General features: G+C 61.9%; 48 protein-coding genes and 4 pseudogenes (1 of these 52 running past the window's edge). 27 read left to right on the forward strand and 25 right to left on the reverse strand.

All coding sequences use genetic code 11. The annotated features are described in order from the left end of the window. The first annotated feature begins 105 nt into the window (after positions 1-105). The 4 genes and pseudogenes from BJI47_RS11810 (at position 106) to BJI47_RS11825 (ending at position 3792) form a co-directional block, all read left to right on the forward strand. Positions 106-1430 (forward strand): annotated as a pseudogene (locus tag BJI47_RS11810) (ISL3 family transposase). A 71-nt stretch (positions 1431-1501) separates the two neighbouring features. Next, the gene (locus BJI47_RS11815; protein WP_088943920.1) at positions 1502-2062 is read left to right on the forward strand and encodes a DUF488 domain-containing protein; all 561 of its coding nucleotides are present in this window, start codon (positions 1502-1504) and stop codon (positions 2060-2062) included. Next, complete coding sequence (locus BJI47_RS11820; protein ID WP_217808537.1) at positions 2059-2340, forward strand: MGMT family protein; 282 nt, start codon at positions 2059-2061, stop codon at positions 2338-2340. The genes BJI47_RS11815 and BJI47_RS11820 overlap by 4 nt, the downstream gene beginning before the upstream one ends. A 105-nt stretch (positions 2341-2445) precedes the next feature. Then, the gene (locus BJI47_RS11825) at positions 2446-3792 is read left to right on the forward strand and encodes an MFS transporter (RefSeq protein WP_088943921.1); all 1347 of its coding nucleotides are present in this window, start codon (positions 2446-2448) and stop codon (positions 3790-3792) included. 166 nt (positions 3793-3958) lie between these two features. On the opposite strand, the gene BJI47_RS11830 is transcribed toward BJI47_RS11825, so the two are convergent. From BJI47_RS11830 to BJI47_RS11860, 7 genes are all read right to left on the reverse strand, one after another. Continuing rightward, positions 3959-4357, reverse strand: a complete 399-nt coding sequence (locus tag BJI47_RS11830; protein WP_254900552.1) for a VOC family protein — start codon at positions 4355-4357, stop codon at positions 3959-3961. A 40-nt stretch (positions 4358-4397) separates the two neighbouring features. Beyond that, the gene (locus tag BJI47_RS11835) at positions 4398-4868 is read right to left on the reverse strand and encodes a universal stress protein (RefSeq protein WP_088943922.1); all 471 of its coding nucleotides are present in this window, start codon (positions 4866-4868) and stop codon (positions 4398-4400) included. Further along, the gene (locus BJI47_RS11840; protein WP_088943923.1) at positions 4825-6603 is read right to left on the reverse strand and encodes a SulP family inorganic anion transporter; all 1779 of its coding nucleotides are present in this window, start codon (positions 6601-6603) and stop codon (positions 4825-4827) included. The genes BJI47_RS11835 and BJI47_RS11840 overlap by 44 nt, the downstream gene beginning before the upstream one ends. Positions 6604-6641: 38 nt before the next feature. Further along, positions 6642-7640 carry a zinc-binding alcohol dehydrogenase family protein gene (locus tag BJI47_RS11845; RefSeq protein WP_088943924.1) on the reverse strand — a complete coding sequence of 333 codons (999 nt, stop codon included), beginning with the start codon at positions 7638-7640 and terminating at the stop codon, positions 6642-6644. Between the two features lie 109 nt (positions 7641-7749). Next, the gene (locus tag BJI47_RS11850; protein ID WP_088943925.1) at positions 7750-8649 is read right to left on the reverse strand and encodes a universal stress protein; all 900 of its coding nucleotides are present in this window, start codon (positions 8647-8649) and stop codon (positions 7750-7752) included. 248 nt (positions 8650-8897) lie between these two features. Then, positions 8898-9248 carry a DUF1003 domain-containing protein gene (locus tag BJI47_RS11855; protein WP_254900553.1) on the reverse strand — a complete coding sequence of 117 codons (351 nt, stop codon included), beginning with the start codon at positions 9246-9248 and terminating at the stop codon, positions 8898-8900. 85 nt (positions 9249-9333) lie between these two features. Beyond that, positions 9334-9855 (reverse strand): flavodoxin domain-containing protein, encoded by a 522-nt coding sequence (locus BJI47_RS11860; protein WP_088943926.1) that lies wholly within the window; start codon positions 9853-9855, stop codon positions 9334-9336. Positions 9856-10098: 243 nt separating this feature from the next. Between BJI47_RS11860 and BJI47_RS11865 the strand changes: the two genes are divergently transcribed. After that, the gene (locus BJI47_RS11865) at positions 10099-10995 is read left to right on the forward strand and encodes a universal stress protein (RefSeq protein ID WP_176224821.1); all 897 of its coding nucleotides are present in this window, start codon (positions 10099-10101) and stop codon (positions 10993-10995) included. Positions 10996-11020: 25 nt separating this feature from the next. Then, positions 11021-11920, forward strand: coding sequence for a universal stress protein (locus tag BJI47_RS11870; protein ID WP_088943928.1), 900 nt, complete (start codon positions 11021-11023; stop codon positions 11918-11920). A 23-nt stretch (positions 11921-11943) separates the two neighbouring features. Here the strand turns inward: BJI47_RS11870 and BJI47_RS11875 are convergent, their stop codons facing one another. The 10 genes and pseudogenes from BJI47_RS11875 to BJI47_RS11920 all read right to left on the reverse strand — a co-directional run bounded on the left by BJI47_RS11875 (position 11944) and on the right by BJI47_RS11920 (position 23584). Continuing rightward, the gene (locus BJI47_RS11875; RefSeq protein WP_088943929.1) at positions 11944-12255 is read right to left on the reverse strand and encodes a class I SAM-dependent methyltransferase; all 312 of its coding nucleotides are present in this window, start codon (positions 12253-12255) and stop codon (positions 11944-11946) included. 63 nt (positions 12256-12318) lie between these two features. After that, positions 12319-13020 (reverse strand): iron-sulfur cluster repair di-iron protein, encoded by a 702-nt coding sequence (gene ric, locus BJI47_RS11880; protein ID WP_088943930.1) that lies wholly within the window; start codon positions 13018-13020, stop codon positions 12319-12321. Positions 13021-13077: 57 nt separating this feature from the next. After that, positions 13078-13829: pseudogene (locus BJI47_RS11885) on the reverse strand (succinate dehydrogenase/fumarate reductase iron-sulfur subunit). After that, a pseudogene (locus BJI47_RS11890) lies at positions 13826-15539 on the reverse strand (fumarate reductase/succinate dehydrogenase flavoprotein subunit). The pseudogenes BJI47_RS11885 and BJI47_RS11890 overlap by 4 nt, the downstream one beginning before the upstream one ends. Then, on the reverse strand, positions 15524-16246 hold the full coding sequence (locus BJI47_RS11895; protein ID WP_088943931.1) for a succinate dehydrogenase cytochrome b subunit: 723 nt from the start codon (positions 16244-16246) through the stop codon (positions 15524-15526). Before BJI47_RS11895 ends, BJI47_RS11890 begins: the two are co-directional and overlap by 16 nt. Then, positions 16243-19041 carry an aconitate hydratase gene (locus BJI47_RS11900; RefSeq protein ID WP_088943932.1) on the reverse strand — a complete coding sequence of 933 codons (2799 nt, stop codon included), beginning with the start codon at positions 19039-19041 and terminating at the stop codon, positions 16243-16245. The genes BJI47_RS11895 and BJI47_RS11900 overlap by 4 nt, the downstream gene beginning before the upstream one ends. Positions 19042-19348: 307 nt before the next feature. Then, a complete protein-coding gene (locus BJI47_RS11905) occupies positions 19349-20668 on the reverse strand; it encodes a family 1 glycosylhydrolase (protein ID WP_088943960.1) in 1320 nt (439 codons plus the stop codon). 137 nt (positions 20669-20805) lie between these two features. After that, positions 20806-21645 (reverse strand): ABC transporter permease, encoded by an 840-nt coding sequence (locus BJI47_RS11910; protein ID WP_088943933.1) that lies wholly within the window; start codon positions 21643-21645, stop codon positions 20806-20808. Continuing rightward, the gene (locus BJI47_RS11915) at positions 21642-22589 is read right to left on the reverse strand and encodes an ABC transporter ATP-binding protein (RefSeq protein ID WP_088943934.1); all 948 of its coding nucleotides are present in this window, start codon (positions 22587-22589) and stop codon (positions 21642-21644) included. Before BJI47_RS11915 ends, BJI47_RS11910 begins: the two co-directional genes overlap by 4 nt. A 56-nt stretch (positions 22590-22645) precedes the next feature. Next, the gene (locus tag BJI47_RS11920) at positions 22646-23584 is read right to left on the reverse strand and encodes a universal stress protein (RefSeq protein ID WP_088943935.1); all 939 of its coding nucleotides are present in this window, start codon (positions 23582-23584) and stop codon (positions 22646-22648) included. A 194-nt stretch (positions 23585-23778) separates the two neighbouring features. On the opposite strand from BJI47_RS11920, the gene BJI47_RS11925 reads away from it, so the two are divergent. The 3 genes from BJI47_RS11925 to BJI47_RS11935 all read left to right on the forward strand — a co-directional run bounded on the left by BJI47_RS11925 (position 23779) and on the right by BJI47_RS11935 (position 27199). Next, positions 23779-24450 carry a response regulator transcription factor gene (locus BJI47_RS11925; protein WP_088943936.1) on the forward strand — a complete coding sequence of 224 codons (672 nt, stop codon included), beginning with the start codon at positions 23779-23781 and terminating at the stop codon, positions 24448-24450. After that, positions 24443-26149, forward strand: a complete 1707-nt coding sequence (locus BJI47_RS11930) for a GAF domain-containing protein (protein WP_254900554.1) — start codon at positions 24443-24445, stop codon at positions 26147-26149. Before BJI47_RS11925 ends, BJI47_RS11930 begins: the two co-directional genes overlap by 8 nt. A 207-nt stretch (positions 26150-26356) precedes the next feature. Continuing rightward, a complete protein-coding gene (locus BJI47_RS11935; RefSeq protein ID WP_176224822.1) occupies positions 26357-27199 on the forward strand; it encodes a universal stress protein in 843 nt (280 codons plus the stop codon). 177 nt (positions 27200-27376) lie between these two features. Here BJI47_RS11935 and BJI47_RS11940 read toward each other — a convergent pair whose 3' ends face one another. From BJI47_RS11940 to BJI47_RS11950, 3 genes are all read right to left on the reverse strand, one after another. Further along, positions 27377-29128, reverse strand: coding sequence for a SulP family inorganic anion transporter (locus BJI47_RS11940; RefSeq protein WP_088943939.1), 1752 nt, complete (start codon positions 29126-29128; stop codon positions 27377-27379). A gap of 117 nt (positions 29129-29245) precedes the next feature. Further along, complete coding sequence (locus BJI47_RS11945) at positions 29246-29590, reverse strand: metalloregulator ArsR/SmtB family transcription factor (RefSeq protein WP_088943961.1); 345 nt, start codon at positions 29588-29590, stop codon at positions 29246-29248. Positions 29591-29774: 184 nt separating this feature from the next. Continuing rightward, complete coding sequence (locus BJI47_RS11950; protein ID WP_088943940.1) at positions 29775-30647, reverse strand: LysR family transcriptional regulator; 873 nt, start codon at positions 30645-30647, stop codon at positions 29775-29777. Between the two features lie 74 nt (positions 30648-30721). On the opposite strand from BJI47_RS11950, the gene BJI47_RS11955 reads away from it, so the two are divergent. Further along, positions 30722-31918: an MFS transporter gene (locus BJI47_RS11955; protein ID WP_254900555.1), complete on the forward strand. Its 1197-nt coding sequence runs from the start codon at positions 30722-30724 to the stop codon at positions 31916-31918. A gap of 69 nt (positions 31919-31987) precedes the next feature. Here the strand turns inward: BJI47_RS11955 and BJI47_RS11960 are convergent, their stop codons facing one another. After that, complete coding sequence (locus BJI47_RS11960) at positions 31988-33892, reverse strand: BCCT family transporter (RefSeq protein ID WP_088943963.1); 1905 nt, start codon at positions 33890-33892, stop codon at positions 31988-31990. Positions 33893-34261: 369 nt separating this feature from the next. Between BJI47_RS11960 and nhaA the strand changes: the two genes are divergently transcribed. From nhaA to BJI47_RS11975, 3 genes are all read left to right on the forward strand, one after another. Next, a complete protein-coding gene (gene nhaA, locus BJI47_RS11965) occupies positions 34262-35581 on the forward strand; it encodes a Na+/H+ antiporter NhaA (protein ID WP_088943941.1) in 1320 nt (439 codons plus the stop codon). A gap of 225 nt (positions 35582-35806) precedes the next feature. Continuing rightward, positions 35807-36151, forward strand: a complete 345-nt coding sequence (locus tag BJI47_RS11970; RefSeq protein ID WP_254900556.1) for a MerR family transcriptional regulator — start codon at positions 35807-35809, stop codon at positions 36149-36151. Between the two features lie 530 nt (positions 36152-36681). After that, positions 36682-37998: an NAD(P)/FAD-dependent oxidoreductase gene (locus BJI47_RS11975; RefSeq protein ID WP_088943942.1), complete on the forward strand. Its 1317-nt coding sequence runs from the start codon at positions 36682-36684 to the stop codon at positions 37996-37998. Here the strand turns inward: BJI47_RS11975 and BJI47_RS11980 are convergent. Continuing rightward, positions 37995-38480 (reverse strand): SRPBCC domain-containing protein, encoded by a 486-nt coding sequence (locus BJI47_RS11980; protein WP_088943943.1) that lies wholly within the window; start codon positions 38478-38480, stop codon positions 37995-37997. The genes BJI47_RS11975 and BJI47_RS11980 overlap by 4 nt on opposite strands. Positions 38481-38571: 91 nt before the next feature. On the opposite strand from BJI47_RS11980, the gene BJI47_RS11985 reads away from it, so the two are divergent. Then, positions 38572-39237 carry a HEAT repeat domain-containing protein gene (locus BJI47_RS11985; RefSeq protein ID WP_176224824.1) on the forward strand — a complete coding sequence of 222 codons (666 nt, stop codon included), beginning with the start codon at positions 38572-38574 and terminating at the stop codon, positions 39235-39237. Positions 39238-39252: 15 nt separating this feature from the next. Beyond that, a pseudogene (locus tag BJI47_RS11990) lies at positions 39253-40301 on the forward strand (MerR family transcriptional regulator); the annotation flags it as partial. On the opposite strand, the gene BJI47_RS11995 reads toward BJI47_RS11990, so the two are convergent. Beyond that, positions 40278-41447, reverse strand: coding sequence for a sulfite oxidase (locus BJI47_RS11995; protein WP_088943945.1), 1170 nt, complete (start codon positions 41445-41447; stop codon positions 40278-40280). The pseudogene BJI47_RS11990 and the gene BJI47_RS11995 sit on opposite strands and share 24 nt — an antisense overlap. Before the next feature lie 460 nt (positions 41448-41907). On the opposite strand from BJI47_RS11995, the gene kdpF reads away from it, so the two are divergent. The 7 genes from kdpF to BJI47_RS12030 all read left to right on the forward strand — a co-directional run bounded on the left by kdpF (position 41908) and on the right by BJI47_RS12030 (position 51195). After that, the gene (gene kdpF, locus BJI47_RS23770; protein WP_125458724.1) at positions 41908-42006 is read left to right on the forward strand and encodes a K(+)-transporting ATPase subunit F; all 99 of its coding nucleotides are present in this window, start codon (positions 41908-41910) and stop codon (positions 42004-42006) included. Between the two features lie 4 nt (positions 42007-42010). Beyond that, positions 42011-43792: a potassium-transporting ATPase subunit KdpA gene (gene kdpA / locus BJI47_RS12005; RefSeq protein ID WP_088943946.1), complete on the forward strand. Its 1782-nt coding sequence runs from the start codon at positions 42011-42013 to the stop codon at positions 43790-43792. Continuing rightward, complete coding sequence (gene kdpB / locus BJI47_RS12010; protein ID WP_088943947.1) at positions 43789-45885, forward strand: potassium-transporting ATPase subunit KdpB; 2097 nt, start codon at positions 43789-43791, stop codon at positions 45883-45885. Before kdpA ends, kdpB begins: the two co-directional genes overlap by 4 nt. Before the next feature lies 1 nt (position 45886). After that, positions 45887-46525, forward strand: coding sequence for a potassium-transporting ATPase subunit C (locus BJI47_RS12015; RefSeq protein ID WP_088943948.1), 639 nt, complete (start codon positions 45887-45889; stop codon positions 46523-46525). Positions 46526-46559: 34 nt separating this feature from the next. Next, positions 46560-49121 carry a sensor histidine kinase KdpD gene (locus tag BJI47_RS12020; protein WP_088943949.1) on the forward strand — a complete coding sequence of 854 codons (2562 nt, stop codon included), beginning with the start codon at positions 46560-46562 and terminating at the stop codon, positions 49119-49121. Then, positions 49102-49812: a response regulator gene (locus BJI47_RS12025; protein WP_088943950.1), complete on the forward strand. Its 711-nt coding sequence runs from the start codon at positions 49102-49104 to the stop codon at positions 49810-49812. Before BJI47_RS12020 ends, BJI47_RS12025 begins: the two co-directional genes overlap by 20 nt. Positions 49813-49893: 81 nt before the next feature. Further along, entirely contained in the window at positions 49894-51195 is a 1302-nt protein-coding gene (locus BJI47_RS12030) for a lipase family protein (protein WP_088943951.1), read from the forward strand. A gap of 36 nt (positions 51196-51231) precedes the next feature. Here the strand turns inward: BJI47_RS12030 and BJI47_RS12035 are convergent, their stop codons facing one another. Next, complete coding sequence (locus tag BJI47_RS12035; protein ID WP_088943952.1) at positions 51232-52596, reverse strand: rhodanese-like domain-containing protein; 1365 nt, start codon at positions 52594-52596, stop codon at positions 51232-51234. Positions 52597-52654: 58 nt separating this feature from the next. Continuing rightward, positions 52655-53428 (reverse strand): sulfite exporter TauE/SafE family protein, encoded by a 774-nt coding sequence (locus tag BJI47_RS12040; RefSeq protein ID WP_088943953.1) that lies wholly within the window; start codon positions 53426-53428, stop codon positions 52655-52657. Positions 53429-53865: 437 nt separating this feature from the next. Here BJI47_RS12040 and BJI47_RS12045 point away from each other — a divergent pair, with 437 nt between their 5' ends. From BJI47_RS12045 to BJI47_RS12065, 5 genes are all read left to right on the forward strand, one after another. Next, positions 53866-54327 (forward strand): NUDIX domain-containing protein, encoded by a 462-nt coding sequence (locus tag BJI47_RS12045; RefSeq protein WP_088943954.1) that lies wholly within the window; start codon positions 53866-53868, stop codon positions 54325-54327. Between the two features lie 87 nt (positions 54328-54414). Then, the gene (locus BJI47_RS12050; RefSeq protein WP_254900557.1) at positions 54415-55422 is read left to right on the forward strand and encodes a hypothetical protein; all 1008 of its coding nucleotides are present in this window, start codon (positions 54415-54417) and stop codon (positions 55420-55422) included. Positions 55423-55494: 72 nt separating this feature from the next. After that, on the forward strand, positions 55495-55839 hold the full coding sequence (locus tag BJI47_RS12055) for a glutaredoxin domain-containing protein (RefSeq protein ID WP_088943956.1): 345 nt from the start codon (positions 55495-55497) through the stop codon (positions 55837-55839). Between the two features lie 102 nt (positions 55840-55941). Next, a complete protein-coding gene (locus BJI47_RS12060) occupies positions 55942-56577 on the forward strand; it encodes a haloacid dehalogenase type II (protein WP_088943957.1) in 636 nt (211 codons plus the stop codon). 74 nt (positions 56578-56651) lie between these two features. Beyond that, positions 56652-57671: part of an acyl-CoA dehydrogenase family protein coding region (locus BJI47_RS12065; RefSeq protein WP_088942188.1), annotated on the forward strand (this coding region is incomplete at its 3' end). The annotated region continues 161 nt past the right edge of the window; the window shows 1020 of its 1181 annotated nt.

Raw genomic sequence — 57671 nt, forward strand, 5'->3', positions numbered from 1 at the left:
CGGTAAACCCGGTCGGTGGGGTCGTGTCGCTGCGGTGAGGCGGGCTCCCGGAGGCCGATGATGAGGGTTCTCACGCCAACTCGTCACGACCCACCGGGGAGCCCTGTGTCCGAGAATACGACTGTTTCCGCTTCTGCCGTAGCCGACACGATCATCCGCACCGTCGAACTCGGCGTCACCATCCGCGACGCTGCGATCGACGGCGACACCACGATCGTGTTCTGCGACCTGATCACCACCGCGGCCGGCTGTTGCCCCGGCTGCGACATGGTCGGGAAGTACCGTGACCGGATCGAACGCAGAGTGAACGATGTTCCGGTGGTAGGGCACCCGCTGCAGCTACGGGTACGTGTTCCCCGCTACCGGTGCACGAACACATCCTGTGGCCGGGAAGTGTTCTGCCACAACACCGACCGCCTCGCGAGGGCCGGGTGGTCCACCACCCGCCGCTGCGCGAGGTACGTCCTGCGGAGGTTGATCCTCGACCGCACCACCGTCGCCGCCGTGGCCCGCGAACTCGGCCTGTCGTGGGACACCGTCAACGCGATCGCCGTCGACGCCACCACCACTGTGGTGGCCGCCGACACCACCCGCTTCGACGGTGTGCGGGTGATCGGGGTCGACGAACACAGGTGGGCGCACACCCGACACGCTGCTGGTGGTGGGTTCGTGACGGTCATCGTCGACCTGACGCCGGTCGTCGACGGAACCGGCCCGGCGCGGTTGCTCGACCTGGTACCGGGGCGTTCGGCGGCGGCGCTGACGGGGTGGCTCGCACAGCGCACCGACTCTTTTCGAGCGGGGATCGAGGTGGTGGCGATGGACGGGTTCGCGGCTACAAGAGCGCCGCCACCGGCAGCGTCCCCGATGCGGTGACGGTGATGGACCCGTTCCACGTCGTCGCCCTCGCCGGAACGACACTGGACTTGTGCCGCCAGCGAGTGCAGCAGGACACCTGCGGGCACGGGGGCCGGACCGGTGACCCGCTGTATCGGACGAGGCGCACCCTGCGAACGAGGGAGGTGTTGCTGTCGGATCGTCAGAAAGGCAGGCTTGCAGCAACGTTCGCCGACCCGAACCACACTCCGGTGGAGGTGACGTGGGCGGTGTATCAACGGTTGATCGCCGCGTACGCCCACCCCGACCCGAAGCAGGGGCACCGGATTCTCACTCGATTGATCGACACCATCCGCACCGGCGTCCCGGACGGTCTCGAGGAGCTCGCCCAACTCGGGCGGACCCTGCACCGAAGGCGGGTGGACATTCTCGCCTACTTCACCCACCGGGCGTCGAACGGGCCGACCGAAGCGATCAACGGCAGATTGGAAGCGTTGCGGCGCAACGCTCTCGGATTCCGCAACCTCACGCACTACCGCATCCGATCACTACTGCACTGCGGCAACCTCACCCGCGCACTCGATGCACTCTAAAACCGGAAGAGCCGACATTGTCCAGATGCATGAGATGAGTGGCCTGGAGTCGACCGAGTAATCTGGATTCGATGACGAAGGGCTTGGAAAGCAAACGCGCCGTGCCTCGGGTATTCACTATCGGACACTCCACTCGCACTGCTGATGAAGTGCTCGAGATGCTCCGTGCGAACGAGGTGACCGAGCTGGTCGACGTGCGTTCGTTTCCAGGGTCGCGAAAGTATCCGCAGTGGAACCAGGACGCGATCAGGGATGCGCTGCCGGCCGATATCGGGTACCGGTGGATCCGGGATATAGGTGGTCGTAGATATACACCGGTTGATGTGTCGAGCCCGAACGGAGGGTGGCGGGTCAAGGCATTCCGCGACTATGCGGACTACATGGAGACCGAGAAATTTCGTTCCGGGCTCGCTGAGCTGCTACGGGTCGCACACGAGTCGGTCCCGGCGATCATGTGCAGCGAGGCTGTGCCATGGCGTTGTCATCGACGGCTGATAACGGACGCGCTCATCGTCGCAGGGGCGGAGGTTTTCGACATCATGTCGATTTCATCGACCCGCCTCGCGACAATGACAGAGTTCGCGCACGTACAAGGCGAAACGATCACTTATCCCGAGTCGGCAGAGGCATGACCATCGACGTGGTGTCGGAAGTTCGAGCCATGGTGGTGCGGATTCCGGCGGGCCACGTCGCCGCCTACGGTGAGATCGGTCGCGCGCTGGGCATAGGTTCCCGGCAGGTGGGCCGGGCCGTCGGACTGCTCGGCGACGGTGTGCCGTGGTGGCGGGTGGTTCATGCCGACGGTGCGCCTGCGACATGCCATGGCGGGGCAGCGCGCGCATTACTCGAAGCGGAAGGTGTTCCGTTCCGGGGCAACCGCGTCGACATGGCCAAGGTCGGAGCGAAGTAAGCGGGTCTTCTACCCCTTTTCGGGGGTGGGTACTTATGACGCGGGTCACATACTCTTTTTCTTCAGATTCACATCACACTTCCTGACGATGCCTCTGGAGAATGAATGCCCTCACTTACACCGGATGATGCGGTCGACCGCAGGCCGACGACCCGCTCCGCCGCACCCACCACAAGTGTTCGGAAGGTGGCGATCGCCAGCGGCATAGGAACCACAATCGAGTTCTATGACTTCTTCATTTATGGAACTGCAGCTGCACTCGTATTTCCGACAGTGTTCTTCCCAGCATTGGGCGCCACTGCGGGGACCGTCGCATCCTTCGCCACCTTTGCGGTCGCTTTCATCGCGAGGCCTGTCGGAGCTGTGGTCTTCGGGCACTTCGGCGACCGTATCGGCCGAAAGAAGACGCTGATCTCGACGCTGCTCCTGATGGGCATATCAACTTTTGTAATCGGGTTGCTACCCAGCGCTGACACCATCGGAATAGCGGCTCCGATAATTCTCGTTCTGCTGCGATTCGGGCAGGGATTCGCTGTCGGTGGAGAATGGGCGGGCGCAACTCTTCTCACTGCCGAATATGCACCACCGAAAAAGCGCGGCTTCTACGCCATGTTCCCGCAGCTGGGCCCGTCAGCGGCATTCATTCTTTCGAGCGCGACCTTCCTCGTAACGGGTGCTGTATTCGGTGACACCAACGCAGTCTTCCTCGACTACGGTTGGCGTATACCGTTCCTTCTCAGTGCAGTCCTCGTGCTGATCGGGTTGTACATGCGACTGGCCATCGAAGAAACACCGGTTTTCCGTGCGAACCAAGAAGTGGAAGTTCGAACTCCTGATCGTGCCACCACCCTTCCGATCCTCGAAGCCTGGCACGTACAGAAGAAGGAGATTCTGCTTGCCGCCGGAGCGCTGGCTTCACTGTTCTCGCTCTTCTACATGGGCACTGCATATCTGACCAGTTACGGCACAAAGACTCTCGGATTCGATCGTCCCTTCGTGTTGTGGACAGGCCTTGTAGGCGCCGTGGTCTTCGGTATCGCGATCGCACTATCTGCAACGTATTCCGACCGAGTCGGACGCCGCAGAGTGATCATGACCTCTTGTGGAGCGGCAATTCCTTGGTCGCTAGTTCTATTTCCCTTGCTCGACACGGGAAGCCCGGTTGCGTATGTCGTGGCCATGTGTGTGACGCTGACTATCTTCGGTATCGCCTATGGACCAACCGGTGCCCTTCTCCCAGAACTGTTCCAGACTCGATTCCGCTACACAGGTGCCGGACTGGGATACAACCTCGCCGGTGTTCTCGGCGGCGCAATCCCGCCGTTGCTCGCGGCCCCTCTCGCGGCACAATTCGGAAGTATTGCTATCGGTGTCATGCTGGCGCTCTTGTCGGTACTCAGCCTCGCCTGCACGAAAGCGCTCTCCGAGACCAAGGAAGTGAGCATGACCTGACCTGCGATAGGGCTAGGAACGCTACCGTTCGACGTACCGGCCATGGCCGTCCAGTCTTCGGCTTCGGACAAACCAGAGCAGCCCCTGAACTGCGAATGCGCAGTTCAGGGGCTGCTTTCTTGGATCTGCTCAACGCAGCATTGGCAGATCGAGAAGATTACCGCTGTCATTTGAACCGATCGGCGATGATGTGGCGCGGAAGTTGGAGCGGACTCGGATAGGCAACGAGAATTCGGTTTCCATCCGGGTCCCGTCCGTCGAGGAACTTCACTCCGCCGGCGCTGTGAATGTACGTGGACGGATAGTGTTGTCGCAATCGTTCACCGACCTGTCCGAGCTCTTTTTCGGTTGCAGTGGACCACATGACCTCTTTCACTCCGAGGACGCCGATGGGCCGTTGCACCAGAGATCGGTCCGCGTACAGATAGATCTGAAATCCGTCCGGTGCCAACAACAGTGCCGCATCCGCTTCCTCGAGCGCGACGGTGCATTCGAAGACTTCGCAGTAGAACTTGGTGGAGGTTTCGAGCTCGATTACTCCCATCAGCATCGACGAGACGGCCACCGATGGAACGTTGGGTGGCACGGCCTCGGCGTTGCCCGCGCTAGTGATGATCCCTCGAATGAACGACGAGCACTGGGCATCGAGCATGTTCGGCGCACTGTGCACTGACCGATCCCAACAGTAGACCGACGAATCCACCACGGCCGCGGCTTCCTACGACGAGCATGTCGGCCACTCGACTGGCATCGAGGAGTACCTGCGCTGGAACACCCTGCACCGCAATCTGTTCGATGTCGGCCGGTGCATCGTCACCGAATGCGGAAACGATCGAGTCGGCCATGATCTGCTTGGCGTCCTCATCGGGGCGAATGTCCTCGGCGAAGCCCGCACCCATGTATGTCGGATACTGCCACGCAGCCATGACATCTATGCCGATGCTCAATGCCTCCGATATCCGTCGCGCTTGCTGCAGTGCCAGGACCGAGGAGGGTGAACCGTCGACGCCCACCACGATGCGGCCGGTGGATTCAGAAGGGTCCGTTCGGGTCTCGCTGGTCGGTGTTGTACTCATTCTTCGATCCTGCGCGCTGGGCCTCGATTTCGTAAGGGTCTTTGGGCCCGATATCGGCTCCGATCGCCTCGCCGACGGAGCTGAACATGTTGTCCTGGCCAATTTGTGCGAGCAGTCCGCTGCGCGCCAGACCCCTGCGGGCCGTCTTGCTGGTTCTTGCCATCGCGAAGGTGACTCCCCTCGAGCGGAGTTGATCGATCAACTGCCGCAATGAGTGCGCCCCCGTGTAGTCGATATCGGTCATCCCCATCGTGTCGAGCACGACGAGGTGCAGGGGATGATCCGCGGCGTCGATCGTGGACGTTATCTCGGTTCGAAATTCGGTTGCGTTGGCGTACCACAGAGGCGTCGCGAATTGTACGACCAGGACACCGGGAACCGTTCTCGCTTGTTCGGCGTAGCTCAGTGGCACCCAACTGGTAGTCGATGGGATGTGTCCCAGTACGTGCAGGTGGGGACGGGCGCTGAGGCGAGTGCGGTCTAGAATTGCCAACGCGACCGCCACACCGATGCCGTACTCGACACCCACGAGGGCAACTGTCAGAAAAGTGACCACGGCGAGAGCGAACTCGAAACGGTCGTAGCGGGCGATGTCGATCAGCTCGCGCACATGGACGATACGGGTGGCGATGAAGATCAGAATCGCAGCCAGGGTTGTCACCGGCAGGTTCTCGAGTAGCGCCAGGGCGGGTATCAGCAACACGAGCGCAGCAGCAGCAGCGATGCCCGCCACCTGGGTCCGTCCCGAAGCAGACACCACTGCAGCGGTTCGTGGCGGGCTTGCGTTCACGGGGAATGCTCCCACCAGGCCCGCGGCGACATTGCCCGCTCCGATGCCGAAAAAGTCACGATTGACATCCACCCCGTAGCCACCGTCTGCGGCGAATGCGCTCGTCGTCGCCGCACTCTGGCTGACGATCACCAGTGCGACGACGCCGGCGATCGGCGCGAGCGCGCCCAGCGCCGACCACGACACTGCGTGCAGTCCAAGGTGGGGAGCGCCGTGTGCCAGCGAACCCAGCACCGCTACCCCGTGGGAAGTCAGATTCATCGCACCGACGAGGATCGTCGATCCGACCAGTGCGATCAATGCCCCAGGCAGTCGTCGATCCACCTGATCGGCGAGAAACACGACCGCGAAAACCCCGACCCCGATGCTCAACGTCCATCCGTTGATCTCGGCCGAATCGCTGACGATCACGCCGATGCGGTTCAACGTCCCACCGCTGGCGGCCGGTAGGCCGAGCAGATCGGGCAGTTGATGCACAACGATGATGACCGCGACCCCGCCGAGGAATCCAGCGATGATCGGCGTCGAGAGGAACTCGGCGATCCATCCCAGCCGCAGTAGGCCGACGAGGGCCACGAGCACGCCCACCATCGCCGCGAGGATCCCTACCAACGCAACGTAGTCACCGGGGACGGTTGATACCGCCGTGGCGACGCCGACGGCGAACAGCGGAGCGATCGTCGAATCGGCCCCGATCGACATCTGCCGGTTCGATCCGAACAACGCGAACAGAAGTGTGCCCGCAACGAAGGCGTAGAAGCCCGTGATCGGCGGCATACCCGCCAGCCGTGCAGTGGCCAATTGCTCGGGCACCGCGATCGACAATAGAGTGAGTCCTGCAGCAAGATCGCCCGCCAACCACGCTGACCGGTAGCCCTGTAGCGAAGAGAACAGCATCGATCGTGCGCTGCGCAGTCGAACTCCAAGTGCCGACTTCGGATGCATCAGAACCTCCTTGCATCGTAAGAAGTCAACAGGTGGACCTACATGATGACCGCGGCGCCGGCGAAACGTCCGTGGCGGAGATCTCGCAGTGCGAATAGCGCGTGATCGAAAGGGTAGACCGTAGTTTCGATCCTCAGATGCGTTCTCTGGCAGCGTTCGAGGAATTGTCGAGCATCGGCCCGCGTATTGGCTTCGACGCTCAGCAGGCGCCTCTCGTGGAACAGATGCCGGTTGTAGTTCAGTGGCGGAATGTCGGTCATGTGAATGCCGGCCAGCACGACGGTTCCCCCGGAGTCGACAGCTTCCAGTGCTGTCGGAACAGCCTCGCCGATAGGCGCGAAAATGATGGCGGCGTCGAGCTTCTCTGGTGGTGGATCGAAAGTATCCTGGGCCGAAGCCAACCCCATCTTCAGTGCGAGTCGACGGGCACCGGAGTCTCGAGTCATGACGTGCACGGTAGCGCCGTCGGCCTGTGCCAGTTGAGCAACTATGTGTGCGCTCGCGCCGAAACCGTAGACGCCGAGTTTCCCCGACAGCGGGAGTTCGGCTCGGCGCAGGGCGCTGTATCCGATAATCCCTGCGCACAGCAACGGTGCCAGTTCTTCGGTGCTGTACCCGGTCGGTAGTGCCAAGGCATAGTCGGCCGGCACCACCGCGTATTCTGCGAACCCGCCGTTGTGATCCCACCCAGTGTACAACGATGCCTTGCAGAGGTTTTCGCGACCACTCGCACAAAAGCGGCAGGTTCCACAGGTGTGACGCAGCCATGGAATTCCGACGATGTCACCCACACGGAAGTCGGTCTCGGTATTGTCTCCGACTTCCGTTATCGCGCCGACGATTTCGTGGCCGGGCACTACATGCGGCCGATGAACTGGAAGATCGCCTTCGACGACGTGGAGGTCGGTTCGGCACACGCCGCAAGCTTGGACAGCGATCAGCAACTCCCCGGACGTCGGTCGAGGCATGTGCTCGTCGACCAGCTGCAGGGGACTGCCGTCGACGCTGCCCTGTTCGGCGACCCTCCAGGCCTTCATGTGCGTTGCCGGTCCATCACGGTATTCGATGCTGCGGTATTCGAGGCTGGGATGTCCACCGTCCCATCGTGTGCGCCCTGTACAGGCTGCCAGTAGAGCCGAAAGTCACTCAGCGCACCACCAGAATCGGACAGTGCGAGCTGTGTACGAGCGATTGTCCGACCGAGCCTCGGATCGAACCCACCAATGGACCGAGCCCTCGGCTCCCGACGACGACGAGGCGCGCTGTTTCGGACGCCCTGCGTAGCTCGTGGTCTGCCGAGGCCTCGAGGCAGTGCAGGTGAACCTCGACCGAGGGATGACGCTCGGAGGTCGCAGTCACACGAGTCCCCAGCCACGCGAGAGATCCCACTTCTGCGGTGTCCACATCGGCGTCCACCGCAGGCGTGTGTTGACGAGTGGGCGACACCACGTGCAGGGCCATGATTGGGGCCTGCAATGTATCGGCGAACCAGAATGCGCCGACTATTGCACTGTGCGAAGAGTCGGAGTTGTCGACACCGACTACGACCGGCTGAGAGGTCACAGCGGGGGAGACGGCGTGCGGCCGCCACACGAGAACGGGGCACCGGGCGTCGGTAACGATGTGAGTTGCGTGGCGGCCGAAGATGACATCTCGAACAGGACTGGACGCATTGCCTCCGATCACGACCAAATCTGCGGTGTGCGACATCGCGCTCAGGAACGAAGCAATGGGATCGTCTGTCAGGACTGTATCGACTGCGATGTCGGGATCGATACGGTTGACTTCGCTGCGGGACAATCGGAGCAGTCGCCTGCCGAGGAGTCGTGGTTTGGATGCACGCAACTCTCGCGTCACTCTGTTCGCCGATTCCCGCTGCGGCAGTGCGTGAACGATCCGAATTCTTGCCTTGGCGATCTGTGCCACCCGGGCAGCCCAGAGCAGCGCGCCGCGAGAAATGTCGGTGCCGTCGACGCCGACGACGATGTCGGTCAGCTCGCTGTTCGTCCACACTGTGATCGGCTGAGGATCTTGCGATATGTTCATCGGGTTCTGGCGAGACCGGGAAAACTGGCCGAGAGCGCGCTTTCGGGCATGGCCATGATGTCTCCAGGATTCTCGTCAGCGGCTTCGACCGTCGTGTTCGAACGTATTACTCGAACCCTTGGTGCGATGCCACCCAAGGTACCCAGTGGAAGTGACGTTGGTCCCGGATTTCGCCGCTACAGTTTTGTGGGGGGACTTCGGTCCGACGTCGAGCATTGCCCTGTACCGGGCGTTGGCGACATATGTGTTCATGCATCTCCGACGCCAAGTGTGCAACAGTCCCGGTCAGTGCCGTGTTGGCCTCGATCAATTCCTGCAGCTTCGCGGTGTTCGACAAGGTGTGCACCGGCGACTTCACTACTGATGGAGTCCGCGCGCTTGGCTGAGATCAGCAAGATCGCACCTTGAAGTCCGGCGATCATCGACAGAAACAGGTTCAACAGAATGAACGGGTATGGATCGAAGCCGTCGCTGCCGTTGTACATGGCCCATATGGCCATCGTTGCAAGGAAAACGAAGACGAAGGGCCACGAGCCCATCCCGTTGCGAACGTAGTCAGCGGTTCGCTCACCAGTGGTCAACTCGGCGCCCGTACGCACACCCGGATGCCTTCTCCGTAGGTTCATCCCACAACCGCCTCGAATTCCAACAAGTACCGGGCTGCTCGTCGAAGCAGCCGTGCTGTCACAGGTATGTCGGAACGGTCGGCTCGGACTCGGCCAGTGTCGCGCCGATCGAGCACGCCCACCCATCGATCTCTTCGCGTGATCGGTCGTCTCCCTCATCGGCTCGAATTAGCCGCACTACGAGTCTCTCGAACCACGAAAGCGTAGACATATCGAACTTTCCTCCGAAGACGCGGTGCTCGACCGCCCACGATGCCTTGTCCATGGCTGATGGTGCCGAGGGCTTACCGGCGGCGCCGATGGGTCCGCTGGAGAACAACCACACCGGGCGTGTTTCGAGTTCGGGCTGTTGGCGCGCGACGAGAGATCGAGCACCTCGCAACCAACGGCCCATGTATACGGCGCTGCCGATGATCACCGCATCATATTCGGCGATGCTGTCCACGTCAGCTGCGTCGCTAACCTCCACTGTCGCCGAAACACCGTAGTTGTGCAGGGCATCGGTCAGCGAGGAGGAAAGCCACCGCCCGATCTCGCGTGTCGAACCGTGACGGCTCGATGTGGCAATCAGGACGCGCATGACGGTGTTCCTACTCTTCGACGACCAAGTTTTCGACTCGTGTCTTTTGTCTTCGGACATCACTGTGAACGCATGTCGGTGCGGCGAATAGGGACTTCGGTCCTCGTATGGTGGGTAGTTCGTCGAGAGCAGTCTTCGATCGCTCACCAGGTGCCTGGTCCAGGAGGGACCTTGTCCTCTGACCGCGAGCGAGTCGAACGGTCCATACTCATCTATAAGACTGGACTCGACGTATGGAGAGCTTTGAACACCGAAGAAGTACCGTCTGCCTACGAGGGCAGCATCGTTGTATGCGTAGATGGGTCGGACGACGACCGTAGCGCCGTCGAATGGGCAGTGAGACTTGCCCAGCACGTACACTCTTCGATCCGACTCGTTCATGCACTTCCTGATGTCGGCAAGTGGTTCGACCCTGCAGTGCTCATTGCCGGCGCTCAGCTCGAATCGGAACTGCGTCGGGTAGGAAAGAAATTTCTCGACGATGCGGCTCTCATCGTCCGCAACCTCGATGCCGAGATCGAGGTCGAGTGTTCTATCACCGGTGGCGCGGCGACCGACCTGATCGAGTCCATTTCGACGAACTCCAGATTGCTGATCCTCGGCGGCAGTCGAACAGGTCCGCTCCGTGATCTGATATTCGGACATTCCATCATCGAGCTGGTCAACGCGGCAGTGTGTCCAGTGTTGGTGTGGCGTAAAAGTCGCGACGAAAGCGCTGACCCGACTCGACCGATAGTGGTGGGTGTCGACGGGTCGCAGCCGTCCCGGCGCGCTTTGGCCGCGGCTTTCGATCTGGCACGCACCCTGGGCGCTGACCTCGTCACAGTGCATGTGGGGGCCGTCGAGGATGCAGACGAGCTCGATTACGGGACCTCGGTGGATCGGCAGCACCAACGAGACGCTGAACGGAAGTGGCTGCAGGACATCGTCGGTCCGTACAAGAGTGAGTATCCGACTGTGGCGGTAGAGGTTCGATCGGTAGGCGCTTCGGTGGCACGTGAACTCGGCACGATGTCCGCTTCGGCTCAGGTCATCGCGGTCGGTAGTCGTGGAAGAGGGCGCCTGTCGTCGGCAATTCTCGGTTCCGTGAGCCAGAGTCTGATCCACCGAGCGCAATGTCCAGTACTCGTAGTTCCGTAGTTCGACCGTTATCAGAGGAGTAAATATGGATAGGAACGGCCCCATTGTCGTAGGTGTCGACGGCTCGAATGCTTCGTTCGATGCCGTCCGCTGGGCAACGCGTGCGGCGGAACTGCGTGGCGCATCGTTGACCCTGGTCTCTACTTACCAGATCACCGATGTCTATACGACTTTCGCCGCTATGCCACCTCAGCTCGGTCCACCGATGAGACTGGAAGTGAACAAGGGCCTGGAGTCGGCGTCGACCATCGCCAAGGCCGCCGCCAAGGATGCGGACGCTTTGTCGATAGCCACCGAAGTGGTTGTAGGCGCAGCGATTCCGACTCTGCTCGAGCGATCTGCCTCTGCACGAATGATAGTGGTGGGTACGCGGGGAAACGGTGAGTATTTCGCAGAATTGCTCGGCTCGGTCAGTGCTGCTGTCTCCGAGCGAGCGGAATGCCCTGTCGCGATCATCAGCGGAATTCCGCAGACCGGAGAGCGCGAGGGGCCCGTTGTCCTCGGTGTCGATGGATCGAGTGCCAGTAGTAGGGCAGTAGGTGTTGCCTTCGAAGAGGCATCACTTCGTGGCACCGGCCTGGTCGCCGTACACACCTGGGCCGAGGACGTTGGATTGTGGAAGATCCACTCCGACAGCGACAAAGATGCAATGTCCTCCGCACAGGATGCAGCGGGATGGGTCGTCATGTCGGAAAGTCTCGCAGGATGGCAGGAGCAGTACCCGGACGTGCACGTAGATCGAGTAGTGGAGCATGGCAGTGCCGTGAGCAAAATTCTCGAACTCTCCAAAAGTGCGCAGACCGTCGTCGTCGGATCCAGAGGAAGAGGCGGTTTCAGCGGCCTGTTGTTGGGATCGACCAGCCGGTCGCTGTCGCATCGTGTCGAATGCCCGTTGATCATCGCGAGGGAACCGAAGCACGAATGAGGCGACCGGATCGAACCGGGGATTTACAGGCGGGGAGATCGGGGACGAGGCCCGCCAGAGCACGCGTGGATGGCGTCTACGCCGCGTCGTGACCGGCCACTGCCATCGACGGCCGAAACTAAGCGCGTACCAGCATGATTGCGTGGGGTGCGGGCGACATCTACCAGTCGCTCGACGGGCTCCAGCCCGCCGATATCGTGGGCGAGACTCGCCAGGTGGCCGGCCCAGCGACCGGTGCCGGAGCCCACGTCCAGAATTCGGCCCTCGACCGTGTCGGCCCACGGCTCGATGACGGCCCGGTCCGGGTCTGCAGTGGACACCTCCGAGCCGAGCATTCTTACCACGTCCTCTGCGTTCGAGTCATACGCGTCCCTGACCTCGTCCGTCTACATGACGAATCAATTTCCGGTGACTGTTCGCTCGAATTCGAGCGCATTCGGGAAGAGGATGTTGTTCTCCTTGTGAATATGCTCGTGCAGATCGAGCTTCATCTCCTGGAGCCCGTCAAGCATCGCCCGGTACGAACCACAGCCGTCTTCGGGCATTGTGTAGGCCCCGGTCACGGCGTTGATCTCCTTGAACAGGTCGCCGACCACCGTGTGCTCCTGCACCAATGTCCCGATGTGGGCTGCGAGTGCCCCGGAGACGCCGGGGATCCCGGTCGTTTCCATTCGGGCTATCGCGGGAAAGACAGAGCGCTCTTCCCTGGTCATGTGCGGATCGAGCTCGGTGACCGCTTGGGTGTAGAGCTCGTTCACCCGGGCCAACTCGGGGTGCCGGTCGCCGTGGACCCGATGCACCTTTTCTACCAACGCCCGCAACCGCGGCATCTCCTCCCACATGTACGCGTGGTGGGTGTCGACGATGTCGTGGGCGAGATCAGCCGACTTCCGCGATATCGGTGTCTTCTGGGCGCTGGCTTCAGGAAGGTCGAGTGCCTTCCGCACTTCTTCCAAGTCGAGTCCGGCCTCGACTGTTGCATCGGAGAGGGATCGGTGGCCATCGCAGCAGTAGTCGAGGCCGAATCCCTCCAAAACCCGCGCGCGGCGACTGTCCTCGACAACCAGGTCAGCCAATGTATTCGACGCCTCAATAGCCATGCGGCTTACCCTAACCCGTCCCGGGCAACGTGGGCTGCGAAAGTGAGTGGTGCGCTCTTACCGGTGCTTGTTGTGCGAGATCCCGGCTAGGAGATCGTGATTGAGTTGGGAAATCATGTCCAGCGGGATGCCTGCCGGGCACACCGCAGTGCACTCGCCGATCTGCGTACACCCGCCGAAGCCCGCGGCGTCGTGCTGACGCACCATGGCCAGCGCGCGGCGCTCCCGTTCGGGCTGCCCCTGGGGCAACGAGCCGAGGTGGGTCATCTTGGCACCGAGGAACAGTGAGGCCGAGCCGTTGGGACAGGCGGCTACGCACGCCCCGCAACCTATGCACGCTGCTGCGTCGAAGGCACGCTCGGCGTCCTTCCGCGATACCGACGTCGCGTTCGCATCGGCCGCGGAACCCGTCGGGCGCTGATATAGCCACCCGCTTCGATGATGCGGTCCAGCGCACTCCGGTCCACGACGAGGTCCCGGAGGATGGGGAACGACGTCGAGCGCCACGGCTCGACGTCGATGACCTGGCCGTCGTCGAAGTGGCGCAAGTAGAGCTGGCAGGTGGTGGTCAGCGCCTCGGGGCCGTGGGCCAGGCCGTTGATCACCAGCGAGCACATGCCGCAGATGCCCTCGCGGCAGTCGTGATCGAAGGCCACCGGTTCCCCGCCGCCCTGCGTGAGATCCTCGTTCAGGACATCGAGCATCTCGAGGAACGACATGTCGGCGGAGATGCCGGCCACCTCGTACGCCACCATGCCGCCGACATCGTCGCGGTTCTTCTGCCGCCACACGCGCAGCGTGATGTTCATGTGTAGCTCCTCTGCTGGACCTTGATGTTCTCGAATTCGAGGTGCTCGCGGTGCAGCACCGGAGGGGAACCGTCCCCGCCGAATTCCCACCCGGCGACGTAGGAGAACTCCTCATCCCGTCGGAGTGCTTCTCCGCCATCCGTTTGGCTTTCGGTGCGGAAATGCCCCCCGCAGGATTCCTCGCGGTCCCTTGACGGCCAGCAACTTTGCGGTTCGGTCGCGCACCGCTTGGACTGCCTCGACGACGGAGGGGTGCGAGGCATCCACATCGTCGGGTAGCGGATTGCGGGCGAGGTAATCATTGATGGTGCCGGGTAGGACGAAATAGCCGTCAGCGAGGCCCTGCATCAGGGCGCTGGCACCCAAACGGTTGGCACCGTGGTCGGAGAAGTTCGCTTCACCGATGACGAAGAGGCCCGGGATCGAGCTCTGCAGGTCGTAGTCCACCCACAGGCCGCCCATCGTGTAATGGATAGCCGGATAGATGCGCATCGGCACCTCATACGGGTCCTCGTCGGTGATCTTCGCGTACATGTCGAAGAGGTTTCCGTACTTTTCCTCGATGGCAGGTTTGCCCAGGCGCTCGATGGCGTCCGCGAAGTCGAGGTAGACCCCGAGTCCGTTGGGGCCCACGCCGCGGCCTTGGTCACATTGGTTCTTGGCGGCTCGGGATGCCACGTCGCGAGGCACCAGGTTGCCGAACGCCGGGTAGGCCCGTTCCAGGTAGTAGTCCCGTTCCGACTCGGGAATGTCCGCCGGCGCACGGTCGTCCCCGGCCGCGTCCGGCACCCAGATCCGCCCGTCGTTACGCAGGGATTCGCTCATCAGGGTGAGCTTGGACTGATGTTCGCCGCTGACCGGGATGCAAGTGGGATGAATTTGCGTGTAACAGGGATTCGCAAAATAGGCTCCCCTGCGGTGAGCGCGCCAGCTCGCGGTGACGTTGCAGCCCATGGCATTGGTTGATAGGTAGTAGACGTTGCCGTAGCCGCCGCTGGCCAGCACGACGGCGTCCGCCAGATGCGTCTCGAACTCCCCGGTGACCATGTCGCGCACCACCACGCCGCGGGCCTTGCCGTCGATGACGATCAGGTCCAACATCTCGTGCCGGGTGTTGAGTTCTACGGTGCCTGCACCGATTTGTCGCTCCAGCGCTTGGTAGGCGCCCAGTAGCAGTTGTTGGCCGGTTTGTCCGCGCGCATAGAAGGTCCGGGATACCTGCACGCCCCCGAACGAACGGGTGTCCAGCAACCCGCCGTACTCCCGGGCAAACGGGACGCCCTGTGCCACAGCCTGATCGATGATCGCCGCACTGACCTGCGCGAGCCGGTACACGTTGGATTCACGCGCGCGGTAGTCCCCGCCCTTGACTGTGTCGTAGAACAGTCGCTGAATGCTGTCGCCGTCGTTGCGGTAGTCCTTTGCGGCGTTGATTCCGCCCTGGGCGGCGATGCTGTGGGCCCGACGGGCACTGTCCTGATAGCAGAAGACCGTGACGTTGTAGCCGGCTTCGCCGAGGGTGGCCGCGGCGGATCCTCCGGCCAACCCTGTTCCGACGATCAGTACAGAAAGTTTGCGCCGGTTGGCGGGGCTGACCAGCTTGGCTTCGAAGCGACGTTTGTCCCAGCGTTCGGTGAGCGGACCTCCGGGATCCTTGGAGTCGTGCAGTGTGTCGCCTTCGGCAAAGTACTCGTTCACGGCCCCACCCATCCGAATAAAATACTGAATGGCGGCACCAAGAACCCGCCGATGACCACGACGGTGATCAGATACGCCAGTTGATTGAGGTGGCGACGCCTCGCGACGCCGGTGTTGGCGCCCAACGAGGCGAAAGCGCTCCAAATACCGTGCCGCAGATGGAAACCCAGCGCGAGGAGGGCGATGGCGTACGAAAGCACCACCCACCAGATCGAAAAGCCATTGATCATGCGCTCGTAAGGGCTTGACGACGCCCCGCCGGGGTGGATGTAGTTCGCCGTCAGGTGCAACAGGTGATAGACGATGAAAAGCGCGATCGTCACCCCGCCCCACCGCATGGTGAACGAGGCGTACGTGCGTTGCACACCCCGCCTGTTCTGCGTGGTCTCGTATCTCCAACCGCCGCCCCCGGCCGTGGCCTTACGGGATCGGTGCCACAGCACGAACGCAGCGTAGACATGTGTGCCGACGCTGATCAGCAGGATCACGCGAAGGATCCATAGAGCTCCCGAGTAAGGCAGCAGGGGTTCGAGGATTGTGCGCAGATACGCCGAATACCCGTCGAAGGCCTTTTGACCGGCAAAGACCTTCAGGTTGCCGTACATGTGGGCAATCAGAAAGAGCACCATGATCAGCCCGCCGACGGCCATGGCCGCATGCAGGGCGACGGAGGAGCGCAGCGTCCGGGCGCGTCCCTGTTCCAGGCCGTGCGCGATCATGACGAAAGCAGCTGACGCAGAACGTAAGGCAGGATGCCGCCGTGGATGAAGTAAGCCTCCTCTGCGGGTGTATCGATGCGTACCTGCGCGGAGATCTCGCGGCTGCGCTTGCCGTCGTCGACGCTGACGGTGACCTCCCGCGGGAGCGGATCGGCCCCCTCGATACCGACGATGGAATAGCGTTCCTCGCCGGTCAGCCCATGGGATTCTGCGCTTTCCCCATCGCGGAACTGGAGCGGCAGCACTCCCATGCCAATGAGGTTCGATCGGTGGATCCGCTCATAGGAGACGGCCAGGACAGCTTTGACGCCTAGGAGCGTCGTGCCCTTTGCAGCCCAGTCGCGGGAGGAACCCGAGCCGTAGTCGGATCCTGCCAGCACAATCAGCGGTACTTCTTCGGCGGCATAGGCCGTGGCTGCGTCGAAAATACTTTGGCGTTCCCCGTCGGGCAGGTGGCGGGTGACTCCGCCTTCGACTCCGGGGACGAGTTGGTTGCGTAGCCGGACATTGGCAAAGGTGCCGCGGATCATGACGTTGTGGTTGCCGCGGCGCGAACCGTAGGAGTTGAAGTCGGCCGGGGCAACACCTAATTCTTGAAGGTATTGGCCCGCGGGGGAATCGGACCTGATGGCTCCGGCCGGGGAGATGTGGTCGGTGGTCACCGAATCCCCGAGGTAGGCCAGCACCCGTGCGCCCTTGATGTCCGTCAGCGGCGCCGGATCGACTGGCATGTCGTCGAAGTAGGGCGGACGCTGAATGTAGGTGGACTCTGATTGCCACGCGAACTGATCCCCATCGGGAATGGACATACCGCGCCAGTTTTCGTCGCCGTGGTAGACGTCGGCGTACCCCTCGGTGAACATCGACGCTTCGAGGTTTGCGTCGACCACTTGCTTGATTTCGGCGGTGGTCGGCCAGATGTCGCGCAGGAAGACCGGCTGACCCTGGGGGTCGTGTCCCAACGGGTCGTTGAGCATGTCGGTGTGCATTGTTCCGGCGAGCGCATAGGCAATGACCAGGGGCGGTGAGGCCAGGAAGTTCATCTGGACCTCGGAATGAATGCGGCCCTCGAAGTTCCGGTTGCCCGACAGGACCGAAGCCACCGTGAGGCTGTTGTGCTCGACCGCAGCGCTGACCTCTGGGATGAGTGGCCCGGAGTTGCCGATGCAGGTGGTGCAGCCATAGCCGACCAGGTCGAAACCGAGTTTCTCCAAATACGGCGTCAGCCCGGAACGCTCGTAGTAATCGGTGACGACGCGGGAGCCGGGAGCCAAGGTGGTCTTCACCCACGGCTTGCTGGAGAGCCCGCGCTCAACAGCCTTTTTGGCCAGCAGTGCCGCTCCGATCATTACCGATGGATTGGAGGTGTTGGTGCAGGAGGTGATGGCGGCGATGACCACGGCGCCGTTGTCGATGCTGGCCTGCTGTCCGCCGAGCACCAACTCGGCCGGGTTCGACGGCCATTCGTCGAGATCGGGATCCTCGTCATGGTCGTGGATTCGTGGCGGATCGTCGCGGGGGATCCGTGTGCTGATGGCCACCGGGTCACTGGCGGGAAAGGATTCTTCCCCAGCAGAGTCGAGGCCACCGGCGACGGCGTCGTCTTGCGACTGGCCGGCCAGGAGGCGGTGAATGACCTGGGACGCTACGGCCAGGGGGATACGGTCCTGTGGCCTTTTCGGGCCGGCGATCGACGGGGTGACGGTCGACAGGTCCAGTTCCACTATCTGACTGTATTCGGGTACGTGGTCGGGGTCGTGCCACAGACCTTGCTCGCGGGCGTACGCCTCGACCAGCTGGATCTGGTGTTCCTCGCGGCCGGTCAGCCGCAGGTAGTTCAGTGTTTCGTCGTCGATCGGAAAGATCGATGCAGTCGAGCCGTACTCCGGGCTCATGTTGCCCAGGGTGGCCCGGGTAGCCAAGGGGACATTGCCGACGCCGGGGCCGAAGAAGTCGACGAACTTCCCCACGACGCGGACCTTCCGCAATAGTTCGGCGACGGTGAGTACCAAGTCGGTGGCGGTGGTGCCCTCGGGTAGGTCGCCGGTGAGTTTGAGTCCAACCACCTGGGGGATCAGCATGCTCATGGGCTGGCCGAGCATGGCCGCCTCGGCTTCGATCCCTCCGACGCCCCAGCCGAGGACACCGAGGCCGTTGACCATCGGGGTGTGGGAGTCCGTACCTACCAACGTATCCGGATACGCCTGAGGTCCGCGGGGTCCCTCACGAGTGAAGACCACCCGGGCCAAATATTCGAGGTTCACCTGGTGGCAGATGCCGGTATCTGGAGGAACGACGAGGAAGTCGTCGAAGGATTGCTGTCCCCAGCGCAGTAGTTGGTAGCGCTCCTGGTTGCGTTCGAATTCCAGTTGGGCGTTCACTTTGTAGGCATCCGGGCGTGCAAACACATCGGCGATCACCGAGTGATCGATCACGAGTTCAGCAGGAATCAGCGGATTGATCTTTCGCGGATCGCCGCCGAGTTCGGTCATCGCATCGCGCATGGCTACCAGGTCCACCACGCACGGGACACCGGTGAAATCCTGCATGAGCACCCGCGCCGGGGTGTACTGGATCTCCGAATTGGCCTCGGAGCCCGCGTCCCATCCGGCAAGGGCCTTGATGTGGTCGGCCGTGACAAGACGTCCATCCTCGTTCCTCAGGAGATTCTCCAGGAGGATCTTGAGGCTGAAGGGCAGACGCCCGGACCCTTCGATCTGGTCGATTCGGTGAATCTCGTAGGTTTTGTCATCCACGCTCAGTTGGCCGCGGGCACCGAAACTGTTGGTTGTCATCTCTGCCTCTCGTCGATGCGTACCGGGCACGGTGGTACCTACGCCGGGACCTCATTCGGAATGGGTCTGTTCCCGGTTGCCGTATCGCTCCCTCGAGCCTGGATCACTTCCGCTTCGGATCGTCCGACTTTCCGGCGGGTTGCGGACTGCGTGAAAGGCGTCAGCCGTCAGACGGCTTGAACCCAGACTGCTATGGCGGCTGGTGCGGCATACATTCCGAACCTACCCACAGAACTCTCGTCCGTATTGGGAACTGACACAACCGCACGCGCCGAGGGTTGTGGTCCAGCGCAAGATATAGCCGTGGCTACGGCGGGTCGATGCAGCTCTGCGGCACGGTCACCAGGGAACAGAAGGCGGGTGGCCGCGCCGGGGTGTACCTCGCGGGTACACCGTTGTCGGCGATGATCCGACGGTAGGTGTCCACCGCTTCGGTGGGCCGCCGCGTCAGTGACGGGTCGGTCTTCACGTCCACCGTGTAAAGACCGAAACGTGGACGGTAGGTGCCCCATTCGTAATTGTCGGTAATGGACCAGTAGTTGTAACCGATCACCTCGGCGCCTTCGCTACGGGCACGCTCGAGCCAATAGATGTGGTCACCGAGGTGATCGGAACGGGTGTATCCGTCCGGCCGGGCCTGACCGTTGTCGGTAGGCATACCGTTCTCGACGATGTAGATCGGAAGCCTGGGGAACTTGTTCTTGTAATAGATCAGTGCGTGGAACAGGCCGTCCGGTTGCGGAACGACGTTGTAGAACTCGTCGAAGATGGCGTAGGCGGCGGTGAAATTGTCGACTGAAAGCCCGTAGTAGTAGTCGAGTCCGAGATAGTCCATTTTGTCGCGAACGCGATCGACGAACGTGGCGTCGAACAGTCCGGCGACCGTCGGGATGAAAGACAGATTGCTACTGACCGGCGCTTCCGGGTCCTTGGCATGGATCATGTCGAACGCCGCTCGGTGAACCTGGACGAGCCGGTCCATCATCTGTGGAGCTTGCGCGGCAGTGATGCCGCCGAAGGTGAGCTCTTTGATGATGTACGCGGTCGGTTCGTTGATCGTGATCCACAGTGCATCGTGTGCGGAATACCGGTCGATCACCCGTGCTGCGTTGTTCAACCAATCCTCGACGGTCTTCGGGTTGGACCAACCGCCCTGGTCGGCGACCCAGCCTGGGTACACCCAGTGATCGAGGGTGATCATCGGGCGCATTCCACGCGCGCGGATCTGTGCGACGACGTCGTCGTAGTATTGAAACTCTTTCTCGTCCCAGAGGCCGGGAGCCGGCTGTACGCGGGCCCATTCGATACTGAATCGGAAGACCGAGACCCCGAGTTTCGCTGCGCTGTCGATGTCTTCGGCATAGCGGTGTCGGAAATCGACGGCGCTGCCGGCCGTGTCTTCGGCTTGGTCCGAAGCGGAGTATCGAGACCAGTTGCTGTCCGGCGACGACCCCTCGGCCTGAAAACCTGCGGTGGATACACCCCACAGAAATTCGTCGCCGAGCGAGAACGACGACGGTGCGGCAACGGCTGATGGTGTCAGTGTGATCGGCAGCAAGATTGCGGGTGCGAGGATCCATGTCAGCATCAATGCTGTTGCGATGCGAAGTCGTCTCGGAATGCGCATGGGCGCAGAGTAGTACGCGATCAGTTGGTTGGTGCCGCTTTGATCGGCATTCGAATCAGTCCGGAGCCGAAGCCACAACAGGTCGATCCCCACGGGATCATTGCGAATGTGAGTTGCGGCCCCGGTACCTGGATTATCTACGCATCCCGGCGCCGGAGCATATATGCGGCGAGACCGATCAGCAGTACCGTCCAGATCGCCGCGACCCCGAAGCCCTGCCACGGGGAGAGCAGGTCACCGGGGGCCTGCTGCGGTGAGGCGATCAAGCTGCCGGCCTGCGAGGGAAGATAGGCAGCAACATGCCGACCGATTGTGCCGGGTAACAGTTGCGCCAGTGGTGCCAACACGAGAACGAAACCGATCACACCGGTGATGGCTCCGGCGGTATGACGAACGAGTGCGCCGATTGCTATCGCCATGACACCCAGCAATGAGAGGTACAGTCCCGCACCGATCACTGCTCGCAGGACGCCCGGATCTCCAAGAGATACTGATGCACGCGAACTCATCAGAGCCGATCCGATAAAGAACGCTGGGAAGGCCGCGATCTCACCGACAATGAAGATCACGACCATGAACACACCGGATTTGGCTGCCAGAAGGGGAATTCGCTTGGGGATCGCCAAGAGGCTTGCCCTGATCGTTCCGCTTGCGTACTCGCTGGTCACGATCAGAACACCGAGGACGCAAACGGCCAACTGTCCGAGCTGGAACCCGGCACCCAGGATCTGGCGGGCCGGGTCGGCCTCTATCTGGAGCTGCGCCAGCGGATCGACATTGTCCCCGTAGGCAACGGTGAACCACGTGAAAAAGGCAGTGAAGCCCACGGTGACGATCACCAGCAGCGCCAGGGACCAAATTGTCGAACGCAGTGAAACGAACTTCGTCCACTCGGATTTCACCAATCCGACAGTGTTCGAGCTACGTTGTGGTGCAACGACGGTCGTCGTTGGAGTCAGGGGTGCTGAGACGCTCATGCCGGGCTGCCCTCTGTAATGGTCGATAAAAGTGATCGGTCATGCGTCGACGCTGTGGGATGAGTGAGAGACATGAACGCTTCCTCCAGTGACGCTTCTTGCGGCGTGAGTTCGTAGATCGCTATGTGGTGTTCGTCGGCCAGTTGACCGATGCGGTGTGCAGAGAGTCCACGCACATGCAGCGCGTTGTCATCGCTGGTACCGGTCTGACCGCCCGCAGTCTCGATCCACTCGGTGAGCCCGCTCGAATCGGAGCATCGCACCAGTACCGATGCTTCACTTTGTCGCGCTATCAGCTCTTTCACAGTGCACTGGGCAATCAATTTTCCGTGGTCGATGACGATGAGATTATGTGCGGTCTGGGCCATTTCGCTCATCAAATGGCTGGAGACGAACACGGTTCTGCCCTCGCTTGCGAGCTTCTTCATCAGTTCGCGGACCCAGCGTGTGCCGTCTGGATCCAACCCGTTGACCGGTTCGTCCAAGATCAAGATGGAAGGATCACCCAACAGTGCCGCTGCGATACCCAGCCTCTTGCGCATGCCGAGCGAGAACGATCCCGCTCGGCCGTTCTTGACCTCACGCAGACCGACGATATCGAGCACCTCGTTTACGCGAGTTGGCGAAATCGATTGTGTCTGAACAAGATAGAGAAGATGGTTGTAGGCAGATCTGCCTGGATGAACAGCCTCGGAGTCCAAGAGGGTGCCTACTTCGCGTAGCGGCATGGCAAGGTCGGCGTACTCCACACCGTTCAAATATGCACTGCCGTGACTGGGATGATCGAGCCCGACGATCAGTCGCATGGTAGTGGACTTACCCGAGCCGTTGGGGCCGAGAAACCCTGTCACTGCGCCGGACTCGACGACGAAGGAGAGCTTGTCGATCACGAGCTTCCCACCGTAGCTTTTGCTGACTTCTCGGACTTCGATCGCGTGGGTCATCGTGAAATCTTTCCCCGTTCCGGGTAACGAGCAGGATCGAGTGGGGCATGTCGGTCTCACGGACAACTCGCGGTCGTCGCCTCTCGGGTCTCCGCTCTCGCCACGGAACGGCCCGACGACGGCACGATGGCGACCGGGCAGAATGCGCGTCCCAACACCGACCTGCTGGTGGAGCCGAGCATCATGCCGCTGAATCCGCCGCGACCATGGCTGCCTACCACCAATAGTTGCGCCCCCTGCGCATGATCGAGAAGGGCATGCACTGGTCGGTCTCTGACCACCACACGTCGGACGGACACCGACGGGTATTGGCGCGAGTATTTGTCCAGAATCCGCGTCAAAGCATCCTCGGTAGGGGGCTTGTTCATCGGCCACTCGAGCCCGCGAACCGGAATTCCTATCGATAGATCCGCATCGGACCACGCGTGGACCGCGGTGAGTGGGGCTCTTCGCACAGCGGCCTCCTCGAACGCCAGTGCCACTGCAGCATCGCTCGCCATCGTTCCGTCGACTCCGACGACTACGGCGTCCGCAGCCTGCACCCGATCATCGTCGGGCCAGGCGCGCACGATGGTGACAGGACAGTGGGCGTGGGTGCTGAGCGCGAAACTGATCGACCCGAGCGTTCGGCGATCGGTTCCTCCGAGACCGCTGGTGCCGATGACGATCATCCTGGACGTTGCAGACAACTCCAGTAGCGTGCTCACCGCAGGTCGATCCGATAGGCATGCGTCGATGCCGATCGTTCGCGCACCAGTCGTGGCTCGCTCGGCCGCCGTGAGCGCCTCGTCCAGAATCCGTCTCGTCTCGCCCCTCAACTGCGCAGTCGCGGGTTCGGGCAGGATCCGGATGCCGGTCAATCCGCCCGGCAAGGGGACCGAAGACACCACTGTGAGATCGGAATTGTGTAGTTCGGCGTCGAGCACTGCCCATCGAACTGCGTCCAGTGACGCGGATGACCCGTCGACTCCGACGACTGTCGGGAGTAAACCCATCGCGAGTCTCCTTCATCGTGGTGCTGGACCTCCATCAGACCCTGAACTCAGCAAGTGGCACGGCAGGACAACTACACCGATGTGAGGGACTTTGGTCGCCGATTTCGGTGACCGATGGTCGGTTTGGATGCGGCGTAGGTAGGTATGGTTGGACTCGAGGCGCCCATTGGGGACGCGGGCAAGGGAGCGTTGGCGTGGTCACAGTATTTCTGGTCGATGATCACGAGATAGTGCGGCGCGGGTTGATCGACCTCATCGACTCCGATCCCGATCTCGAAGTCATCGGTGAGGCCGGCAGTTGCGCCCAAGCCCTCGCCCGCATCCCGGCTTTGAAGCCCGATGTCGCTGTCCTCGACGTGCGGCTTCCCGACGGCAACGGCATCGAGTTGTGCCGCGAACTTCTCGATCGGTTGCCAGACCTGAAAACCATGATGCTGACTTCGTTCACCGAGGATCAGGCGATGCTCGACGCCATCCTTGCCGGCGCGAGTGGATACGTCGTCAAGGACATCACCGGAATGGAGTTGACCCGCGCGATCAAGGACGTCGGCTCGGGGAAATCGTTGCTCGACAATCGAGCTGCGGCCGTGCTGATGGACAAGCTGCGAGCGGGTACGGCAGCGCCAGGACCGGTAGACCATCTCACCGGGCAGGAACGCACCTTGCTCGACCTCCTCGGTGAAGGTCTGACCAACAGGCAGATTGCGACCAGAATGTTTCTGGCGGAAAAGACAGTGAAGAACTACGTTTCGAGACTTCTCGCCAAGCTCGGGATGGAGCGACGCACCCAAGCCGCCGTTTATGCCTCGAAACTTGCCGATACACATCCGATATCGGGCGGGCACCCCGGAGTACATGGTGGATGATCTGCCCCGCGCCAGCGGATCGTCGTTGCCGCAACTCCGTCTCGGTGAACTTCTGGTCGAAGTTCAGAACCGGATCGGCCGTATTGCGGACGCCAGAGCCCAGGCAGACGGGCTGCTAGAGGCCATGCTGGTCATCACCTCCGACCTCGACCTCGAGGTGACTCTGCGGTCGATCGTCGAATCGGCCGTCAAACTCGTCGACGCTCGCTATGGTGCCCTCGGCGTGCGCGGGGAAGGTCACGAACTGAGCGCATTCATCAACTTCGGGATGGACGACGACACGCGCACCCGTATTGGACCGCTCCCCACCGGAGGCGGGGTGTTGGGACTGTTGATCGATCAGCCCGAAGTCCTACGGCTGGAAGACTTGACCTCTCATCCGGATTCGGTGGGATTTCCGCCGAACCATCCGTTGATGAAAACCTTTCTCGGAGTACCGATTCGAATCCGCAGCAAAATTTACGGGAACCTGTACCTGACGGAAAAGAAAGATGGAACACCTTTCACCGATGACGACGAGGTCGTCACACAGGCCCTCGCGTCGGCGGCAGGTATCGCTATCGAAAATTCACGCTTGTACGAGGAATCACGTACCCGTCAAGCATGGATGGAAGCGACGAGAGATATCGGCACCGAACTGCTGGCCGGTGCCGAAATCGGTGACGTGTTGCAGATGGTGTCGCGAAAGGCGCTGCATCTCCTCACTGCCGACCTGGCTTTCATCGCCGTCCCGGAGGGCGTCGACGCGGACCCAGCACTCGTTACCCGTCTTGTCGTCTCGGTGAGCGAAGGCCATTGTGCCGAAGAGCTATTGGGTTCCACCATCCCCATCGAAGGGTCGAGTTCGGGTGCCGCGTTCAGGCGCCGTGCGGCATTCCGGAAGGAAGACTTCGACGACGAATCCATCGAGATGGACCAGGAGTTCGGTCCCGCTCTGATCTCTCCGTTGCGTGTCACCGGCGGTGTCAGCGGCGTGCTGGTGGTGTTGAGGAGGGAGGGTGCCGGGTCGTTCAGCGATGCCGAACTCGAACTGGTCGCGAGTTTTGCGGACCAGGCTGCGCTGGCGATGCAGATGGCCGACAACGCTCGTCGGGTCCACGAACTCGATGTTCTGTCCGACCGTGATCGTATCGCCCGAGACTTGCACGACCACGTGATCCAGCGAATATTCGCAGTCGGTTTGTCGTTGCAGAGCACACTCCAACGAACCGAGTCGGACGATATTCGTCAACGGCTGACGAGAACAATCGACGACTTGCAAGACACTGTGCAGGACATTCGCTCGACGATTTTCGATCTGCAAAGTTCGTCGCATTCGGCCACTCGCCTGCACCAACGCATCGACGACGCGGTCCTCGAACTCACCGAACACGTACCCATCCGTGCGGTCGTTCGAATGTCCGGACCCTTGTCGGTTATCGAAAACTCGCTGGCTGATCACGCTGTTGCCGTCGTCAGGGAGGCGGTCAGCAACGTGGTCCAGCACGCAGCGGCCGACACGGTCACCGTGACCATCCGGGTCGGGGACGACCTTCGAATCGAGGTGTCGGACAATGGCATCGGAATGCCCGACGACGCCACCACGAGCGGTTTGGCGAACCTGAGGGCGCGTGCACTCGAATGCGGCGGTGAGATGACGGTGGGCACGCCCGCATCCGGCGTCGGCGCCTGCATCGTCTGGGCCGCGCCATTGCCGTGACTGCTTCCCATGTGCACAGAAATACACCCCCTTCGACGTATTTCCGGCAGGTGCGACGAAGTCGCCTACTTACGTCCCGAACGCTGGTGACCTCTGGCCGCTGCGTCGACTGGGAAAGCACTCGTAGCGTTCTCGGGTGGAGGCGCTGCTTGTCCGCTGCACTTCGGGGGTGGCGCGGCGCCGATGGTGAACATCGAGAGGAAACTGATGAACAGTTCGTATTCGGGTGGACCTATCGTCGTCGGAGTCGATGGATCGAGGGCAGCGCTCGACGCCGTGCGACTGGCAGTGGCGGAGGCACAAGAACTGCACTCCGCAGTGCGGTTGGTCCATGTGATCAGCCCGCATCCCCAGCCTGAGACCGTGTACGGCGCTCCTGATGTGGATGGCGACTACGGTCGCACGGTGCTCCGCGAGGCAGTGCACGCTGCGGCGGAGATCGACAGCAGTGTGCTGGTAGAAACTGTAGTGCTGCACGGTCAACCGGAATCAGCGATTCTTGCGGAGGCGAAATCTGCGCGTCTACTCGTGCTCGGCATAAGCCAAGGGCATGCCTTGACTGCGCGAGTCCTGCGGTCGACGGTTTTCACACTCGTGGAATCGTCGGTGTGTCCGGTATTGATCGTGCGAGAGTGCAGTACTGGTTCCGATGGTGCGGTGGTGGTCGCGCTGGGAGATGCAGAGGTTCTCGAGTCCGACGTCGTTGTTGCAGAAGCCTTTCGCGAAGCTTCGAGTAGGAAAGCAGATGTCCTGGCCATCCATACTCGCTCGATCTCGGAGGTTGTCGCTCATGTGATCGGGGGAGCGAACACCAACGTGGCTCCCGAAACACCTATGGACGCCCGGCTGGAGTCGTTCCGCGCCGACTACCCCACGGTGCGTTCCTCGACCGTCTACGCCGAGGCCGGCTCGGGATCGGAACTGGTCGCAGTGTCCGGCACCGCTAGGTTGCTTGTTGTCGGCCATGAGCGAGGACGCACGTGCGGCAGTACGCTTACCACTGTCCTTCGCCGAGCGGAATGCCCGGTGCTCGTGGTGCCGCACGCATGATTACCAGCAGCGGGCCACGTGATCTGTTGATCTCTCCGTTGGCGGGTCAGCTCGATGCGGTGTATCGCGCAATGGCGTTGATGATGGCGGTACAAGGTGTATTCCGAGCAGCAGATCTCTTTGCTTCGCAGGCCCGTTTCCGCTGGGACCTCGCTTCGAATCCGAGCCGAGGAATGGTCATGTCGGAATGGTGTTCACCGACGGGGTTTCGTCTTTGGTGGTAGAGCGACCCAGAGACCGTTCTTCGAGCAGGGTGCGGGCGTGTTCGATTGCGTGAGGAGTGTCTTCGAAGAAGTGCCTACGTTCACTGTCCGAGGTGGTGAAGACCCCCAGCGCTTGGAGCGGTCGTGAGTGTTCCGGCTTCAGACCCGAGATCAATACGGTGATGTGACGGCGTTCGAGCTTGTCGATGGCGTCTTTGAGCACTATGGCACCGGTGGCATCGATGGCGGTGACACGGGACATACGCAAGATGACCACGTGGACGTCGGAGACTTCGGCGAGCTCGAGCAGGAACCGGTGTGCCGCAGCGAAAAACAATGCACCGTCGATGCGGTAGGCGACGATGTGTTGGCGCAGCAGTTCGTGTTCTTCGCTCTGGTGTCCCTCGTCGTCGAGGGGGACTTGTTCGATCTTGGCCGACTTGGCGATTGCGCGCAGCGCGAGGATTGCGGCGAATGCGACGCCGACTGCGACTGCGGTAACTAGGTCGAGTGCAACCGTCACCAGAAACGTTGCTCCCATGACTGCGGTGTCTGCGCGGGTAGCGCGGGCGATGGCAATGATCGAGGCAGTCTCGACCATGCGTACCGTCGTGGCGAGGAGCACTCCGGCAAGTGCAGCCAAGGGTATTTCGGCGACCAGCGTCGACCCGAGGTAGACGATTGCGGCGAGAATGACCGCGTGCGTCAACGCGGCAAGTCGGCTGCGAGCACCGGACCGAACGTTGACTGCGGTGCGCGCGATCGCCCCGGTGGCCGGCACCCCTCCGAAAAGCGGTGCGACGATGTTCGCCAGGCCCTGTCCGAACAACTCCCTGTCGGGATTGTGTCGGGTGCCTACTCCCATCGAGTCTGCCGCAGTTGCCGACAGTAGCGATTCGAGGGCGGCCAACGCAGCGACGGCCAGGGCAGGCGCCAACAAGGAGGTGAGGTCTTCGAGGTGTAGGAAATTCAGTGTCGGAGCTGCGATTCCAGATGGAATCTCACCGATGCGTGCCATATCGAGATGCAGCAGTTTCGCGGCAAGAGTCACGATGGCGACCGCGACGAGTGAGATGGGAACCTTGGGCAACGAGCGTCCGCCGACGAGTATCACGAAGGCCACTACCAGTGCCGTTGCCGGCGTGAGAATCGAAGGATGATCCACGAACTTGACCACTGCGTCGGCAGCACTGCGCCACACCTTGTCGCCCTGCGCGTCGGCGATGCCGAGAGCTGCGGGAACCTGTTGGAGCGCGATCACCACAGCGATTCCGGCGGTGAATCCTTCGATGACTGGAGCGGGCATGAATCGCACGGCCCGCCCGACTCCGGCGAATGCGAGGATCAACAACACGATTCCGGCGATCAGACCGACTGCAAGTACTCCGGATCCGCCGAACTCGTGGACGATCGGGACCAGGACGACGGTCATGGCACCGGTAGGGCCGGACACCTGAAAGCGTGAACCGCCGAATACCGCGGCAACCGCACCTGCGATGACTGCGGTGGTCAGGCCCGCAGCGGCCCCGAGCCCGGTCGAAATTCCGAATCCCAATGCCAAGGGGAGTGCCACCAAGGCCACGATCAGGCCGGCCAGCAGGTCCGCACCGGGTGCCCGCAGCGAAGTGCTCCATTCGCTCCAGCGTGGCAATAGTTCACGGATCGACTGTCCGGCTCGATGGAGGGCGGTTGCGGGAGCAAGCTTCGGTGTGGGCGACTCGGTCATAGGGTCCTCGGTACCGCGAGAGGGAGATGAATTCTTACTTCATTACTTGCTAAGATTAGCAAGTGATGAAGACAGTGGGCCCGTGAGGTTCGACACTGTCCCGACGTCGTAAGACTCCTACTGCTCGGCGACCATGGCCGTCGCGGCGATCGATTCTGCGGCGGCTGCGTCGTCGACCAGCATCTCGGCCTGCCCGGCGACCATGCCCGTCAAGATGGTCCGCGCGGTGGTCAGTAAGTCGGCGATGCGCGGTGACGTCAGGGCGTATGAGACGGACAGTCCTTCTCGACGCGCGGCAACCAAGCCTGCTCTCCGCAGGATGGAGAGTTGCTGAGATAGATTCGCCGGCTCGATACCGACCTCGGGGAGCATTTCCGAGACGGCATGCTCGCGCTCGCTCAGAAGCTCCAAGATGCGAATGCGTGCAGGGTGACCGAGGGTTTTGAAGAAGTCGGCCTTCATTCGATACAAGGGCTCGCGTGAATGTGCCACTACGCCTCCAGTTTTTCGAGCAGGACTGTCGGGAGCCCACGGTCGTGGTACTTGCGAATCTTAGCAACTACCGTGGGTGGCGACGGGATTGCATCCGTCGACCAGTCTGTTCCTTACCTTTCGATGGAGCGATGATGATCGATACGGCTGAATTTCAAACGAGTTCACCGATGAACGAGCGTGCCGCCGAATTGGTGGGTTCCTCGGTGCGGCATGCCAATGTCAATTCTCTTGTGGGAGGAGGATGTACGTCGATGGCAACCGTGGACAGGCCGGCTTGGCGCCGCGCAAGAGGCTCTGGGATTATCGCGACACCGAGGCTGTGGCGCACCAATCCCAACAGTCGCTCCATGTCGCTGATTCGGAATGTGATGTCACGGTCGACGCCTGCATTGTCGAACAGTGCGTCGACGACGGTCTGTAAGCCGCGGCCGGCCTCGAAGTCGATGAACGGATAGTCGGCGAGCTCGGTGAGAGAAACTGACTTCCGTTGTGCCAGAGGATGTCCGTCGGCTACGACGAGAGTCAACGACTCGGTGTAGGTCGCCAGCGCGAAAATCCCGACCTCCAGGGGTTGTGCATCCAGTGCGACGAAGGCCAGATCCAGCTTCCCTCCGACGAGTGCATCCAGCAACTCGGCGGTGGTTCCTTCTCGAAGGGTCACTGCTACACCCGGGTGGGCGGAGTGAAATCGGCCCAGAGTGGCGGGCAAGTCGATGGCAGTGAATGTTTGGACGGTTCCGATTGCGACAGTGCCGGTTTCACCGTCGGAGATCTGACGCAGGGCATCGCGCGCATCGGCGACGTCACCGGTGATTCTGCGCGCATATCGAAGCAGTACCGACCCGGAGGCGGTGAGAAGCACTCTGCGCGTGGTGCGTTCGAAGAGCGCGGTGCCGACCTCCTTCTCCAGTGCCCGGATCGACGAACTGAGCGCGGATTGCGAAATATGTAGCTGGGACGCCGCCCGGGTGAAATGGCCTTCGGCTGCTACGGCGGTGAAGTGTTCGAGCTGTCGCAACTCCATTGAGCGATTCTATCAATGAATGAGTACGGAATGACATGTTGGACAGAGCAGCGATAGTTGTCGACCATGGGCACATGCACTCTGAATTGCCCACGACGACTCGGATGAACGGGCGGCTCGTCGGGATCATGGCAGTGATCTCCGGATTGGTGGTTGCCAATAGCTACTATGCCCAGCCGCTGGTGGGGGCCATCGCCGACAGCCTCGATGCCTCGATGACCCGAGTAGGCCTGGTGGTGACCGCCAGTCAAGTGGGCTACGCGATCGGGCTGGCATTTCTCGTACCGCTCGGCGACATGATCCAGCGCAGGAAGCTGATGACCTGGATGCTCGCGGTAACCTGCGCGTCCCTCGTTGTGATGGCAGTAGCGCCGTCGTGGCAGGTGTTGGCATGTGCTGCGATGGTCGCGGGGGTCGGATCTGTAGTCGGTCAGGTTCTGGTGCCGTTCGCTGCCTCGCTGGCGGCCGAAGAAGAACGAGGCCGAGTCATCGGCAACGTTATGACAGGTCTGCTGCTGGGCATTCTGCTCTCACGCGTGGTCGCCGGGTTGATAGCGCAGGTCGCGGGCTGGAGAGCGGTCTTCGTAGTCGCAGCGATCTTGATGGTCGTCGCCGCACTGCTGGTTCGCACGCTGCCCGTCGCGCCGCCGTGTGCGACTTCTTCGTATCGAGCGCTGCTGGCTTCGGTCTTCGAGCTCATCCGGGAAGAACCGGTGCTCCGGTGGCGTATCGGATACGGAACGCTCACCTACGCATCGTTCGGGGTGTTCTGGACATCCATCGGATTTCTACTGTCGGGGCCGGGATACGGATGGTCCGATGCTCGAATCGGTCTTTTCACCCTTGTCGGAGTTGCCGGTGCACTAGCCGCACGGCTCGCTGGAACACTGGCCGACCGCGGCTATGCGCAGCGCCAGACGGGTTGGTTCGTGGCTCTCACGGCGCTCAGCTTCGTGCTTGTGGCACTCGGAGAACACAACGTGTTCCTGCTGGCGGTGGGCGTAGCGTTGCTCGATCTCGGCATTCAAGGCACACACATCAGCAACCAGAGCCTGTTCTATCCGCTGCGGCCCGACGCCCGCAGCAGACTCAATACCGCCTATATGACGACCTATTTCATGGCGGGTTCCATCGGGAGCGCGCTGTCGGTCCTGGCCTACACCCAGGCCGGCTGGACGGGAGTCTGCGTGCTCGGTGCCGGCTTCCCCACGATCGGCTTCGGACTGTGGCTCGCCGAGCAACGCAAGCATCGAAGCGGAAGCCCTCGGTGACCCACATATGCGTCGTGCCCGGATCGGACTCGATCCGGGCACGACCGCCGACATGACGGCAGGTTGCTTCTACTCTGGCAGGTCTGGCGACTGGGCCTTCTGCACTTGCCCCTCCGCCTTCTGTGCGCGGCCCTCTGCGGAGTCGACGAACTCTTGAGAGTCGAACACTTCGCCACCGAGCGGATCGCGTCGCGCCTCGCCAGGGGAGTATTCGACGGCACCGGTGTTCGGGTCGATTCCGATCTGGTCGGACGTGAGTTGATGGACTGCGACGACCACATGCTCCGAGTTGGGTTTTGCCACCTTCTCCCGAGACGGCGCGAGACCGGCGAAGGTCGAAGAAATTCCCGCACCACGCTTGCGGCGTCCCGGACCCTCGGACTTGGCGCCCGCTGTTACCAACGCACCATTGGAGGCCTCGCCCGTCGCGGTGATTCGGACGTAGTTGGGGGTGGTGGCGACGTCGTAGTGGAAGGCCTTGAGCATCGAAATACACGCAAGAACCAGGACTATCGAGAACGGAACCGCCGTCGCGATCGACGCTGTTTGCAACGCCGTCAGTGAACCGGAGCCACCGACCAGGAGCAGAACTGCCGCCGCGACGCCCTCGAGAATTGCCCAGTAGACGCGGGTGATCTTCGGGGTGTCGAGATCGCCACCGGTCGAGAGGATGTCGATCACCAAGGACCCCGAGTCCGAAGAGGTGACGAAGAAGAACACCACCACCAAGATTGCGAGAACACTCGTGACCGTGGCGAGAGGGAATCCGTCGAGCAGATTGAACAGGGTGGTGTTGGTATCGACCTCGCCGGCGGCGGTGAGCATGTCCTGGTCGTTGCGCTGACGCAGGATGCCGGCATCACCGAAGATGGTGAACCACAGCGAGCCGATGATGGTCGGCGCCAGCAGCACGCCGAAGACGAACTGACGGATCGTGCGGCCACGCGAAATGCGTGCGATGAACATGCCCACGAACGGCGCCCAGCTCATCCACCAGCCCCAGTAGAAGATGGTCCACGCGCCCGCCCAGCCGTCGTCGGCGAATGGGGACGTGCGCAGCATCAACTCCGGTAGGGCTTGGGCGTAGCCGCCGAGGTTCTGCACCCAGGATTGCATCAAGAACAAGGTCGGCCCGAGGATCAGTACGAATACTGCCAGGCTCGCAGCGAGCACCATGTTGATGTTGGAAAGCCATTTGAGGCCCTTCGATACACCGGACACGACGGAAAATGTTGCCAGTCCGGTGACACCCACGATTAGAACGACCGTGAGCCAGTTGCTGGACTCGATCCAGCCGAGGTACTCGAGGCCGGCTGAAATCTGCTGGACCCCGAAGCCCAGCGAGGTCGCGACGCCGAACAGAGTACCGACGATGGCGATGACATCGATGATGTGACCAATGGAGCCTTCGATTCGCTTTCGACCGAGCAACGGCTCGAGCAGCCACCGAACCGAGAGTGGGCGCCCTTTGCGGTAGGTCATGTAGGCCAGTCCGAGACCGACGACCACATAGATCGCCCAAGCATGCAGGCCCCAGTGGTAGAGCGTCAGTTCCATCGCCTGGTTCGCCGCACCGTCGGTCGAACCCTCTATTCGCCCGGCCTCTGGCGGGTTCACGTAGTGCGAGAGGGGTTCAGCGACGCCGTAGAACACCAGGCCGATGCCCATTCCTGCACTGAAGAGCATCGCGAACCACGAGAAGACGCCGAATTCGGGCTTCTCGTCGTCGCGGCCGAGGCGGATGTTGCCGATGCGACTGATGCCGCAGTACAGGGCGAACAGCACGAATCCGGTAGCGCTGAGGATGTACCACCAGCCGACACCATCGGTGATTGTTGTGTTCAGTGATTCGAATGCATCGGAAGCGGTGCTTGCGAAGACCACCGAAAAGGTGATCATCGCCAAAATTATCAGTGACGCCGGAATGAACACCGGTTTGCGTAGGCCGCGCCACGCTGTGATCACAGAATTCATATCGAGGAAGATCCCTTGCATTGCTTGGTGAATATGTAGAGAAAGTGGTATCGATTCGAACTTACGGTAATGCGACCGGCGAACCCCTACCAAATCGACGGGTCTAGTGTGCGGTCGAGTAATAGATCTGCAGCAGTGGTGATGAACCGACGGGACGGTGTCCGACGCCGCACCAGCCAGCCGTAAGTGGCGATTGCGTCTGTTCGATTGTCGTTCGGTCGTTGTAACCGATAAACTGACCCTCGGTGCGCCGGGAAGTCTGGTCGGCATGGTCCAACCATGCTCAAATGTTTGCCGATTCAGCCGGACGTCCCGTCAGTAGAGCGTCGATACGGTGGCTGCGGATGCTCAACGAAAGGCTCGCCACATATGTCTAACTCGCAACGGCTGCCGCTGTTCTCCCGCGGATCCTGGTCCGAAGCGGACCGTGTCGCAGCGATTCTGCGCAAGGAAACCGTCGGCGGCATCCTGCTGCTCATTGCTGCTGTCGCGGCGTTGACATGGGCGAATTCGCCGTGGTCCGACGGTTACGAGTCCCTGATGAACATCAAGATCGGGCCGTCCGCACTGCATCTGGACTTGACACTGTCGACGTGGGCGGCCGACGGTCTGCTTGCAATCTTCTTCTTCGTCGTCGGCCTGGAACTCAAACGCGAATTCGTTGCCGGCGACCTGCGTGATCCTCGGCGTGCGGCACTGCCGATCGCGGCGGCAGTGGGCGGCATGGTCCTTCCTGCAGTGATCTTCGTCGTGGTCAACAGGAGTACTGGTGACGGTGCCCTGCAGGGGTGGGCCATTCCGACCGCGACGGATATCGCGTTCGCGGTCGCGATTCTGGCGGTGATCGGTACGCATTTGCCTACCGCGTTGCGTACTTTTCTGCTCACCCTCGCTGTCGTCGACGATCTTTTGGCGATCACCGTGATTGCAATCTTTTATACCGAGGAGGTGAATTTCATTGCTCTCGGCTTGGCGTTGATTCCACTGGCATTGTTCACCTTCGCGGTTCAGAAACGTGTTCGTTCGTGGTGGATCCTCATACCGCTCGCGTTGATCACTTGGGTGCTGGTGCACGAATCAGGCATTCACGCTACGGTCGCCGGCGTCCTGCTCGGGTTCGCTGTTCCGGTTGTGCGTAGTCGTGCGCTCGGGGGCCCTGATGCAGGCCCCGGTTTGGCCGAATATTTCGAGCACCGAATTCGCCCGCTGTCCGCTGGAGTGGCTATCCCCGTCTTCGCGTTCTGCGCTGCGGGGGTCACCGTCGGCGGATTCAGTGGTTTGACCAGCGCACTCAGCGATCCGATTGCTCTGGGCATCATCGCAGGGCTCGTGGTGGGCAAAACCATCGGGATCTTCGGGACGACGTTCGTGTTGTCGAAATTTACCCGGGCCTCACTGGACAAATCTGTGCAGTGGATCGACGTTGTCGGAATCTCGATGCTCGCAGGCATCGGCTTCACGGTCTCGTTGTTGATCGGTGACCTTGCCTTCGGGCCAGGCACCGAACGCGACGATCACGTCAAGATCGGTGTCTTGGCAGGATCGATTCTGGCCGCCCTGCTGGCTTCTGCCTTGTTGCGTATTCGCAACAAGGTGTACAAGCGGATTCACGAAGAAGAGACGTGCGACGACGACCACGATGGAATTCCCGACGTCTACCAATCGGACGCAATCAGTCGCGACAACTAGTCGGGGCTGATAATCGTGACTCCTACCGGTCCAGGCAAATCTCCTGTGGCCACGGTAGACATCATCGCAGCGTGAACGGTATTATTCGACTGAATCGACCCTCGGGGCGCGTGACGCTTGTGTCGTTTCAGGCGAATGGGCCAGGCTCGGCGCCAGAAATGGTGTTGCTCGTGTGTGGCGGTCTCCATGTGCCGGCCCCAGCAGCGAGCTCATCCGGAAGGTGTTGTGAAGCAAAGCAATAGCGATGTGAACGAATCGTCGGCAGGCGACAAGTTCGACGATCAGCATTACCCGGCTTACAACATCGGCACTGCCGCACAGATGTTGAACGCAACCCCTGGCTTTCTACGCAGCCTCGACGAGGCGAACCTGTTGATTCCCCATAGATCCGAGGGTGGACACCGGCGATACTCTCGCTTCCAACTCCGCATTGCGTCGCGGGTCCGTGATTTGCTCGATCAGGGCACTGCGCTCGACGCCGCGTGCCGCATCGTCGTCCTCGAAGATCAGCTTGCTGCTGCTCGTCGTGCCAACGCCCATCTTCAGGAAGTCATCGACGGCTCGGACTGATCGTCCGATACCGAGTCCTGCGGCACTTGCGCCGCTGAGCGCGAGAATCCGACGTGTGCGCGAGCTTCTCGGTGCGCGAAGACGAAGGGCCCCGGTGCACGAAAGCACCGGGGCCCTGGTGGGGAATTACTACCATCTATTTCCACTTGCCTGATGACATTTGCGGTGTTCGCCCGAAGAACAAGACAGCGTGGGCGAACTGACGATGCAACTCCTCCCTTCTTCCAATTACCAACTAGTCCTGCACCTGCCTCGGCGGTGGCGTGAAAAAACTCGAACCGCCGGTCTTCTCGCGGGTAGTTCGTCCTCTCCCGCGCCTTTCGATCTCTTCTTTCGTGTACGAGAACTACTGTAAATCACTGAAACCACAATGTCTACCCCAGCGACCATAGATTTTTTCGACTGTCCGGTCTGCCCCCAGACCCCGGTCTATCTTCGATAACGGGACCGCCGAAAACTTCGCGAGGAGAACCAGCCATGTCGATGACGCCGTCTGCGCCCAAACCGGTTCTCCTCGGCGGTCACGCTTCATGACCGCGCAGGGTCGGCCTCGAGTTTTGATAGTCGGCGGCGGGTTCGGTGGTCTTTACGCCGCACGAGCACTACGTCGCAGTGACGTCGACGTCACCGTGCTGGAGCGCGGTACGTCTCATGTCTTTCAACCCCTGCTCTATCAGTGTGCGACGGGATTGGTGTCCGAAGGATCCATTTCGAGTCCACTCCGGCACCTTTTGCGCAGGCAGAAGAATGCTCACGTCGCACTCGGCGAGGCAACCACAGTCGATCCCGGGGCGCGAGTGGTGACCGCAAGCAGATTCGACGGTTCGACTTACGAGTTCGCTTACGACTATCTCGTGGTGGCTGCCGGTATGCAGCAGTCGTATCACGGGCACGACGAGTACATCCAGCACGCGCCGGGCATGAAGACGCTCGACGACGCTTTGACCGTCCGCCGTAAGTTGATTGCAGCATTCGAGATGGCGGAAGCACTGCCCACGGCAGAGGAACGGCGGCCTTGGCTGACGTTCGCAGTCGCGGGCGGAGGGCCGACGGGCGTGGAATTGGCTGGACAGATCCGCGAACTGGCAACCAGGTCGTTGGCTCACGAGTTCAGGTCCATCGACCCGGGTGAGGCGCGGGTGTTGCTACTCCATGGTGGTGATCGAGTCCTGCCCTCGTTCGACAAGAAGTTGTCCGCTGCGGCGCAGAAGACCCTCGATGCCGTCGGCGTCGAAACGCACTTGGGTGTACACGTCACCGATGTCACCGCTACCGACGTCGAAACCACGGCGAAGGCGGAGCCGGAGACGGTCACTCGCTACGACACTCGAACCGTGCTGTGGACGGCGGGCGTCGAAGCAGTTCCGTTTGCTCGGCAACTTGCAGGAGCGCTCGGTGTCGAGCAGGACCGATCGGGGCGAATTGCTGTCGAGTCGGATCTGTCGGTGCCGGGCCACCGCAACGTCTGGGTCGTCGGCGACTTGATGTCCTATCAGGATCTGGCGGGTGTCGCCGAGGTCGCCATGCAGGGTGGGCGCCACGTCGGTTCGCTCATCGCCACTGATCGGAGCGACCCGACTGCCTCACGACAGGCGTTCCGATACCGAGACTTCGGCACCGCGGCCTACATTTCCCGTGGGCACGCGCTCGTCCAGGCCGGACCGCTGCGGATGTCCGGGTTCCTCGGATGGGTGTCCTGGGGAGTCATCCATATCGCGTTTCTCTCGGGCGCCCGCAATCGCGTCGGCACGCTGATCAACTGGGCTGCAACTCTGGCGACCGGTTCTCGCCGCGAGCGGGCAATCACCTTCGGAGACCCGGAAACGGCACGCAGGCCCTACCGCTAGCGGGGCGAGAGCGAGGAGTAGTACCCCGCCTGGGCGGGGTAGTAGTCGTCGAAACTCGGCAGTGGCTCCTTGTTTCGAGAGTTGACGAGCATGTCGAGGTAGTACTCCCATCCGGGGCCTATTTCGCCGATCCCCTCGGTGTCGCTCAGATGTTGGGTCAGCGTCACCGTTGTGGTGCCCTGGGACTCGGTCAGGAGCACTTCCATGCTCCAGCTTCCGGCATCGTGGATCATCGAAACTGCCAGTCGCGACGGCGCCTCGCAGGCGTCGATGTGCATCTCGGACCAGGGTGCACCTTCTTCGAAAGCCATCTGAACGCGAATCATGTTCTCCGGAAGTTGTTCCCACGGACCGAACCACAGTGCCGTGCGGTCGGATTGGGTCAATGAGGCCCACACGTCCTCTCGGGAGGATGCAATCGCTCGGGTCAACTCGAGATCGATACCGTCGGTCGTCCGGCGGAGGCGTCCGGTGGGATTCATCGGCCAATTATGCACCGTTGTCCGTCGATCGAGTGACTTGATCGCTTGACCCTGACACTGTGACAAGGAGTGGAGTAGTCGAGTGAAGGAGGTGGTTGTCGTGAACACGACCAACCCGGGCGAGCCGCATACTCGCCTGCTCGACGCTCTTGCCACTATTGATTCCTCGACGCGACTTCGCGCGGCCCTCTCGGCCGGAACGCTCGGTGATCCTGCCCTGGCTCAGGCTTTGCTGGCGCGGTGTGCCGTCGAACCAGACTTCTTCGTTCGGGACATGCTGACGTGGGCATTGTGCCGACTTCCACCGGAGATCACGGTACCGAGGTTGCTCGAGGAGCTGTCCTCGGCCACGGCGCAGGCTCGTAGCCAAGCACTGCACACCCTTTCCAAGATCGGTGATCGGACGGCATGGCCGTCAGTATCGGCACTGCTGCACGACGCGTACGACGAGGTTGCGCTCAGCGCATGGCGAGCCGCCGTGGTCCTCGTCCCGTCGGGCGCCGAGGGTGAGCTCGCGGCCAACTTGGTAAAGGCGCTCGGACGGGGTGACCATGACATGCAGCGCAGTCTGAGCCGAGCGTTGGCAGCGCTGGGGTCGGACGCGTCGCCGGCTCTAAATGCCGCTGGAGCGAGCCGTGATCTACGCGTCCGGGCTCATGCTGCGGCGACGGAAAAACTGGTGGATGACCCCGAAAGTGGTTTCACCCTCTCAGTCGAGGCGGCAAAGCGCGTCGTGGTGACCGGTACTGGGATGTAGGAGAGAGGCGGAATATTGTTGATCGGTGAGGTCTCGCGGCGTTCGGGAGTCAGCACCCGCATGCTGCGTCACTACGACGCCGTCGGGCTGGTGCAGCCGACGGTTCGCACTTCCGGTGGATATCGTGAGTACTCGACCGACGATATTCGCCGACTGTTCCAGGTCGAATCCCTCAGGACTCTGGGGATGTCGCTGAACGAAGCCAAGCGGGCGCTCGACGAACCGGACTTCATGCCGGCAGATCTGTTGGGGGAGTTGATTCGTCATACGAAAGTGCGAATCGCTGCAGAGGAGGAGCTGCTCGAGAACCTCGAGCGTGTTGGAGCGGCCTCGCAGTGGGAGGACGTGATGGCCACGGTCTCCTTGCTCCGCGCGCTCGAGTCGGAATCGGGTGCCCGTCGGCAGCAGGCAGTGCTGGCCCAGAACGAGGGAACCCCACTGTCCGTCGAAGCGCTCGTCGAGGCTGCCCTGTCGGAGGATGACCTGAATGTTGCTGGAGCGCTCCGATGGTCGCTGGCAAGAGGAGAAGGTGAGGGGTTGGCGGCTCTGGCCGTCGGAATGGCATCGGAGTCGGTCGAGGTTCGGCGCCGTGCAGCCGCCGCAATCGCAGAGATACCCACCACCGAAGCAACGACGCTGTTGTCGTCGGCTCTCACCGACTGCGACGTGGCGGTAAGAGATCGGGCTGCCCTGGAACTCGGCTCGAGGCGCGTCGTAGAGGCGGTGCCTGCTCTACTTCGAATCGTGGTCGAGGGCCGGTCCGACGTCGAGGCCGCCGAGGTGCTGGGAATCCTGGCCGGCAATACCGTCGTTGCCGAAGACATAGTCCGAGCGATGCAGGACAAGCTCGACGCTACGGTCGATGCCCCGACCCGATTGCGAATTACTCAGGCGCTAGCCGAGATTCCGGGCGCTGAGGCCCGTGACCTACTCGCCGAGTTGACCCGCGACGGCGACCGGACTGTTGCCGGGACCGCGACGGCAATTCTACGACTGTGACTCTGGCCCAAAGGCGTAACTTCGTATCTCGTCTCCGTCGGTCATCGGCGATGGACGTAGATGACTTCGATGGCGTTGTTTCCGTAACCCAACCGGTTCCACCGCGGAACGTCGGGTTGTACGTTGCCGACGGCGTCGGTCGCTCTGACTCTCAGCGTGTGTCTCCCGATGTCGTTCGTGTCCCAGGTAAAGCTCCAGTCCTGCCAGTGGTATCCACTGGAGGCTGGTTCCACCTGGGCCGGGAGCCAATCACCTTCTCCGGTAAGGCTGACATCGACGCGCGCGATGGGTCCTGTGCCCGACCATGCCTTTCCCCGGACTGTGTAGGGCCCGTGGCCGAGGATCGAGCCCGGCGTCGGGTCTGTGATCAGGGCGCGTGGACGTATCAGGGTTACCGCTTCGTGGGGTCGGTCCGGCCACTCGTACATGTAATGGCCGGTCTGGAATTCGCCCGAGTAGGGCTCGGTGATCACGTCGATCCGCTTCAGCCACTTCACCGACGCCACCGCGTACCAGTGGGGCACGATCAACCGAAAAGGTGCGCCGTGGTCGGAACCCAGGGGCTCGCCGTTCATTTCATAGGCGATGAGGATCCCCGATGCCGGGTCGGTTGCATCCGAGAATGGGAGGGACCGGATGAAGGTGAGGTCGTCCTGATCGGTGTCGGGAAGGACCGCCTCGGGATGGTAAGGCCCGTGGTCCGCACCCTGTGCAAGGATTTCGACTCCCTGCGCCGATGGCTCGACCCTCGACAATATCTCGTGAAGGAGCGCGCCTTTCCATCGTGCGGTGGAGACGGCGTAGTCACCCCATGGTTCACCGGTCGGTAGCGGCCTCATGTCCAGGCGGCCATTGCCTGCACATTCCAGAGTGACTGTGTGTTCGTGTGCCGGCATCGCGCGTAGATCGTCAAGGGTCAAGACGGTCGGATGGTCTACCGCGCCACCGATCTCCAGGGTGCCGTCGTGAACGGGCAACGCGAAGTTGCTTCGTACGTAGTGGAACTCGGTGGGGGTGATCTTGTCAGTGAGCGCCGCCAGCGGCGCCTCTGCGTTGTAGGGCGCGGGGTTGATCATCACCAACGCGGCGCGCGCCGCCTCGAGATCATGGGCTTCGGTCATGACTCGGTCTCCTTGGTCGACCCGCAGTGTGTGCCACGGCGGCCGGCGCACGGATCGCGTCACCCGACGGGAATACAGGGACTTTCCCATAATGTCCCATGACGGGAACCCACGTTTGGCCTTTTTCGCAGTTCAGGTGGCGATGAGTGGGTGTTGGGCATACCGGCCCGATCGCACCCGTTCGGGTTTCGGTGAGACTGCGCGGTCGAAGGCGGGCAGCGGGGTAAAGCTGTCGGGCCGGCGCGGGCGTATGAGGCCTACGACGCAGAACCGCATGAGTTCGTCACTTTCGCGTCATGACTGTCGGTGGAGGCATAAAGGAACCGTAAGGATCCTCGGCGGGGCGTTTTTGTCGGCGTAGACATATCCATGAACGCCGGGCGATGTGCCCGTCGACCAGCGCCTATATGCGTTGACCCCACTATGTCGAAGAGGCATGAACATCCATGGCTGATCTGGGCTATCTCGCCGTCACCGCCGTGGGATTCGGTGTATGTGCACTGATCCTGCGGTTGTTGGCGAACACTGCAACCTCGAAGGTGAAGACGAAGTGACCACCGACGGAATCATCAGCATCGTACTGGTGGTCATCGCTGCTCTGACGGCGATCTACCTATTCGTCGCACTACTCGATCCAGAGAGGTTCTGATCGTATGAATGCCGCTCTGGCTGCCGGACTTCAGATTGCCTTCGTTGCCGCTGTTCTGGCTATCGCCTATGTTCCACTCGGTGACTACATGGCGAAAGTTTTTGCCACCGAACACGATACCGATGAGGAAGGTGCCGGCTCAGGACATGCCGCAGGAGGTCGCACGGCAACACTCCAGCGGACCCGCGGTGGAACTACCACCGCCTGGGCCGACTTGCGGGTCGAGTCGTGGATCTACCGGACCTGCCGAATCGACCCCCGCTCACAGCAGACCTGGGTGGGTTACGCGCTGTCGCTCCTCGGCTTCTCCGCTGCGAGCGTCGTCTTTCTCTATACGCTGCAACGAATTCAGGGAGTGCTGCCGCTGAACGGCGGTTTGGCGGGAGTGAGCCCGTCGGTCGCTTTCAACACCGCTGTCTCGTTCACCACGAACACCAACTGGCAGTCCTATACGCCCGAAACTACGCTGTCGAACCTGACTCAGCCGATGGGCTTGGCTGTGCAGAACTTCGTTTCTGCCGCGGTCGGTATTTCCGTCGCCATCGCCGTCATTCGCGGATTCGTACGAGTTCGCACCGGTGGGGAAATCGGCAACTTCTGGGTCGATCTCGTTCGCGCTTCACTTCGCATCCTGCTGCCACTGTCGTTCATCATCGCTCTGATCCTGTTGACGCAAGGCGCTATTCAGTCCTTCAGCTCGGGCTTTGCCTCGACCGGTCTCGACGGTGTGACAGTGAGCAATGCGTTGGCACCGGTTGCTTCACAGGAAGCGATCAAGGAACTCGGAACCAACGGTGGCGGAATCATGGCGGCCAACGCCGCGCACCCGTTCGAAAACCCGTCTCCCTTCTCCAACGTTGTCGAAATCATTGCGATCCTTCTCATCCCGGTCGCATTGACGCGCACGTTCGGAACGATGGTCGGCGATCGCAAACAGGGTCTGACGCTGCTCGCAGTCATGGCTGCACTGTTCGCAACGATGCTCACCGTCATTGCGCTCGCTGAATCCGGTGCTCGCGGCGTTGCCGCTCAGGCTGCCGGTTCGATGATGGAGGGCAAGGAAGTTCGCTTCGGAATCCCCGGATCGACCCTGTTCGCGGTAGCGACTACCGGAACGTCCACGGGTGCAGTCAACTCCGCGCACGACAGTATGTCTCCGCTCGGTGGTGGCGCCGCCATCCTGAATATGTTGTTCGGTGAGATCGCGCCCGGTGGCGTGGGTACCGGCCTGTACGGCCTGCTCGTGTTGGCGATCATCGCAGTGTTCGTCGGCGGACTTCTCGTCGGCCGCACTCCCGAGTTCCTCGGCAAGAAGATCGGTCAGCGTCAGATCACACTCGCTGCCTTGTCCGTTCTGGTCATGCCGGCCCTGGTGTTGGTGGGAACGTCCATCTCGGTGATTCTCTCGTCCACCACTGGCTACCAGGGCAATTCGGGCGACCCCGGAACCCCGAGCTCGATCCACGGGTTCAGCGAAGTGCTCTACGCCTACACCTCTGCCTCCAACAACAACGGCAGCGCATTCGGTGGCCTGACGGTGACCAGTGACTGGTTCCAGACTTCACTCGGCCTTGCCATGTTGCTCGGGCGATTCCTGCCGATCATCTTCGTTCTGGCGCTCGCCGGATCACTGGCTACATCGAAGCGAACCGCACCGAATACCGGCACGCTGCCGACCAACGGCCCGCTCTTCGGTGGACTGTTGCTCGGAACTGCCGTACTCGTTGCGGCACTTACCTTCTTCCCGGCCCTCGCTCTGGGCCCGATCGCAGAGGCATTGCAATGACCGTCACATCATCTCGACCGATAGACAACGAAACCGAAGTCGTCGACGCATCGACACCGGTGAAGGCCGGTTACTTCAGTCCACGGCAGATGTGGACCTCGCTCCCCGCAGCCTTCGGCAAGCTCGACCCACGACACCTTGCCCGCAACCCGGTCATGTTCGTGGTACTCATCGGATCGGTCATCACTACCGTTCTCGCAGTGAGCAACCCGTCGGTGTTCTCTTGGCTCGTCACGGCCTGGCTCTGGTTCACTCTGCTGTTCGCCAACCTGGCCGAATCCGTGGCGGAGGGTAGAGGTAAAGCGCAGGCCGCGAGCCTGCGTGCCGTCAAGCGCGACACCATCGCGCGGCGCCGTACGTCTTCGGGAGCCATCGAAGAAGTGCCGGGTACCGAACTGCGGATCGGTGACGAGGTAGTCGTCTCCGCCGGCGAGATCATCCCCGGCGACGGTGACGTCATCGAGGGCATTGCCACCGTCGACGAATCGGCGATCACCGGAGAGTCTGCGCCGGTTGTACGCGAATCGGGCGGCGACCGCTCCGCAGTGACCGGCGGGACCGGTGTGCTGTCCGACGAGATCGTCGTGCGTATCACCTCTGCTCAGGGCGAGTCGTTCGTCGACCGCATGATCGCACTCGTCGAGGGCGCATCACGCCAGAAGACGCCGAACGAGATTGCGCTCAACATCCTGCTCGCCTCGCTCACGATCATCTTCCTGCTTGCGGTAGTCGCAATCGGCCCGATGGGCGCGTACGGCGGCGAAACACAGGATCCGATCAAGCTGATCGCCCTGCTGGTGTGCCTCATCCCCACGACCATCGGCGCATTGCTGTCCGCTATCGGCATCGCCGGTATGGACCGCCTCGTGCAGCGCAACGTGTTGGCGATGTCCGGGCGCGCTGTCGAAGCCGCAGGCGATATCGACACACTGCTGATGGACAAGACCGGAACGATCACCTACGGCAACCGTCGCGCCACCGGGTTGCATCCAGCTCCCGGCGTCACAGCCGGAGAACTCGCAGCCGCGGCTCGGCTGTCGTCACTGGCCGACGGCACACCGGAGGGACGCAGCATCGTCGATCTCTGCACCCGCGACTACTTGTTGCCTGCGCAGGCCACCGATAGTGAAAAGACCGGCGAGTTCGTGGCGTTCACTGCACAGACGCGGATGAGCGGTATCGATCTCGACGGCGTCCAGGTCCGGAAAGGTGCAACCGACTCGGTACTCGAGTGGGTTCGCGCCAACGGCGGACCGCTGATCAACCCGGAGGTCGACGAGACGACACACACCATCGCGTCGATGGGTGCAACTCCGCTCGTCGTCGCATCCGGCCCGATCGGTGGGCCGGTACGTGCTCTGGGCGTCATCGAACTCTCCGACGTCGTGAAGCCACACATCGCCGAACGGTTTGCGCAGCTGCGTGCCATGGGCATCAGGACGGTCATGGTCACCGGTGACAATCCGTTGACAGCCAAAGCAATTGCGGACGAAGCAGGTGTGGACGACTTCCTTGCAGAAGCGACACCCGAGGACAAACTCGCCCTCATCCGCAAGGAGCAAGAAGGCGGACGGCTCGTCGCCATGACCGGTGACGGCACCAATGACGCACCCGCACTTGCCCAGGCGGATGTCGGCGTAGCGATGAACACCGGTACGTCGGCGGCCAAAGAGGCCGGCAACATGGTCGATCTCGATTCCGACCCGACCAAGTTGATCGAGGTCGTCGAGATCGGCAAGCAGTTGCTGATCACCCGCGGCGCCTTGACGACGTTCTCGCTGGCCAACGATCTGGCGAAATACTTCGCCATTCTGCCGGCCATGTTCAGTGTCGTGTATCCGCAACTGGGTGCACTCAACATCATGGGTCTCGCGACTCCGGAGTCCGCGATCCTGTCGGCGGTCATCTTCAATGCACTGGTGATCATCGGGCTCATACCGCTGGCACTCAAAGGTGTTCGCTATGTTCCGTCGAGTGCCTCGAAGTTGCTCAGGCGCAACCTCCTGCTCTACGGAGTGGGTGGTGTCATTACGCCGTTCGTCGGTATTTGGCTCATCGACCTCGTTGTTCGATTCATCCCAGGGATAGGCTGACATGCGGTTCGTACAGAGGTTTTTCGGGCAGATCGCGGCAGGATTGTCGGTTCTGTTGGTATTGACGGTCATCTTGGGTATCGGCTACCCGGCGGCAGTCTGGGCAGTGAGCCGTATCGGCTCGAACTCTGCCGAGGGCTCGCCGTTGACCGACGCCAACGGTTGCGTCGTAGGTAGCAGCCTCGTCGGTGTCGACCCACAAGTCGACGCCGGGCAACCGGATCCCTTCTTCCACGCGCGAGTTACCGGGTCGGTATCGGACGAGGATGCTTTCGCGCCGGGTGACCCGGCGGCGGGAGCGCCGACCAACCAGGGACCCAGCAGTGAGGTTCTGGCGGCATTCGTGCAGGAGCGGCGCGAGGTGATCGCCGAGCGCGAGAACGTCGATCCCGCTGCTGTTCCGGTCGACGCGCTGACCGGCTCGGGATCGGGCATCGACCCCGACATCAGTCCGGCGTACGCGAACATCCAGATCGAACGAGTCGCGACGGTCAACGGAATGAGTGAGGACACTGTCGCCTCGTTGGTAGCCGACCACACCGATGGACGTCAGTTCGGGTTCCTCGGCAGTGAGACAGTGAACGTGGCCGAGCTCAACCTTGCGCTCGGTTTGACCGCGCCGGGCTGCGGCACACGCTGAGCACCGAGCGGACAGATGCGGTAGGACGAGGAGTATGAGCAACACGGCAGGCAGGCGCGGTTCTGTTGGACCCGACCGCGGTGATCTGCGGATCTACCTCGGTGCGGCACCGGGCGTCGGGAAAACCTTCGCGATGCTCGGTGAAGCGCACCGCAGGCAGGAACGCGGCTGCGATGTGGTCGCGGGCGTGGTGGAAACCCACGGTCGCGCCCGCACTGCCGGGTTGCTCGAAGGGATCGAGCAGATCCCTCTCCGTTCGATCCAGTACCGGGGATCGACGGCCCACGAACTCGACGTGGCCGCGATCATCGAACGAAACCCGAGCCTGGTCCTCGTCGACGAGCTCGCCCACACGAACACGCCGGGGAGCACGCACGAGAAGCGTTGGCAGGACGTAGAGGAGCTACTCGACGCCGGCATCGACGTCGTGTCGACGCTGAACGTTCAGCACCTGGAAAGCCTCAACGATGTGGTCGAGCAGATCACCGGGGTACCGCAGCGTGAAACCGTCCCGGACTCGGTGGTCCGCGGTGCGGAGCAGATAGAGCTGGTCGACGTCGCACCGGAGGCGTTGCGGCGCAGGCTGTCCCACGGAAATATCTATGCTGCAGAGAAGGTCGATGCAGCGTTGAGCAATTACTTCCGTCAAGGAAATCTGACCGCGCTGCGCGAGCTGTCCCTGTTGTGGATAGCCGATCAGGTCGATGCGGCGTTGGCGAAATACCGAAGCTCACACGATATAACCGACACATGGGAGACGCGGGAACGTGTCGTCGTATCGGTCACCGGCGGACCGGAATCGGAAACCCTGCTCCGTAGGGCCAGTCGTATCGCCTCGAAGTCGAGCGCGGAACTGATGGTCCTGCATGTGATCCGGGGTGACGGTCTGTCAGGTGTTTCCGCACCACAGATGGGTAAGGTCCGAAAGCTCGCGGCTAGCCTCGGCGCCAGCATGCACAGCGTCGTCGGCGACGATGTGCCCTCCACCCTGCTCGAATTCGCGCGCGGCGCGAACGCAACTCAGTTGGTCCTCGGAACTTCGAGACGGTCCCGCTGGGCTCGAATCATGGACGCGGGCATCGGTGCGACAGTTATTCAGCACTCGGGAAAGATCGACGTGCACATGGTCACTCACGCCGAAGTCAGTCGTGGTTGGCGAATCAGGCGACTGGTACCGACGCATCGTCGCATCCTGTCCTGGGCTGCTGCGGTCATCGTCCCCTTCCTCTCTGCACTGGCGATGCTGCTCGTGGATCCGTACCTCGACCTCGGTGGAGAGAGTGCGCTGTTCTTCATGGTCGTACTCGGAGTCGCGCTGCTCGGTGGTGTTGCGCCCGCGGCGTTGTCGGCACTGATTGCAGGCTTGCTGCTCAACTACTTCTTCGCAGACCCGCGACACAGCTTCACCATCGCCGAACCCGATAATTTCGTCACCACGGTAGTGCTGCTCATCATGGCAGTCGCCGTGGCATTCCTCGTCGACTCTGCCGCCCGTCGAACAGTCCAGGCGCGCAGAGCATCTCAGGAGGCAGAGCTGCTGACGCTGTTCGCCGGGACCGTGCTGCGCGGCGGTGACATCAGGACGTTGCTCGAGCGGGTCCGCGAAACGTACTCACAACGAGCCGTCTCGATCATCAGAGCAGAGGGCAGCGTCGTCGAATCCGTCGGAGAGGACCCGCCGGCCGAGCCCGACGACGCCGACACGGCAATCGAGACTGCCGACGGTACCTTCACTCTTCTGCTGTCCGGATCGAAGACCGGCGCACATGACCGCCGTGTGCTCAGCGCCGTCGCCAATCAAGCGATGGGATTGATCCGGCAATCCGAACTGGCACTCGAAGCGAGCAAATCCGCCGGCCTCGCCGAAGCGGATCGCCTTCGGCGCGCTCTGCTCTCGGCCGTCAGCCATGACCTCCGCACGCCCCTTGCCGCAGTCAAAGCGTCCGTGTCCAGCCTGCGCAGCACCGACGTCGAATTCTCACCGAAAGACACCGCCGAACTTCTCACTACCATCGAAGAATCGACCGACCAGCTGACCGGACTGGTCGGGAACCTACTCGATTCGTCGAGACTGGCTGCCGGGGTGATCACACCGAGCTCGACGGTGGTCTATGTCGAGGACTCGGTGTCCGCTGCCCTCGCCAGTTCGTCCGCCGCCGCCGGTAGCCGCGAGAGGGTGATCGTGGACGTCGGTGACGTTGCGGTTGCTGCAGATGCGGGGTTGCTCGAGCGGGTAATGGCCAATCTGATCGACAATGCACTGCGTCACGCCCCCGGAACGCCGGTGCGGGTGGGCGCAACCTATGCGGGAAGTAGAGCACTGATCACTGTGTCCGACAGTGGACCTGGAATTGCGAGAGGTACCGAAGAGGCAGTCTTCGAAGCGTTCCAGCGGCTGGGGGACAGTGACAACACCACAGGCGTAGGGCTGGGTCTGTCGGTTGTTCGTGGATTCGTCGAGGCAATGAAAGGTGCGGTCACCATCTCCGAGACCGCCGGTGGGGGAGTAACGATGACCGTGGAGTTGGCGTCAGCAGCATCGCTGACCAATAATGCTGTGGCCCAGAATATTACCGATGCAGCGTCCCGTGGATGAGGTTGTCGGTAGGACACGGGTTCTCGTCGTCGACGACGAACCGCAGATAGTGCGCGCGCTGCGCATCAATCTCTCGGCGCGAGGATATGACGTCGTGACCGCTGACACCGGAACGGGAGCTTTGCGCGCGATTGCCTCCGAGCGCCCGGACGTGGTGGTCCTCGACCTCGGGCTACCGGGACTCGGCGGGCTCGAAGTCCTCGCCGGGTTGAGGGGGTGGAGCGATGTCCCGGTGATTGTTTTGTCCGCACGGACCGACAGCAGCGACAAGATCGAGGCGCTCGACGCGGGGGCGGACGACTACGTCACCAAACCGTTCGGGATGGACGAGTTCCTGGCTCGGCTACGGGTTGCGGTGCGTAGGAGGGTTGCCGCCAGTGGACGAGTGGACCCGATCGTCACGACCTCGACGTTCACTGTGAACCTGGCGTCGAAAACCGTCACCCGGGACGGGCAGCGCGTACACCTCACCCGGACCGAGTGGGGTGTTCTCGAAATGCTTGCTCGCAACAACGGAAAGCTCGTCGGGCAGAAAGAGCTGCTCAGAACGGTATGGGGTCCCGGTCACGAACACGGATCCAACTATCTGCGGATCTACATGTCCCAATTGCGGCGCAAGCTCGAAGTCGATCCCGCGCAGCCACGCCATCTGATCACCGAAACGGGGATGGGGTACCGGCTCGTAGAATGAGGTCCATTGCCAACGGCCCGAGATCGACTACTCTTCCCCCGGTTACTGTGACGAGAAGACTCGGATAACAAGGGGTGGGCGATGAGCATCGACAGGGACAGCGGCTCAATGCCGTGGTCGGCGGAGGAATCGCCACGGCCTCGACGGGCAGTTCGGCCCGTTGACGACGCGTTTTACATCCCGCCAGCGGGTTTCGAGATCACCGAACCGGGGACGATCCTCCGAACACGTGAAGTGGGCGTGGCCCTTTTCGGCCGTATTACCCAGCAGGTCGACGCCTGGCAATTGCTCTATCGCACCAATGACCTCGACGGTAGGCCACAAGCGAGCGTGACGACGGTACTGCTACCGCGTGGAAAGAGCGTCGGCGATATGCCGCTGCTGTCCTATCAGTGCGCGATCGACGCGGTGTCGGATTCGTGTTTTCCGTCGTACGCGCTGCAGAAGGGTGCGAAAGCGTGGGGCGCGGTCCCGCAGTTCGAGTTCGTATTGATCCTGCATGCGCTCCGCCGAGGGTGGGCCGTCTCGATTCCGGATCATGAAGGACCACATGGACATTGGGGATCTCCCCGCGAGCCGGGGTTTTGCACGCTCGATGCGGTCCGCGCGGCCCTGAGCTTCTCGCCACTTGCGCTGAGAAGTAATAGTCCGGTCGGGTTGTGGGGTTACTCCGGTGGCGGCCTGGCGTCGTCGTGGGCGGCGGAGATGGCTCCCGAATATGCGCCGGAGATCAATCTCCTCGGAGCAGCCCTCGGATCGCCGGTCGGCGACCCGGCCTCGGCCTTCATCCGGCTCAATGCGACATTGCACGCCGGCCTACCCACGCTGGTGGTAGCGGGCCTGCGCCGTACCTACCCCGACCTCGACCGCTTCATACGGCAACATGTCAGTCCCGCTGGTCTCGAGCTGCTCGACTCGGTGAACGAGCTCACCACCGTCTCCGCCGTGCGGAGACTCGCGCGGCACGACCTGGACGAGTACATCGACATGCCTCTTGCCGACCTACTTGCCAGCCCCGAGTTGCTCGACATCTTTCAAGCCATCCAGCCAGGGAAAACGGCACCGACCGTGCCGATGCTCGTCGTCCAGGCAGTGCACGATCAGATCATCGCTGTCGACGACGTCGACGGCCAAGTCGATCGCTACCTCGACCACGGCGCGCACGTTACCTATCTTCGCGATCGGCTCAGCGAACACTTGTCTTTGCATCCGCTCTCGGCCCCACTGACACTCGACTGGTTGGAGGATCGATTCGCGGGACGGCCGGTGCCACCGACTGGAGTCACCACCGTCTGGTCGACGGCGTTCTCGCTCCGCGCAGCGTTCGGTCTCCTCGCGATGCTGTGGTCGGTGGTGTTGGTTCTGTTCGGTCGCCGACTGTGAGCCACCGGCCCGGGTGCCGAGCCGAGGTCTTCCGGTTCAGTCGGATTTTTGCAGGCCGAGCTCGACGGCGCTGTCGTAATCGTCGTCGATGAGGATGACGTTGCGGTCTGCTCGGTCGAGTAGCGAGGCTGCAATCGAGGCTCGGTAACCGGATGCGCAGTGCACCCAAATTTCGCCGGCAGGGACCTCGTCGAGGCGATGCGGCAGTTCGTGGAGGGGGATGTTGACGGCCCCGGGGATGTGGCCTTCCTCGTACTCGGAGTGTTGCCGCGCGTCGAGCACTACCAGCTCACGCTCACCGGCAGCGCCACCGAGTCCGGCGAAGTCCGACACCGTGTACGACCGCAATTCTCCGTCACCGACGAGTGAATGAATCTCTCCTACTGCAGAACCCGAGGGGCGATCGATACCGATGCGCGCAAGCTCTCGGGTGGCCTCTGCAATCTGATCGGATGATTCTCCGATCAGCGTCAGCGGCGCACCCCATTGGTAAAGCCACCCGAGGTAGGTGACGAAGCTCGAGGACAGCTCGAAGCCGAGGGATCCATCGAGGTGTCCGGCGGCGAACGCGGTGCGTGCCCGTAGGTCGACGACCCACTGTCCGGCGTCGATTCGTCGACGAAGTTCATCGGGATCGACGGGTTCGGGCATGGACAGGTCGATCGGTTCCGGCCCTTGGGAATTGATGACGCCCATGTGCGCGTAGTACGCGGGATACGCGGACAAACCGGCGATCAACTCGTCGACATAGCTCTGTTCGTCCTGAGTCAACGCAGGATTGGACTGCTGCTGTTGCGCGATGGTGGATGAATCGCCGGTAGTGGGGGTTGCGGAACAGAAGCTCCCGAAACCGTGGGTGGGGTAGACCTCGACTTCGGCGGGGAGTTCGGCGGCGATACGACGAACCGAGTGGAACTGCGCGTGGGTGAGTTCTTCGGTGTGCTCGGAGCCGAGCAGGTCGGTGCGTCCGGTGGATCCGTAGAGCATCGAGCCGCCGGTGAAAATTGCGATCGGCTCGGCGCCGTGGCGCAGAACGTAGCTGACGTGGTGATGGGTGTGGCCCGGAGTATGCATGACCTGCAGTGTCATCGCGCCCACATCGACGATGTCGCCGTCGAGCACTGCTCGGCGCTCGAACTCGACCGGATCGCCGTCCGGGACGACGTACTGGGCACCGGTAGCGCGGGCGAGTTCGAGTCCACCGGTCACGTAGTCGTTGTGTATGTGGGTTTCGAGCACGTGCGTGATCCTGGCGTTCTTGTCCGCAGCCAGTGCCTGGATGCGGTCGATGTCGCGTTGGGGATCGATGACGACCGCAAGTCCGTCGTAGCTGATGAAGTAGCTGCGGTCGCCGAGGGTCGAGGTTTCGATGATGGCGATGTCCGGATCGGTCGCGTTCATGTGGGTGCTCCTTCGTGTCGCTTTCGGATCGATGAGAGGGTCTCGTGGCCGCCGACCGTCATGAGAGAAAGAGGGTGTCGACGAGCACGTAGCCTGCGACGGCGAACACCAGGTAGGCGAACCATTGTCGGAGCTTGTCGGCATCGACGCGGTTGCTGAAGCGTCCGGCTGCAAGTGAGCCGACAATCGCAGCAGCGGCAAATGTGATGGTGAGGGGCCAGTTGCCGCCGAGGCCACCTGCTTGGGCGAGAAGACCTGCGGCGGAGTTGGCAACGATCACCACCAAAGAGGTTCCTACGGCAACGCTCATCTCGATTCCCAACAGCAGCACCAAGGCCGGAATGATGAGGAATCCTCCGCCTACGCCGAACAGTCCGGTGAGAACACCGACACCGAAACCTGTCGGTATGGACCGCGGTGCGCATCGTCGCCAGTCGATCCCGGAATTGTCGGTCCGGCAGGCAGTTCCGGGATCGTCGTTGGTGCGCAGCATGCGTGTTCCCGCGATGATCATGACGATCGCGAAGCCGATCATCACGGCGGTATCGGGCAGGTGCCTACCGATGGCCGTACCCACCAGGGTGCCGATTATGCCGGTGGCCGCGAAGATTGCAGCCAGTCGCCATTCGATGAGCCGTGCCCGCACCTTGGGGATCGCACCGGTTGCGGAGGCGACGCCGATCACCAACAGTGAGGTCGGTATCGCCTCGGACAGCGGTAGTCCGAGGGCGTAGACGAGAATCGGCACAGCAAGAATCGACCCACCGCCACCTAGAAGACCGAGCAGGATGCCGACGGCGACACCGAGAACGAGAGCCAGGACCAGTGTCATCAGCTGGACGTTGCTGCCTGGTCACCGAGTGTGTCGATGGTTGCGTGCAGAGTGATGCTCATGGTGGGAATCCTTCCTGCCGTCGAACTGTACGGAGTGCCTACCCGGTTTCGGGGCGGTTGAGACTCGATGTGCCGATGCTGATGTAGCTAACGGCGAAACAGTGTGCGGAAGAATTTGTTCTCTGTCGGTGCCGCCGGTTCAGGCGCGCATGAGCACTGGCGAGATACTGGAACATTTTTCATCACGTCGTCGACGTGGCGACCGCAGCCGGTCCACGTGGTCTTGCCGCATTTCGGGCATTTAGCGGGTTGGCACATATCCAGTCCTGTCTATCGGGTTGTCTCCAGGCTGCCATATACCAAGGGGGGTATGCAAGTACCCCCAGGGGTATGTAGTCGGATTCACGAGGCAGTGGTATCTGCCATGCTGCCCAGATGCCGAAGAAGAGTGCGGGTCTACTACCGTTTCGACGACGGGGCGGTGTCCTGGAGGTGTTGATCGCGCACCCCGGGGGACCCTTCTGGAGCCGGAAGGATCTCGGCGCATGGTCGGTCGTCAAAGGTGAGTACACCGATGAGGATCCCCGCGCCGCCGCGCGACGCGAGTTCACCGAAGAGACCGGCTACGAGCCACCGCACGAGCTGTCGATCGAGTTGCCCGTCATCACGCAACGCGGAGGCAAGATCGTGACCGTCTTCGCCGCCGAAGCTGACTATGATCCCGCAAGCGCCGTCAGCAACACCTTCGAGACGGAGTGGCCGCCCAAGTCCGGCACGATGACGTCGTTCCCGGAGATCGATCGGGTCGAGTGGTTTTCGGTCGCCGAGGCCCGTTCGAAGCTCAATGCTGCACAAGTGGTCTTGCTCGACCATCTCCAGGAAACCGTGGTCGGTTGACACTTGCGCCCAGCCGGGATTCGAGTCGGGCAGATTGGTCACGAACATTGTTTGTGTCTACGCTGCGCACGCACCAAGAGGTGCTCTGTGAAAAAAGGGGGAGCGACGATGCACGGTCTTGGTTCATCCACATGGTCTCGATACGCCGTCACCGCTGCTGCCGCCGCGATGGCACTGTTGCTGACGGCAAGCTGCACCGCCGGGGCAACCGAACCAGCTCCGGCGACGTCGGACGTCTCCGCCGAAAGCCCCGATGCACCCGCGGCAGTGACTCCCGAACCAGCAGTGGCGCCTGAGCCAGTGGAACTTCCTGGTGGTGGTAGACAGCTGTTCCCGGGTCGTCGTCTGGTCGCGCTCTACGGACATCCTGGTTCCCCCGGGCTCGGTGCCCTCGGTGAGCAGGGTCCGGATGCAGCGATCGACCGGGTTCGGCACTTGGCAGCCCAATACCAAGAATTCAGCGATGTACCGGTCGTGCCGACGTTCGAGCTCATCGCCACCGTCGCTCACCAAGAGCCTGGACCGGATGGGGACTATTCCGGTGAGACCAGTGTGGAGATGCTGCGGCCATGGGTCGAGAAAGCGCAGCAGGCGGGCGTTTATGTGCTGTTGGATCTGCAGCCCGGCAGGGCCCGTTTCGTCGATCAGGCACGGATCTATGCCGAGTTGCTCGAGTTCCCCAATGTGGGGCTCGCGCTCGACCCGGAATGGAAACTCGAGCCGGGCCAGTACCCACTGCAGCGGGTGGGTAGCGTCGACGCGGTCGAAGTCGAAGAGGTGAAGGCCCTGCTCGACGGCATCGTGACTGCAGGTGATCTACCACAGAAGCTGTTGCTACTGCACCAATTTCAACTTCAGATGGTGCGGGGCCTCGAGCGCGTCGAGCTTTCCCAACCTGGAGTTCAGATTCTGGTGCATATGGACGGGCAAGGTGGCCCGGCAGCGAAAGAGGAAACCTGGGCTGCCGTCCGAGACGCTCTGCCCCTGGGAACACCATTGGGCTGGAAAAATTTCTACGACGAGGACACACCGATGTTCACGCCCGCCGAAACGATGCTGCGACAGCCGCAACCACTGATGATCTCGTACCAGTGATGAAGTAGAGACTGGAATGGATATGCCCTGGCAACGGGTTCCTGTGGGCATACACCAACGATAGGAGTCCGTATGAGTTCATCGACGTTCGTCGACGGAATCGAGGTCATGTGGCGACCCGGGTGCCCGTTCTGCATGAGACTCCGCAGCTCGTTGCGCAGGCGCGGTATCGCCACCACGGACATCGATATCTGGTCGGTGCCAGGTAGTGCCGCCAGGGTGCGTGCGGCGACAGGCGGTGACGAGACGGTGCCGACGGTATTCGTCGGAAATCGCGCTCTCGTCAATCCCACTGTCGGACAGATTGTCTCGGTAGTCGAGAGTGAGCTTCCCGATCGGTCGAGAGAACTGATACCCCAGTCGACCACTGGAATGTGGACCAAAATTTCGTCACTGTGGAAGCGGGGACGGTCGTGAATGCAGTCCCCGATGATCTCGGCTCCATCGATCAGGTGTCCGTCCCCAACTCTCTTCGCCCGCGAGTGATCGTATTCTTTCGTCAACGAAACTCTGTCCGATATGTCGACGATGCCGAAGCGGTTCGTCGATGTAGGAGCGCCTTCGCCCTTGGCAGGGTTGTGGTTCGGTGGCCTATTGCGCGATGGGTTCGCGCTGAGCGCTGCAGGGAATGCGGGGAAATTCGCCGATGTGGGGTCAGGGCTGCTGAAAGCGATGCTTGATGGTGTGGAGCTCAACCGGACACTGAACGCAGCAGTCGAACACATCATGGACGGATTCGTCAGGCTCGACGTCCACCCGGACGTGGCGGACGGGGTCACCGCCTTGGCAGACCTCGGGATTCGGATGATCACCCTCAGCAACGGGTCGGCCGGCGTCGCCGAGAAACTCCTCGATTCAGCCGGACTGCTGAGCAGATTCGAAATGCTGCTCTCCGTCGATGCAGTCGGAGAATGGAAGCCCGCTGTCCACGCCTACGAGTACGCACTCGCGCAATGCGACATCGACGATCCACGCGAGGCCATGCTCGTGGCCGTCCATCCCTGGGACATCGACGGGGCAACCCGAGCCGGGTTGGCAACGGCATGGCTGAACCGTGACGGCGGTGCGTACCCCGACTACTTTGACGCCCCGGATGTAGAAGTGACCTCCCTCGTGCGGCTGGCCCAGCATTTCGGAAGCCACGTCGCATCTTGACGGACCTGGCCGAACCATGGGAGCGTACTACTTACCGAGCGATCGCTCGGTCTGAGATTTCGAGGAGCATGTCTGTGGCTGTCGATCTGACCTACTCACCCCACGTCCAGGCGCTGATCGGCAAAACGCGGACTTTCATACGGGAAGAGGTCCTCCCGATCGAAGACGAATTCCTCGGAAATTTTACCGACGCAGGTGGCGATGAGCTGCGGATTTCGCTGCAACAGGCGGCGAAGAAGGCGGGCGTGTTCGCGCCCCACGCACCCGTCGAGTACGGCGGCGCAGGCCTGAACATGAGCGACCGCGCACCCCTGTTCGAAGAGGGCGGATACTCGCTCTTCGGGCCTGCCGCGCTCAACATCGGTGCGCCCGACGAGGGAAACGTGCACATGTTGGCGCATATTGCCTCCGGCGCACAGAAGGAACAGTTCCTGGCACCGCTGGCAGCAGGCGATGTCCGATCGGCATTCGCGATGACCGAACCCGCACCGGGTGCAGGCTCGGACCCCTCGGCGTTGCGGTCCACCGGAATCAAGGTCGAGGGCGGTTGGCGCGTCGACGGGCATAAATGGTTCATCACCGGCGCCGATGGCGCAGGATTTTTCATCATCATGGCCCGCACCGCAGGCAAGCCCGGTGACCGCGGAGGAGCGACGATGTTCCTCGCGCCCGCCGACACCGAAGGTATCAAGGTCGGCCGCCACATCGGCACTCTCGACCAAGCGACGATCGGTGGCCACTGCGAGGTCTTCTTCGACAATGTCTTCGTCCCCGACGAGAACGTGCTCGGTGCCGTCGACGAAGGATTCAGCTACGCGCAGGTGCGTCTCGGACCTGCCCGCATGACACACGTCATGCGCTGGCTCGGTGCAGCCAGACGCGGACACGACGTCGCTGTCGCGCAAGTTGCGCAGCGTGAAGGGTTCGGCTCTGTCCTCGGCGATCTGGGCATGATTCAGAAGATGGTCGCCGACAACGAAATCGACATTGCCGCGACGCGAGCGCTGCTGGTCCAGGCCTGCTTTGCGCTCGATCAGGGCTCGACGGCAAGTAACGAGACGTCGATCGCGAAGACATTTGCAGCCGAAGCCGTC

Source organism: Rhodococcus sp. 1168, assembly GCF_002091955.1.
GTDB lineage: Bacteria > Actinomycetota > Actinomycetes > Mycobacteriales > Mycobacteriaceae > Rhodococcoides.

Coding starts and splice junctions, on each gene's coding strand:
- BJI47_RS11815 (WP_088943920.1), top strand. CDS start 1,502: ATGACGAAGGGCTTGGAAAGCAAACGCGCCGTGCCTCGGGTATTCACT.
- BJI47_RS11820 (WP_217808537.1), top strand. CDS start 2,059: ATGACCATCGACGTGGTGTCGGAAGTTCGAGCCATGGTGGTGCGGATT.
- BJI47_RS11825 (WP_088943921.1), top strand. CDS start 2,446: ATGCCCTCACTTACACCGGATGATGCGGTCGACCGCAGGCCGACGACC.
- BJI47_RS11835 (WP_088943922.1), bottom strand. CDS start 4,868: ATGAGTACAACACCGACCAGCGAGACCCGAACGGACCCTTCTGAATCC.
- BJI47_RS11840 (WP_088943923.1), bottom strand. CDS start 6,603: ATGCATCCGAAGTCGGCACTTGGAGTTCGACTGCGCAGCGCACGATCG.
- BJI47_RS11845 (WP_088943924.1), bottom strand. CDS start 7,640: ATGAAGGCCTGGAGGGTCGCCGAACAGGGCAGCGTCGACGGCAGTCCC.
- BJI47_RS11850 (WP_088943925.1), bottom strand. CDS start 8,649: ATGAACATATCGCAAGATCCTCAGCCGATCACAGTGTGGACGAACAGC.
- BJI47_RS11860 (WP_088943926.1), bottom strand. CDS start 9,855: ATGCGCGTCCTGATTGCCACATCGAGCCGTCACGGTTCGACACGCGAG.
- BJI47_RS11870 (WP_088943928.1), top strand. CDS start 11,021: ATGGATAGGAACGGCCCCATTGTCGTAGGTGTCGACGGCTCGAATGCT.
- BJI47_RS11875 (WP_088943929.1), bottom strand. CDS start 12,255: ATGCTCGGCTCGGAGGTGTCCACTGCAGACCCGGACCGGGCCGTCATC.
- ric (WP_088943930.1), bottom strand. CDS start 13,020: ATGGCTATTGAGGCGTCGAATACATTGGCTGACCTGGTTGTCGAGGAC.
- BJI47_RS11895 (WP_088943931.1), bottom strand. CDS start 16,246: ATGATCGCGCACGGCCTGGAACAGGGACGCGCCCGGACGCTGCGCTCC.
- BJI47_RS11900 (WP_088943932.1), bottom strand. CDS start 19,041: ATGACAACCAACAGTTTCGGTGCCCGCGGCCAACTGAGCGTGGATGAC.
- BJI47_RS11905 (WP_088943960.1), bottom strand. CDS start 20,668: ATGCGCATTCCGAGACGACTTCGCATCGCAACAGCATTGATGCTGACA.
- BJI47_RS11910 (WP_088943933.1), bottom strand. CDS start 21,645: ATGAGCGTCTCAGCACCCCTGACTCCAACGACGACCGTCGTTGCACCA.
- BJI47_RS11915 (WP_088943934.1), bottom strand. CDS start 22,589: ATGACCCACGCGATCGAAGTCCGAGAAGTCAGCAAAAGCTACGGTGGG.
- BJI47_RS11920 (WP_088943935.1), bottom strand. CDS start 23,584: ATGGGTTTACTCCCGACAGTCGTCGGAGTCGACGGGTCATCCGCGTCA.
- BJI47_RS11935 (WP_176224822.1), top strand. CDS start 26,357: ATGAACAGTTCGTATTCGGGTGGACCTATCGTCGTCGGAGTCGATGGA.
- BJI47_RS11940 (WP_088943939.1), bottom strand. CDS start 29,128: ATGACCGAGTCGCCCACACCGAAGCTTGCTCCCGCAACCGCCCTCCAT.
- BJI47_RS11945 (WP_088943961.1), bottom strand. CDS start 29,590: ATGAAGGCCGACTTCTTCAAAACCCTCGGTCACCCTGCACGCATTCGC.
- BJI47_RS11950 (WP_088943940.1), bottom strand. CDS start 30,647: ATGGAGTTGCGACAGCTCGAACACTTCACCGCCGTAGCAGCCGAAGGC.
- BJI47_RS11955 (WP_254900555.1), top strand. CDS start 30,722: ATGCACTCTGAATTGCCCACGACGACTCGGATGAACGGGCGGCTCGTC.
- BJI47_RS11960 (WP_088943963.1), bottom strand. CDS start 33,892: ATGAATTCTGTGATCACAGCGTGGCGCGGCCTACGCAAACCGGTGTTC.
- nhaA (WP_088943941.1), top strand. CDS start 34,262: ATGTCTAACTCGCAACGGCTGCCGCTGTTCTCCCGCGGATCCTGGTCC.
- BJI47_RS11975 (WP_088943942.1), top strand. CDS start 36,682: ATGACCGCGCAGGGTCGGCCTCGAGTTTTGATAGTCGGCGGCGGGTTC.
- BJI47_RS11980 (WP_088943943.1), bottom strand. CDS start 38,480: ATGAATCCCACCGGACGCCTCCGCCGGACGACCGACGGTATCGATCTC.
- BJI47_RS11995 (WP_088943945.1), bottom strand. CDS start 41,447: ATGGGAAAGTCCCTGTATTCCCGTCGGGTGACGCGATCCGTGCGCCGG.
- kdpA (WP_088943946.1), top strand. CDS start 42,011: ATGAATGCCGCTCTGGCTGCCGGACTTCAGATTGCCTTCGTTGCCGCT.
- kdpB (WP_088943947.1), top strand. CDS start 43,789: ATGACCGTCACATCATCTCGACCGATAGACAACGAAACCGAAGTCGTC.
- BJI47_RS12015 (WP_088943948.1), top strand. CDS start 45,887: ATGCGGTTCGTACAGAGGTTTTTCGGGCAGATCGCGGCAGGATTGTCG.
- BJI47_RS12020 (WP_088943949.1), top strand. CDS start 46,560: ATGAGCAACACGGCAGGCAGGCGCGGTTCTGTTGGACCCGACCGCGGT.
- BJI47_RS12025 (WP_088943950.1), top strand. CDS start 49,102: ATGCAGCGTCCCGTGGATGAGGTTGTCGGTAGGACACGGGTTCTCGTC.
- BJI47_RS12030 (WP_088943951.1), top strand. CDS start 49,894: ATGAGCATCGACAGGGACAGCGGCTCAATGCCGTGGTCGGCGGAGGAA.
- BJI47_RS12035 (WP_088943952.1), bottom strand. CDS start 52,596: ATGAACGCGACCGATCCGGACATCGCCATCATCGAAACCTCGACCCTC.
- BJI47_RS12040 (WP_088943953.1), bottom strand. CDS start 53,428: ATGACACTGGTCCTGGCTCTCGTTCTCGGTGTCGCCGTCGGCATCCTG.
- BJI47_RS12045 (WP_088943954.1), top strand. CDS start 53,866: ATGCCGAAGAAGAGTGCGGGTCTACTACCGTTTCGACGACGGGGCGGT.
- BJI47_RS12055 (WP_088943956.1), top strand. CDS start 55,495: ATGAGTTCATCGACGTTCGTCGACGGAATCGAGGTCATGTGGCGACCC.
- BJI47_RS12060 (WP_088943957.1), top strand. CDS start 55,942: ATGTCGACGATGCCGAAGCGGTTCGTCGATGTAGGAGCGCCTTCGCCC.